The following is a 57671-nucleotide window of genomic DNA, read 5'->3' on the forward strand; positions in this document are numbered from 1 at the left end:
TAGGCGACGTCGTGGGTGAAGCCGAGCTGCGCGAAATGATCCGTGAAGATCGTCTCGTGCTTGAGCACCGCATCGAAATACGACGGCATCTCCGGCAACTCACGCCAATACCGCGCCCACTCCTCCGACAAGAACATCTCACGACGAACCGCGATCCAGAACGACTGCAGATGATACGGAAGAACACCCTTACCCGTGAACGGATTCGGATCCTCCCGCGCATGATCGGTCATCCCCCAGAAGTGCGTCGCACGCTCCCCCATCCGATCGAACACCGGAGCATACGGACGCACCGGCCCGAACCACGTGTCATTCGTCAGCAGCACCTCATCGAACTCCGACAGCCGCGACCCCACATGATCCAGAGCATCCTTATGCGCCCAGATATCGAAACCGACGTTCTCCCGAACCAGGATCTCGTCCGACACCGCCTCCAGCTTGCCGCGACCCTCCTCCGACAGAGAACCGTTCACGACCACCAGCACATGAGCCGCATGCTCACGCAAACCCGCCAACGCGTACGGAACATAATCGTCCACACCACCACGCCGGTCGAACACCACATACACGACGAGCCGACGACCACCCACCGGAAAAACACCCGGCACCCGACTCACGACTGTCATGCTCCTGTGGGCCCCCGGACCTTCTCCCCCGTCTTCCAGAGCGNGCGATGTGGAGCGGCTGCCGTTCACGACCACCAGCACATGAGCCGCATGCTCACGCAAACCCGCCAACGCGTACGGAACATAATCGTCCACACCACCACGCCGGTCGAACACCACATACACGACGAGCCGACGACCACCCACCGGAAAAACACCCGGCACCCGACTCACGACTGTCATGCTCCTGTGGGCCCCCGGATCCGGTGATGATCATCGACAGGCCCGTCCCGTCGACGCGTCGCGGGCCGTCGACCATCCTAGCCCGGGGTCAGACGCGACCCTGGGCGAGTGCCTTGAGCAGATAAGCCCCGTACCCGCTCTTCACGAGCGGCTCGGCACGCTCGCGCAGTTCGTCGTCGGTCAGGAAGCCCATTCGCCAGGCGACCTCCTCAGGGCACCCGATCGACAGGCCCTGGCGCTTCTCCACCGTGCGGATGAAGTCCGTCGCCTCCGCGAGCGAGTCGAAGGTCCCGGTGTCGAGCCAGGCCGTGCCGCGCGTGAGCACCTGCACCTTGAGCTTGCCGCGGTCCAGGTACTCGCGATTGACGTCGGTGATCTCCAGCTCGCCGCGGGGTGAAGGCTTCAGTGCCTTGGCGATCTCGATCACATCGTTGTCGTAGAAGTAGAGGCCAGGAACCGCGTAGTTGCTCTTGGGCTGCGCGGGCTTCTCCTCGAGCGAGACCACTCGGCCCGCGTCGTCGAACTCCACCACGCCATACGCCGTCGCGTCGTCGACCCAGTATCCGAAGACGACGCCGCCGTCGAGCTCGGTGTACTGCCGCAGCTGCGTGCCCATCCCCTGCCCGTAGAAGATGTTGTCGCCGAGAACCAGGGCCGCGGAATCCGAGCCGATGTGCTCTTCTCCCAGGACGAAGGCCTGCGCGAGTCCGTCGGGCGAGGGCTGGGTCTTGTAGGTGATGGACACCCCGAACTTCGAGCCGTCGCCCAGCAGACGCTGGAAGGACTCCGCGTCGTGTGGCGTCGTGATCATCAGGATGTCGCGGATTCCCGCGAGGATCAGTGTCGACAGCGGGTAGTAGATCATCGGCTTGTCGTAGACCGGGACCAACTGCTTCGAGACGCCGAGAGTGATCGGGTGCAGCCGGGAGCCTGTTCCTCCGGCGAGAATAATGCCACGCATGGTGAACAGTCTCCCTGATCGGCCCCACCTGAACAAACGCCCCGAGTCTCACAGGAGGGCTCCCGCTACGCTGGGGGGCATGCAGAGACTGCTCGTCACCGGCGGCGCCGGCTTCATCGGTTCCAATTTCGTGCACCACGTCATCGAGAACACCGATGCCCATGTCACCGTGCTCGACAAGCTCACCTACGCGGGCAACAAGGCCTCTCTCGAGGGCCTCCCCAGCGACCGCCTGCGCTTCGTCGAAGGCGACATCGCCGACGCCGAACTCGTCGACGGCCTGTTCGCCGACGTCGACTCGGTCGTGCACTACGCCGCCGAATCGCACAACGACAACTCCCTGCACGATCCCCGCCCCTTCCTCGACACCAACATCATCGGCACCTACACGCTGCTCGAGGCAGCCCGCCGTCACGATCGTCGCTTCCACCACATCTCGACCGACGAGGTCTACGGAGACCTCGAGCTCGACGACCCCGAGCGGTTCACCGAGCAGACGCCCTACAACCCCTCGTCTCCTTATTCCTCCACCAAGGCCGGCAGCGATCTGCTGGTGCGCGCCTGGGTGCGTTCGTTCGGCGTGCGGGCGACGATCTCGAACTGCTCGAACAACTACGGTCCGTATCAGCACGTGGAGAAGTTCATCCCGCGCCAGATCACGAACGTCATCCGCGGCATCCGGCCCAAGCTGTACGGTGCAGGGCTGAACGTCCGCGACTGGATCCACGCGGACGACCACTCGTCTGCGGTGCTCACCATCCTCGACAAGGGCGAGATCGGCGAGACCTACCTCATCGGCGCCGACGGCGAGAAGGACAACAAGTCCGTCGTCGAACTGATCCTCACTGAGATGGGTCAGCCGGCGGACGCCTACGATCACGTCACGGATCGCGCCGGTCACGATCTGCGGTACGCGATCGATTCCACGAAGCTGCGCACGGAGCTGGGCTGGACCCCGGCCTTCGGCGACTTCGAGTCCGGACTCGCCTCCACCATCGCTTGGTATCGCGACAACGAGGCCTGGTGGGCCTCGTCCAAGGATGCCACCGAGTCGTTCTACGCCTCCAAGGGACAGTGATGACGGAGTTCGGCAGGGCACTCGCGGTCACCGAGACCGCGATACCCGGACTGCTCCTCGCGGATCTGCCGGTGCACGGCGACTCCCGCGGCTGGTTCAAGGAGAACTGGCAGCGCGAGAAGATGGTCGCGGCGGGTCTGCCCGACTTCGGACCGGTGCAGAACAACATCTCCTTCAACGACGCGATCGGTACGACGCGCGGCATCCATGCCGAGCCCTGGGACAAATGGGTCTCCGTGGCGACCGGCCGCATCTTCGGCGCATGGGTCGACCTTCGCGAGGGCCCTTCGTTCGGAACGGTGTTCACGGCGGAGATCGACCCCTCACAGGCGATCTTCGTACCCCGCGGCGTCGGCAATGCGTACCAGACGCTCGAGCCCGACACCGCCTACGTCTACCTGGTGAACGATCACTGGTCGGCCGATGCGGAGTACTCGTTCCTGAACCTGGCCGACGAGACGGCTGCCATCCAGTGGCCGATCCCGTTGTCCGAGGTCGAGATCTCCGCCAAGGACCACGCACACCCGCGTCTCGCGGATGTCACGCCGATCCCCGCCAAGAAGACGCTCATCGTCGGCGCCGGCGGTCAGCTGGGCCACGCGCTGCGCGCGCACTTCGGCGAAGCCGCCGAATACGAGTACGTGGGACGGGACGAGCTCGACCTCTCGGACGGGTCCTTCCCCTCGGCCCGCCGTTGGCGCGACTACGCGACCATCATCAACGCCGCCGCCTACACCGCGGTCGACAAGGCGGAGACCGCCGAGGGAAGAGCAGACGCCTGGGCCGCGAACGTCACCGGCGTCGCGGCTCTGGCGAAGATCGCCGTCGACAACGGCATCACGCTCGTGCACGTCTCGAGCGACTACGTGTTCGACGGCACCAAGGTCGGCGAGTACACCGAGACCGACTCCGTCCGCCCTCTCGGCGTGTACGGCCAGACCAAAGCTGCAGGCGACGCTCTCGTCTCCACCGTCCCGCGCCACTACATCATCCGCACATCCTGGGTGATCGGCGAAGGGAACAACTTCGTGCGGACCATGGCCTCGCTCGCCGAGCGCGGCATCGACCCTCGCGTCGTGGACGATCAGGTGGGTCGACTGACGTTCACCACCGATCTCGCCGCCGCGATCGCGCACCTGATCGACGGCGATGCCGAGCCCGGCGTCTACAACCTCAGCAGCACGGGAGAGCCGCAGTCCTGGGCCGACATCGCCCGCGAGGTGTTCTCGGCGGTCGGACATGACCGCTCGCGCGTCACCGGCGTCACGACCGAGGAGTACTTCGGTTCCGCCGATGCCCCGCTCGCACCCCGGCCGCGCAACAGCGTGCTCGATCTGTCGAAGATCATCGCAACGGGTTTCACGCCGCTCGACGGCGCCGCGCACCTGCGCGACTACCTTCGTCGCTGACGGACAACAGAAGAGGGCCTGGGAGATATCCCAGGCCCTCTTCTTCTGTCCCCTCGAAGGTCAGGGCACGACGACGTTCTTGCAGCCCAGGAGCGTGTGCCCGCCTGCGCCGTTGTTGATCGCGTAGACGCAGACCCCGTGGTTGCCCGGCGACATCGGCACCGTCTGGTAGAAACCGTGCTTGAGGCCCGTACCGGGGTATGCGGCCAGGACATCCGGGCGATCGAGGGCTGCGGTGTACGCGGAACCCACTCCGTCCACATAGATGTGCACGGCGATCGGATCCGTCGTGTCCGGATCGATGGCCCATCCGGCGACGATCGCGCCGCCGGCCGTCGCCTGCAGTGCCTCGTAGTTTCCGAACGGAGCCCGTCCGCGATCCTGCACGGGCGCCGTGATCGTGACGCTCTTGCAACCGAGAAGGGTGTGGCCGCCCGGCCCGGTGTTGATGGCGTAGGCACAGACGCCGGTGGTGCCGTTGGGGACGGTGAACGACTCCGAGAATCCGTGCGCGTCGCCGTATCCCGGGTTGGCTCCGCCGACGTCGGCGCGGGCCTTGTCGGCCGAGTACTCGCGTCCGACTCCCGCGACGTACAGATGCACCTTGATCGACGACGCGGTGTCAGGATCGATCGCCCATCCGCTGGCCGTGACGGTGTTGCCGCTGACCTGAAGGGCTTCGAACGAGCCGATGGGCATCCGCCCTCGCTCCTGAATCCCCGAGGTCACGTTGACCTCCTTGCAGCCGAGCAGCGTGTGCGCTCCCGGACCAGTGTTGATCCCATAGGCGCAGACGGTCGACTTGCCTGCGGGAAGCGGCACCGACTCCTCGAAACCGTGGTTCGTGCCGTAGCCGGGGTAGAGCGTGCCGACGTCGGCGCGGTTCTTGTCGGCGGTGAACTCTCGTCCGATCGATCCGACGTACAGGTGCACCTTGATCGGCGAACGGGTGTCGGGATCGACCGTCCACCCCTTGGCCACGGCCGTCGTGCCCGAGACGACGACGGAGTCGAGTGCGCCGACCGGCATCCTCCCCTGCTCGGGGATCTGCGTGTTCACGGTGACCTTCTTGCAGCCGAGCTCCGTGTTCCCGCCCGCTCCGTTGTTGATGCCGTACGCACACACGGTCGCCGACTCACCCGAGACCTTGAGCGTCTCTTCGAAGCCGTGTCCGTCCCCATAGCCCGGGTTCGCCGCGCCCACGTCAGGGCGCGACTTGTTCGCGAGGAACTCCCGCCCGACTCCCGCTTCGTAGAGGTGGACGCGTGCGGGTGCCGCCGTGTCAGGATCCAGGACCCAGCCGGTCGCGGTCACGGTCCCGGGCGCGGTGGATGTGAGCGACTCGAACGCACCGATCGGCGCCCGCCCGCGATCCTCGATCACGGTGCCGGGGTGCGTGTTCTGCGAGCAGCCCAACTCGGAGTTCGCTCCGGGGCCGACGTTGATGGCGTAGGCGCAGATGGTGTGCACTCCCGCACCGGCGGGGATCGTCGCCTTGAAGCCGTGCTTCGTTCCGTGGGGACGGTACGCGGCCGGCAGATCCGTGCGCTCCACATTCGCGGTGAAGGAGCGTCCGACCCCGCCGATGTAGAGATGGACCTCGATGGGCGACGCCGTATCGGGATCGACCGCCCACCCCGTCACCTCGAAACCGTCCTTCACGGGCTTGATGCTCTCGACCGCGCCCGCGGGAGGGCCGCTCAAGCTCGCCAAGCGCTTGCAGCCCAGGAGCACGTTGGCGCCGGGTCCCGCGTTCATGGCGTACACGCACACCGTCGAGTCGCCGGAACCTGCTGCCGGGACGCGGGCGGAGAACCCGTGTTTGTTCCCGGCCCCCGGGTAGACGGCGCCCACATCGGGACGATCCTCGTCCGCGGTGAAGGCACGTCCGACGTCGCCCACGTAGACATGGACCGAGAGCGATGCGCTCGTGTTGGGGTCGATCGCCCACCCCGACACGGCGAACTCACCCGGACGGGCTTCGATCATCTCGATATTGCCGAAGGGGTTGTTCGCGCCGCCCTGTGTGGAGCCGAACCAGTCGGTGAAGTAGTTGTAGAAGTTGCGGTTGCCGTACGCGGAGCAGCCGTCACCCTCGCCGTAGCCCGCGCGCATCGCCGCTGCATTGGGCTGGTACGGCGTGTAGTAGTAGAGGGCCGACGTCGCCTTGTTGGCGATGTAGACGGGCGAGCTGCCGCAGTTCGCGTTCGGGTTGTAGAGGATGTTCCAGGTCCGACCCGGTGCGTACCACTGGAACCACTTGCCTTCCATGTAGATCTGCATCTGGCGCGCGGCGCCGTAGATCTGATGGAAGAAGCCGATGTAGTTCGGGTCGCAAGGCGCGGTGTCAGGGCACCCCTGCCCCAGCGCGATGTTGTATCGCCACGCGCTCGGCCAGGTGTGGGTGATCAGCCCCTGCTCCTTCTGGAGCATCACGATCAGCACCTGAGGATTGATGTTGCAGGACTGCGCGACACGGTAGATGATCCGCGCCGCGGACTCGTTGGCCGCGCCGGTGTAGCCGTCGCAGTAGGCGTCGGCGGGGCGGGTCACCGACGTGATGCGGAAGTCCTTGATGCAGACGTAACCGCTCTGACAGCTCGACACCTTGCTGTTGAAGAAGGCCTGGATCTGCGCCTCGGACATCGTGCCCGCGTTCGTGAAGACCGCATCGCTGATGATATTGCCCGCCTCGAAACCTGCAAGCGTGGACTTCACCATCCCGGCCGAGACCGGGTCGACGGCTGCTTTCGCGATGCTCGCGCTGCTCGAGCCGCTCGCGGAGACGGACGCGGTGGCGGCAGTGGCGGGGACCACCGTTCCGATGACAAGGGCGGAGACAGCGAGGAAACAGGTGAGGAGTCGGGGGAACCTCATGTTGTTTCGCGAGCGTGGGGCACGTCGAGACATGTGACCAGTGTGACGGAAGTTGCGTGATGATGCCACTGTTACACGCTTTGCGCCACAACTTTTCGGCGTGTCGCCCGTATGCGCAGGTTGCTCTCAGCGAATCACAGGTCTGCGTGCAGGCCCCAGAGGCGTTCCGCAGAGCTCGCCCAGGAGAAGGCTCGCGACCGGTCGCAGGCGAGCACGCGGAGTCTGTCCGCCGCTCCACCGGTCGCCTCGGCCACCGCGTCGGCGATCGCCTCGGCGGGGACCAGCATGCCCCCGTCGGCGATGACGTCCCGATGCGACCCGCTGGAGACCGCCACGACGGGAACGCCGAGCACCATGGCCTCCACCGCGCGCCACGGCCAGCCTGCCACCGCATCCGTCGCGACATAGGCGGATGCGCCGTCTAGTACCGCTGCACGATCCTCGACGCTCAGTGCCCCCCGCACATGCGTGCGCCTCTCCGGCAGTCCTGCCGCCGCAGCGGCGTCGGCGTGACGAGGCTCCGCCCCTTCGGGCGCGTCGATGACCACCGCGTCGAGGCCGGCGGCCACCGCACCCCGGAAGCCGTCGGACAGACTCGAGACGGACCCGGTCAGAACCACGTACTCGTCGGGCAGCGAGAGAGCGCGGCGACGCTCGGACGCGTCACCGGGAGCACGGAATCCCTGAGGCGGTGCACCGGCGATCACACGGAGACGGTCGCCGATCTTCGCGAGCTCGGACAGACGCTCCGCGACGGCGTGAGAGGGCACCACGACCGCGTCGGCATGCCTGACGGCGCGTCGGAGCATACCGCGCTGCCAGGCGACGCTGCCTTTGGAGAGCGTCTCCGGCGCTTCCCATGCGCGCAGATCCCACACCGTGACCGTGGTCTGGTCGTTGTCGTGCACGCGATCGTGGCGCACGAGCGGGGCCATGAGCGTCGGCGAATGGATCAGTCCCCCGCCGACACCGGGAACGATCCCGAGCTGCCAGGCGGCAGCGAGTTCGCGGCGCCCCATGCCGAGGGTGCGGACGTCCCCGATTCCCGCCACGGGCACGGTCGCGCCCGACGGGACGATGGCATCGACCGCGCACCCGGAGGGCGCCGTCGCGACCAGTCCTGCCGCGAGTCCCACCGCGGCGTCCGCATGATCGGCATCGACGACGCTCACGAGCTGATCCAGAACAACACGCAGCCGAGCACCCATGCCCACAGGCTATCTTCGCCGTGCCGCTCCCCCACGGAACGCGCCGACCGCGCCGCCCGAATGTCAGCGTTCGCACAGTTTTCCCCCACCACCACTGCAGCGGTTCGTGCTTGAATGCTCGGGTGAGCGATGGTCGACTTCCCGTCCGGCGCCGATGGATCGGGTGGACCGTCGGTGTTCTGCTCTCCCTTCTCCTGATCGCCATCGGCTGGGTCTGCATCCGTGGGATCGGCGCGGTGAACGACCTCCAGCAGGTGGCGAAAGGCGCCTCTCAGCTGAAGTCTTCGATCGCGGCCGGAGACCTCGAGGGCGCCAAGCCGCTCGCGAAGAGCATCGCGCACAACGCGGAGTCCGCTCGCAGCCTGACGTCCGACCCCGTGTGGCACGCGTTCGGCGCCCTGCCATGGATCGGACCGAACTTCAGCGCGGTGAGCGAGATCGCCGAAATCGCCGACGACGTGTCGGCCGACGCGCTCACGCCCCTCCTCGACGTGGCGGCGGACTTCGATCTGGCGAGCCTGGGCTTCGCCGGCGGGGCGATCGATCTGGCGCCGTTCGCAGAGATCGCCGGCCCGCTCGGCACGGCCGACACAGCGCTCAGCACCGCGCAGCTGCACGCACGACGCATCGACGCCGACGCCACGCTCCCGCCGCTCGCCGACGCCATCCGCACCATGCGCTCATCCGTCACCGAGGCCGCGACGGTCGTGGGTTCGCTCCATGGCGCGGCCGTGCTGCTGCCCACCATGCTCGGCGGCGAGGGACCGCGCAACTACGTACTCGCGATGCAGAACAACGCCGAGCTGCGCTCGTCGGGCGGCATCATCGGATCCATCGCCCTGTTGCACGCCGAGGGGGGCAGGATCACCCTCCAGAGCCAGGCGTCGACGCGGGACTTCCCTCCGCTCGACACCGCGCTGCCCCTCAGCGACTCGACGATCGCGCTCTTCGAGGACCGTCCCGGCCGCTATCTGCAGAACATCACGAGCATCCCCGACTTCAGCGAGGCAGGAGCTGCCATCGCCGCCCGCTGGGAGGGTCGATTCGGTGGGACCGTCGACGGCGTCATCGCCGTGGACGCCGTCGTCGCGAAGCATCTGATCGCGGCGACCGGAGACCTCACGTTCGGCCCGTTCACGGCGTCGCCCGAGAACGTCACCGACATCCTGCTCTCAGAGATCTACGCCGCGGTTCCCGATCCCGCCGTGCAGGACGAGATCTTCGCGCAGGCCGCAGGAGCGCTCTTCGGCGCCGCGCTGTCCGGAGGAGACCCGCGCGCACTGATCGGAGCACTGGCGACGTCGGCGGAGGAGGGCCGCATCCGGATCTGGAGCGCCCATGACGACGAAGAGGCCGTGCTCGCCGGCTCTGCACTGGGGGGCACGATTCCCACCGACAGCGTCGATGCGACCTACGTGGGGGTGCTGATGAACGACACCACCGGCGGCAAGATGGACTTCTACACCCGCGCATCCATCTCGACATCGGTCGGGAGCTGCCAGGGGACCCCGACCACGCAGGTGCGGGTGACATGGACCAACACGGCCCCCGCCGACGCCGCCACCTCGTTGCCGCCCTACGTCACGGCGGACGGCTTCTACGGCGTGCCCGCAGGCACGGTGCGCACGCTGATCGCCGTGTACGGCCCCGAGGGGGCGACGCCGTCGCGCATCGACCGGGACGGCGCAGAAGAGGGCGTGCAGACGGCGATGATCGGCGACCGCTCGGCTGTGCAGCACGAGGTCTCCCTCGCGCCGGGCGAATCGACGACAGTCACGGTCGAGTTCCAGGGCACCGGTGCGGGAGAGCGACTCACGGAGGTGCGGCACACCCCGCTGATCCACACCCCCGACACGACACGGGAGCCCCTCCGATGCGCCTCGTGACATTCCCGGCTCGATAGGGTACTGTCGACTCACTGGGGAATATCTGGCGTCTGCCATCCTGCCGTGGGGGCAGGAAGACGCCACGCAGTTGGATGCAGGGGTGTGTCCAAAAGCGATTCCGCGTGAAATTTCTGGGGAGAAATCATGCTGAAGAAACTGGCTGTCATCAGCCTTGCCGCTGGCGCGCTCGTACTCGTCGCGCCCACTGTGGCCACCGCTGCGCCGACTGTACCGGCCGCGTCGTCCGACTCGTATCCGACGCCTCCCGGCGCCAAGGTCGGCGACCCGATCATCGACATCTGCGAAGTCTCGACGATCGTGTTCGGTCCGGGGTATTTCCTGGCGTCCGAGAACGTCAACGTGTCGGTGTCCGGCTACAACGCCGGCAAGGCCGCCGTCTCCGGCAACATCGCCGGCGCCGACGGAAGCCTGACCCTCACGTTCCGTCCGCCGTCCGACGGTGAGGGCTCCTACGCCGTCGCCTTCAACGGCTCGCGTTCGTACACCGCCACGATCACGGTTTCGCACGGCCACGATGCGGCCACCAGCTGCGACCACGATCCCGGGGTTGCGACCGCGGGTTCGGAGCTGCCGCTCACCGGTGGCGGCATCGAGCTGGCCCTCACCGGCGGAAGCGTGTCGCCCTGGGTCCTCGGCGGCGGAGCAGCAGCTCTGGTCGCCGGTGGAGCCCTCGTCGCGGTGGGAGCATCGCGCCGCAAGCGCGCCTAGGTCCGGCTGCCGCCTCGTGCGGTGGTCGACTGGACGACGGTGATCCCTCCCCCTCCGATCACCGTCGTCTGGTGCATCCGGTGGAATCCACCGGAAGCCCACGGTCGTTCTCCTTCGGGAGACGGCCGTGGGCTTTGTCGTTCATGGCGTCGGCACAGAGGGGCGCGCATGGGGTGCCGAGCGGGTAGCTCGACCTCACGCGGGCGTGATCACGGCTCGGGCGTCGACGTCTCCGTCGGCGGATGCAGCTTCTGCTGGATCAAGTCGTGGATGAAGGCGTAGTCGGGCTGGTGCTCGTCCACTCCGGTGTCGGGGGTGAGCTCGATCGACGTGACCGGCTGCTCCTTCGCCTTGAGCATCAGGTCGAAGAACTCCGGCAGTTTGTCCGACGGGAGATCCGTGCTGATCAGGGCCGTGCCGGCCGCTGCAACCTCGTTGAATCGGGTGAGGACGGTCTGAGGCGTGAACTGGGCGAGGATGGCGGCCTGCAGCTCCCGCTGACGCTTCATCCGGTCCCAGTCACTGGTCGTGTAGCGCGAGCGGGCGTACCACTGCGCCGTGTCGCCGTCCATGCGCTGCGTTCCCGGTTCGATCCAGCCGATGGCCCACTCGTTCACGTCGGTGCCCGTCCACCCCTCGGGCGGACCACCCTTGGGCAGCCGCTCCGTGACGTCGATCTCGACACCACCCAGTGCATCGACGAGCTCAGCGAAGCCGTGCATGTCGACGAACACGTAGTACGGGATCTCGATCCCGAGTACGCCTTCGGCCGCATCCTTCGTCGCCTCGATACCCGGTTCCGACCCGTTGGCCACGGCGTCGGGGTAGAGACCGGCGCCGGCGTCTTCCCGGCAGACCTCGGCGGCGTTGCGCACGTGGTTCATCCATCCGTTCCAGCCGCAGGTAGAGGAGCCGTGGCCCTCGAACCCCTCCGGATACAGCCCCTGCATCGGGCTGCCGTCGCTGAACGGCGCGTTGGGGAGCTCTCGGGGGATGCCGGTGATCGTCACGGCACCGGTGTCGGCGTTCACCGAGACCACCGAGATGCTGTCGAACCTCATGGAGTCGCGGCCGTCGCCGCTGTCGGCTCCGAGGAGGAGGATGTTGTAGTAGCCGTCGCTGGGCTGCACACTGGGACCGCTCTGTCCGAAGATCGAGCCGATGGTGTTGCGCACCGATCCGACGGCGGTGGCTGCGTATCCCGCCCCGCCGCCGACGAGTCCCAGCAGCACCAGCGCCACGACGGGGATGGCGAGTCGGGAGACTCCTGGCACCTTCACAAGGCGCACCAGGCGCAGAGTGTCGAACGTGAGCACCACCCAGAGCACGACGTATCCCACCAGCAGCACCTGAACGATCGTCAGCACGGCGGCCGAGAAGAAACCGCCGCCGATCGTGAGCCACAGCAGGACAGGGCGTGCGAAGAGCGCGAGTCCGAGAGCGACGATCGCGAGGACCCAGGAGACCAGTGTGGCGCCGAGCCCGAAACGGCCGAGGCGGCGGTTGCCGGCGAGGACCTGGGCGGAACCCGGCACCAGAAGGTTCACGGCGACCAGCCACCACCCGCGTTTGGTCATCATCCCCGAATCGGCGGAGTCCGGGTGCCGCAGCGGCCGGGTCTCGATCAGCGGGCGCCGTGTTGCGCGCGGAGGCGCAAGAGTCACAGGGAGGCCTTCAGCCGTTCGTTCTTCTCCTCGACCTGCGCCTCGAGATCGCGCGCGTACTCCTCGACGCGGTCAGCGAGAGCGGCGTCGGCCGTTCCGAGGATCCGTGCGGCGAGCAGACCCGCATTGCGAGCGCCGCCGATGGAGACCGTCGCGACCGGGATGCCGGCGGGCATCTGCACGATGGACAGCAGGGAGTCCATGCCGTCGAGATACGCGAGAGGCACAGGGACACCCACCACGGGGAGCGGAGTCATCGAGGCGAGCATTCCCGGAAGGTGGGCTGCTCCCCCGGCGCCGGCGATGATGACGCGGATGCCGCGCGAGCGCGCTTCTCGCGCATACGACATGAGCTTGTCCGGGGTGCGGTGTGCGGATACCACCTCGACCTCGTGCGGGATGCCGAAGTCCGTGAGCGCCTGGGACGCGTCGCTCATCACACGCCAGTCGGAGTCGGATCCCATCACGACGCCGACCAGAGGCTCGGCGGAAGAGTGCAGTGGCTCGGTCACCAGATCAGGGTACGGTCTGCCGCTGTGAGATTCCCCGAACGGCACGCCTCTTGCCCCGCATGTGTCGGCGAAGAGGCGATGCGGGCTGCGGATCAGTCGAAGTGTGCGGCGACGGCCCTGGCGACGTAGACCGCGTCGTCGAGGTCGTCGTCGGCGACATTCACGTGTCCGACCTTGCGGCCCGGTCTCGGCGCCTTCCCGTAGGTGTGGATCTTCGCCTGCGGGTGCTCGGCCATCGCCGCGCCGAAACGCTCGTCGAGCGTCCCCTCGACGGGTCCGCCGAGGATGTTGACCATCACGGACCACGCGGCTCGCGGCGTGGTGCTCCCGAGAGGAAGATCGGCGACGGCACGCAGGTGCTGTTCGAACTGGCCGGTGACGGCGCCGTCCTGGCTCCAGTGCCCGCTGTTGTGCGGCCGCATGGCGAGCTCGTTCACGAGGATGCGCTCGTCGTCGGTCTCGAACAGCTCGACCGCGAGCATCCCGGTCACGCCGAGCCCTTCGGCGATGGTGCGGCCGATCGCCTCCGCGACCTCGGTCAGGCGCTCGGCGGCGGCGGGGGCCGGAGCGATGACCTCGGCGCACACGCCGTCACGCTGAACGGTCTCCACCACGGGATAGGCGACGATCTCACCGCCCGCTCGACGGGCGACCTGCTGCGCGAGCTCGCGCACGAACGGGACGAGCTCCTCGACGAGAAGCGCCTCCCCCTCGGCGAGCGCTTCCAGCCAGTCCTGCGCGTCCCGTGCTGCACGGACGACGCGCACGCCCTTGCCGTCGTAGCCTCCGCGCGGAGTCTTCACCACTCCTGCTCCTGCGTGCTCGTCGAGGAACGCCTGCAGCTCGGTCGTGGTGCGCACAGCCGCCCAGTCGGGCTGGGGCACTCCGAGTTCCGCGAGACGCGCGCGCATCACGAGCTTGTCCTGCGCGTACTGGAGGGCGTCCGGCCCCGGGTGCACGACGACGCCGTCTTCGACGAGCTGACGGAGAACGTCCTGCGGCACGTGCTCGTGGTCGAAGGTCACGACATCGACGTCGGCCGCGAAGGCGCGCACGGTCTCCAGATCCCGGTAGTCGCCGACCGCGGTGGCCGCGAGTCCGGCGGACATCCCTTCACCCTCGGCGAGCACTCGCAGTTCGAGTCCGAGTTCGACCGCCGGAGCGATCATCATCCGGGCCAGCTGTCCTCCGCCGATCACGCCAACACGCAGCGCCATGTGCCGCCTCCATTCGTCTGCCCCCATTCTCCCGCACCGATGCGGGCATGCACGACAGATTGCGGATCGGCGGCACGGATGACCGCGCTCGGCCGCCTGAACGCCGCCGGATTCAGTCGCCGACGGCCTGCGCGTCGCGGTGCGCGAGAATCTGCCCGACCTCGATCTGGTCGGCGAGGGTCTCATGCACGAGGGTCACGTTCGGGACGTTCGCCAACCGCAGCGGCGTGTCGACGCCGTTCGACAGCGTGATCGTGCCCGAGCCCCACAGCCGCTGCAGCGGACCGCGGCGAACGGCGATGGTGTAGCCCCGGGCATGGGACATCTCGTGACGCCGACGGGAACCGATTCCCTGGCGGGCGATGACCCTCCTGGTCGTGACGGTGGTGCTCCGCGAGTACCAGATGACGAACGGCAGCACGGCGGCCAGCAGCACCAGAGCCCCGGCGGCGGTGAGGAGCATCCAGTCCTCGATACCCTCCGGCAGATTGCCGAAGAAGTACCCCGTCGCCCCGAAAGTCGCGATGAGCACGAGTGCCGACCAGAACAGGCGACGTGCGTGGCTCCGGAAGCGCGCGATCAGCAGCTCCTCCGAAGGCGTACCGGGCGGCGGCATCAGGGGCCTCCCGCCGAGCGTCACAGGCTGGGTCACCCCACCATTGTGCCCGTGATCTGCGACAAAGCCGTTTGTGCGGCGGCGTGTCAGGTTCCGGCCGGCCGCACGTGCACGACGTCGCCGGCGGAGATCGGGTACTCCCGACCATCCGATTCGACCAGAAGACGGCCCTCCGCATCGATCGCCGTGGCCACCCCGTCGAGGGAGCGGCCGGCCGGCAGAGACACGCTGACCCTCAGCCCGAGCGTCGCGCAGCGGGCGGACACGACACCGTGCAGGCCGCTCACGACGGCGTCCCCAGAGGCGGTCAGCGCCGACAGGTGCCCGTCGAGCTTCTCGAGGTAGGCAGACAGCAAACGGTCCTCGTCCACGACGACGCCGAGGGATGCGAACGACGTCGCCGTCGGCACAGGGAGCTGCTCGATCGTCATGGCCGTGTTGACGCCCGCCCCGACGATCACCGCCGCCGTCGTCGCCTCCGCGAGGATGCCGCAGATCTTCCGCCCGTCGACGAGAACATCATTCGGCCACTTCACGGCGACGTCATGTCCGACGAGCTGCTCGGCGATCGCCTCCGTCATCGCCGCACCAGCGGCGAGCGGGATCCATCCCCGCGCGGCCGGATCGGCCGGAATCGTGCGCAGCAGCACCGAGATCGCGAGAGCGGAATCCGCCGGCGCGACCCACGTGCGATCGAGGCGACCACGTCCGGCCGTCTGGTTGCGCGTGACCAGGGTCGCCAGGTGCGGCCAGCCCTCGGCGTCAGCCGCTTTCGCCCGCAGGTCGGCATTCGTCGAACCGGTGTCCGCCACCAGCTCGAGGCGAGGCACGATCGCGCTCGCGAGCGGGAAGTCCATCCTCAGGCGTCCTCGTCGTCTGTTTCTTCGTCGTCGTCGTCCTCGTCTTCGCGGACGGTTCCGACCTCATGCGCCTGCCAACGCTCCCACTCCTGCATGAGGCGCTCGACCGCGGCATGGAACTTCGCGGTCGCCACCCCCTGCGTGGTGTCGCCGAAGTAGTGCTGGACCCACATCCGCAGCCGGGCGATCGCAGCCTCATCGGCTCGGACCCGATCGACCTCGGCGACGATGTCGACCGCAGCCTCCGCGGTCAGCCATTCGCAATCCGACAGGTAGCCCTGCGTGTCGATCGATGCCTGCTCGTCCGTCGGACGCGTGATCATCAGCGGCTTTCCGGCGGCGAGCCGGTCGTAGACCATGGCGGAGATGTCGACGATGGCGACGTCGGCCGCGGTGAGCTGCCAGCCCAACTCCGGAGCCGCGTCGTAGACATGGTGAGCGGTCGCGTCCGCGGCATTCGCCGCTTCGATCGCGGCCACGATCCGTCGATGCGCGGCGCCGTACGCCTCATCGACCACGCCACTGCGGGGATGGGGGCGGTAGATCACACGGTGGGCACCGGTCGCCAGCAGCCGGCTCACGAGCTCCTCGCCGTGCGAAGCGATCGAACCGTAGTGGGCGCTGGGACGGTCGCCTTCCCAGGTCGGCGCATAGAGCACGACGGTCCGCTCATCGGGCGTGTACGGAAGCGTTCCGGAGTAGTGATCGGCCTGCGGGCGCCCGATCTCGATCGTGCGGTGGTTCACGTCGTAATCCCACAGCGTGCGCGAGAGACGATCCCGAGCGGCCTGTCCGGCGACGAAGGCGTAGTCGTAGGCCTTGTACTGGTTCGTCGTCATGTACATCTTGTCGGACTCGCCGTGATTGATGAACACATGCCAGCGCCGCCCGTACCGGAACATCTGGAAGTTCCTGGTGTTCTGGTTGACGTACAGCACGATGCGGATGTCCTGGGTGGCGATGAACCGCTCCAGATCGCGCACCTTCGGGACGAACACCACCGGAGGGGCGTCTTCTTCGAGGAGCTTCTCGGTCCCGGTGGCCTGCCGGGAGAGCACGACGACGGGCCAGCGCTTCGCGAGCTCGGCGAGCGGGCGGTACCACTGACGCATCTGGTACATGTTCACGGCACCGTCGGCGAAGTAGACCGCGACCTTGAAGTGGTCGGTCGGAAACGGCTCGCGCTCGGCGAGCCGGCGTCGCACGCGCTGCACCGCGGTGCGAGACGCGAGCGCCCGCTTCAGCAGACGGTATGCCTTCTTCGCGTCAGACAGTGCACCCATCCCTCCAGAATAGTTCGTCCGCGTCCGATCCTCCCGCCGCAGCCCGTCCAGCGGACTGCGGACGCCCTGCCGCGCCCTCGATCAGGGAACGTGCGTGGACACCGTGCCATGATCATCATGTGCGCGCCGACGAATTCTCCGCCCCCCTGCCCGGGGTGTCCTTCGTGATGCCGGTGCTCAACGAACGCGCGTACCTCGAGCACGCGATCGCCTCGGTGCTCGCTCAGGATGTCGATGTCCCCACCGAGCTCGTGCTCGCGCTGGGCCCGTCGACGGATGGCACGACCGAGCTCGCCCGACGACTCGCGGCGACGGACGACCGCATCCGGCTGGTGGACAACCCTGCGGCGCACATCCCGGTGGGACTGAACGCCGCGATCCGGGCAAGCCGCTACGGCACGATCGTGCGCGTCGACGCGCACTCCGAACTCTCCCCCGGTTACGCCGCCCTGGCGTTGCAGACTCTGGAGCGCACCGGATCGGCGAACGTCGGCGGCGTGATGCACGCCGAGGGGCGCACGCCCTTCCAGAAGGCGGTCGCTCGTCTGTACAACTCCCCTGTCGGGCTCGGCGGAGGCGCCTATCACGGGAGTTCGCAGGAGGGCGAGGCGGAGTCGGCGTACCTCGGCGTGATGCGGCGCGACGTTCTCGATGAGGTCGGGCTGTTCGACGAGTCGATCCGACGTGGCGAGGACTGGGAGCTCAACCTACGGATCCGACAGGCCGGCCACAAGGTGTGGTTCGACCCCGATCTGTCGGTCACCTACTGGCCGCGGGAGAGCTGGCTGCGACTGGCTCGGCAGTTCCGCGCGACGGGCGCCTGGCGCGGTGAGCTCGTGCGTCGGTTCGGTCGCCGCAACGGGATCCGCTATTTCGCCCCGCCCGCGCTCGTGGTGGTCGTGGCCCTCGCCGTGGTCATCGGTGTCCTGCAGCTGACAGGGGTGCTCAGCGGAGCGGCGTCTCTGATCGCATCGATCCTCGTCTACGTGCCGCTCGCGCTGTATCTGCTGCTCGTGATCGGTGTGGCGCTCGCGCCCGGCGGAGGGGGCGTGCGCCAGCGGATGTGGACGCTCCTGGTGCTGCCGACGATGCACATCTCCTGGGGCCTGGGCTTCCTGGGTGGTGTGCTGCGCGGCGCCCGCGACACCGTCGACGCCTCGCGCCTCGGCACCCGGAACACACCTCTCCCCTGACGCGGCCGGGCGGGCTCAGGGCGTGACGAACCCCAGATCGAGGATGCGGTCGACCACACGCTGCGCGGCATGACCGTCGTCGCGGGAGTTGAACTGCTTCCGCCAGGCCGCATAGCGATCCGCGTACGCGGCCACGTGGCCCGCGTCGTCCAGAGCGGCCGCGAGCTCCTCCTGAGTGCGCACGAGCGGACCGGGTGCGCGCTCCGCGAGGTCGAAGTAGAACCCGCGCAGCTGTCCGCGATAATGATCGATGTCGGGCACCAGGAAGTACATCGGCTTTCCGGTGACGCTGAAGTCGAACATCACCGAGGAGTAGTCGGTGATCAGGGCGTCTGCCGCCAGAAGCAGCCGTGCCGTCTCGGGGTACCCGGTCACATCGATGACACGTGCACCCGCGCGATCGCGTCCCTGTTCCAGAGTGCGGGAGTGACCGCGCACGAGGACCACGGCGTTCGCCTGCTGCGCCAGAAGCTCCGCATCGACGAAGTCGACCATCTCGGCACGGTCATCGCGCCAGGTCGGTGCGTACAGGAGCACGCGCTCCTCGGGCCCGATGCCCAACGCTGCGCGGACCTCGGCAGGGTCGCCGTTGGTGAGCGCATCGTTGCGGGGGTATCCCTCCACCCAGATCGGCCGCCCGAGGAAGGCGTACGCCTTGCGCAGGATGCGCTCGGAATAGGTGTTCTGGGCCAACAGGACGTCCCAGCGCCGGGATTCCTTCACGACCGCGGCCATCCGTCGCGGATCGAAGCCGGGACGGTGCAGGGCGAGCCGCTTGAGCGGTGTGCCGTGCCAGGTCTGGAGCACCTTCTGCCCCGGCTTGCGGGCGAATCGTCGACGCAGCCAGTCGTTGACCACCAGCAGCCGTGCGGCTCCGCGGGCGTGCCACCACTGGGGGCTGCCCTCGACGACGGCGATCGCCCCCTCCGGCACCTCGACCGAGAGGTCGACGACGCTCCAGTAGCGTCGCACCTCGGGTGCGCGCGCTGCGAGCTCGCGATCGATGGCCCGCGGGTTGCATCCGACGCTTCGTCCGTAGAAGCTCTCGAAGAACACGGCGTTCTCTGTGCCGCCCGCCTGAGCGACGTACCGTTCCTCGAGGGTCGAGCGCCCCTCAGCGGTCTCGTACACCGGATCCACCGGCGCGGCGATGCGGACGGTACCGGCATTCAACGCTATCCGAACCCCGGTGAGCACGGTAGGAGCGAGTCGCACATCATCGAGATCGACATCGGCGATCCGCAGCTCGTACGTCCCCGTCGGCAGGGGAAGCGAAGGGCCGCCCCAACGGGAGGCCTGCAACGGGAACGTCGCCTTCCAGGTCTTGCCGCCCCAGGTGACACGAGCCTCGACGTGCGCTCGTGGTCCGACCAGGTCGGCCGTTTCCGGTCGCTGACCGGTCCCTTCGATGATCAGGGCCTCCGCCGCGTCATCGATGCGGGCCGTTGTCATGCTGCTCCCTTCGGCGCGGGAATCCCCCGCGCGCGGATGACCTGGTACACGCGCTCGGTGTTGCGCCCGTCCCGATATGCGTGCATCTCCGCGCTGAGCGTAGCGGAACGCTCGGACGCCGCGTCGTGGGCGGCGGTGTCTTCGAGGAGCGCTTCGAGCTGTGCCAGGAGCTCCGCCCAGTCGGTGGCCGCGTCGGGGCCTGCGACGTCGTCGTACCGGCCGTAGAAGCCACGAGTGCGGGCGTACTCCTCAGCATCCGGAGCCAGGAACAGCACGGGCATGCGCAGCAGACCGACGTCGTATGCGAGCGAGGAGTAGTCGGTGACGAGCACGTCGAACGCGGCGAGCGCCGGCGTCACGTCGGGAAGCATCGCAGCGCCGAGCGCGTGCACCCTGCGGCTCGGAAGCGGGGGCGCATATCCGCCCTCTCCCAGGGGATGAGAGCGCACGAACAGGACGGCGTCGTGCTCTTCGAGGACCCGGACGATGCGGATCCACTCCTCAGCGGTGGGAACGGCGGGGTCGGGAGCCCCATCACGCCAGGTCGGCGCGTAGAGGATGGTGCGCGCGGTATCGGGAACCTCCCCCACGACGCTGCGAAGCAGAGCGGATGCCGCGGACCTCACGTGTTCCGCCGATCCTGCCGAGAGCACGTCGACGCGAGGTTCCCCTGTGACCACCACACGGTCATCACCCAGGCCGAACGCGGACTCCAAGCGCCCCCGTGCGCGGTGCGAAGCGGCCGGGAGCACGCGGATGCGCTGGGCTGCGGCGCGGTAGAGGATACCGACCGCGCGACGCAACAGCGCCGCCGCGGGAACATTCGGAACCTGGGTCGTCGCCGGAGAATCCAGCCCGATCCGCTTCAGCGGGATCCCGTGCCAGAGCTGGACCACGAAAGCGCCGCCGTTCGCGTAGCGGTTCACGTCGCCGAGTCCGTGGGTGACCACGAGCACCCCCGCCCGAGCGGTCGTCCACCATCCGCGCAGTCCGCTCTTGCGCACGGTGCGGATACCGAGGGCGGCAGCGTCCCGATCCTCGCGCTCCGACGCCGTGAGCCAGACGGTGTCGTGGCCCGCCTCGGACGCGTAGCGCTGGAGTGCGAGAGCGCCGTCGCCCACTCCGGCACCGCAGCCGAAGACCCAGCGCCGGCCGCGCGGAAGGAGGAGGGTGCCGATGCGTCCGACGGCATACAACGGGATCCGGAGGAGCTTGGCCGCATTGCCGGTGCCGAAAGAGAAGGACGCCACTCCGCGAGCCTATCGCGGCGGTGGCGTCCTTCCCTGTGCGTGGTGGGGTCAGCCGGCGAGTTCGCCGAGCGTCACCTCGATGTCGTACTCCTTGCCGCCGCGCACGTAGGTGACCTTGGCATCGCTGCCGGCCGCCGCCGCGCGCACCTGCGCGGTGAGATCGCTCGCGCTGGTGATCGGGACGCCGTTGAACCTGGTGACGATGTCGCCCTCCTGGATACCCGCAGCTGCGGCGGCGCCGCCGTCGGTCGCCTTGGCGATGTACGCCCCGGAGACGGTAGCGCCCTGCACGCTCGAGGCATCCTGGACGGACGCGCCGAGCAGGCCGTGCGTCGCCGCACCGTCGGCGATGATCTCGTCCGACACCCGCTTGGCGATGTTCGACGGGATGGCGAACCCGATACCGATCGACCCCGACTCTTCGGAGCTTCCCGAACTCGCGATGGCCACGTTGATGCCGATCAGCTCGCCCTTGCTGTTCACGAGCGCGCCGCCGGAGTTGCCGTGGTTGATCGCGGCGTCCGTCTGGATCACGGCGATCGAGATGGAGTCCGAGGTCTGCGGCGTGCCGCTTCCGGGGATGTCGAACTGGAACGGCCCCTGGCCCTGACCCTGATCCGGCGTCTGCTGCTGGTCCGGGGCGTCCTCGGAGGAGGAGTCGGGCAGGGCGGACGAGGCGATCTGGATGCTGCGGTTCAACGCACTCACGATGCCGGTGGTGACGGAGTTCGCGAGCCCGAGAGGAGCGCCGAGCGCCACAGCGGTGTCGCCGACGTTGAGCTTCGAGGAATCGGCGAAGTCCATCGGGGTCAGCCCCTTGGCGTCCTTCAGCTTGATCACGGCGAGGTCGTAGATCGGGTCTGTCCCGACCACGGTCGCCTCGAAGATGCGCCCGTCCGATGTGGTCACGCGGATCGTCGGATCGGCGACCGCGCCGCCGAGGGTCACGACGTGCGTGTTGGTGAGCACGTAGCCGTCATCGCTGATGATGACACCGGATCCGCTGCCTCCCTGATCGGCGCCCGCCACCTCGATGGTGACGACGGACGGGAGTGCGGCCGTCGCGACCGCTGTGGTCTCGTTGACCGATCCGGGGTTGTTCACCGTCACCGTCTGCGGACCGGAGGCCGTGCCGGAGGACGGGCGGTCCTGGAGGCCGTTCAGCAGCGCACCGCCGCCGAACCCGGCGACGCCGCCGACCAGAGCGGCCGCGACGATGAAGGCGGCGAACTTCGCGCCCCCACGAGGCTTCTGCTCCTTGGTCTTCGCGCCATCGCCCTGCGTGCCGTACGCGGCGCCGCCGTCGAGCGGCTGCGTGGGCTGGGTGTAGGACGCCGCGGTGGGGATGCCGAAGGCGGCTCCCTGCGCGGTGGCTGCGCCCGGCGCGCCGGCGGCAGATGCTGCGTAGCCGTGAGGGACCGGAGCGATCACGGGCGCGGCCGGGGCCTGCGAGGTGAACGTCGACGGCATCTGATGCCCCTGCATAGGGGCGGCAGCGGCCGGCGCGTTGGGCGCCGGGGCGGCAGCGGCCGGCGCGTTGGGCGCCGGGGCGGCAGCGGCCGGCGCGGTCGTGTCAGCGGCGGCATCCGTCACCGGCTGAGCGGCGATCTGTGCGGCCTCGGTGGACGGCGTGGCGTCGTTCGACGCGGATGCCGACTGGTCCTGGGGGTTGTCTTCGTTCATGGTGTGTGCTCCTTCGACGACCATTTCAGAATGACGCCTGTATCTGTGCGTTCCTTATGCCGAAGATGAGTTTCAGCTATGGCCTTAGCCTGTTCTTCATGAGTGTCATTCCCGGCGCATGGCGTCGTACCGCAGCGGGGGCAGGTCTGCTCGCTGCCGACGGAACCGTCGCGCCCACCATCTTCGCAGAGATGTCGGCAGCGGCGGCTCGAACCGGGGCGATCAATCTCGGCCAGGGCTTCCCCGACGAGGACGGTCCCGCAGAGGTGCTGGAGGCGGCGCGAGCCGCCATCGCGAGCGGAGCCAATCAGTACCCGCCCGGTCGCGGCACACCGGATCTCCTCGATGCCATCAGCGAGCATCAGCGGCGCTTCTACGGGCTCCGTGTCGATCCTTCCAGCGAGGTGATCGTGACGGCCGGAGCGACGGAGGCCCTGACCGCGACCCTGCTGGCGCTGATCGACGGCCCCGAAGACGAGGTCGTCGTGTTCGAGCCCTACTACGACTCCTATGCCGCCGCCGTGGCACTCGCGGGGGCACGGCTGCGCACGGTTCCGCTGCGCGCGCCGGACTTCCAACCCGACCTCGAGCGGCTCGCCGCGACGGTGAGCGATCGCACCAGGATCATCCTGGTCAACGACCCGCACAATCCCACGGGAGCGATCTTCGGGCGTGAGGTGCTCGAAGAGGTGGTGCGCCTGGCGGAGAAGCACGATGCGATCATCGTCACCGACGAGGTGTACGAGCATCTGGCGTTCCATGCCGCGCACACCCCGATCGCCACGCTCCCCGGAGCATCCGCGCGCACGCTGACGATCTCGTCCGCCGGGAAGACCTTCTCCACGACGGGGTGGAAGATCGGATGGGTGCATGGACCGGCCGCGCTCATCACGGCCGTGCTCACCGTGAAGCAGTACCTCACCTACGTCAACGGCTCGCCATTTCAGCCGGCTGTCGCCGTGGGGCTGCGGATGGACGACGCGTACTTCACGGACGCGGCCGCCGTGCTCGCCCACAAGCACGGGATCCTCGGCGACGGGCTGAGGGCGGCCGGATTCACCGTGCACGCACCTCAGGGCGGCTACTTCACCGTCGCGGATGCGACGGCGCTGGGCGGACAGGACGCCGCGGCCTTCTGCCGGGCCCTGCCGGAGCGCGTGGGCGTCGTGGCGATCCCGCTCACAGCCTTCGTCTCCGAGGAGCACAGGAGCGAATACGCGGGCCTGGTGCGCTTCGCCGCCTGCAAGCGCGTCGAGGTCCTCGAAGAGGCGGCGACGCGCCTCGCCCGCTTCTCCGCGTGACCGCACCTGCTGTGCCGGACCCGGGCCCGGTTCGCGCCTAGGCTTCGGGGGCCACGACCTCACGAGGAGTGACGGAGTACCGCCGCACGCGCAGCGACGGGTTCGTGATCCGCACGCGCTCGATCGTCTCCCTCTCGACCACCGCGACGGCGATCCCGGGAGCGGTTCCCACTCCGGCGAGTACGACGCCCTGGGGATCGACGATCTGCGAGTGTCCCACCCCGATCGGGGTCGGATGGCCTGCCGCGACCACGTAGACGGTGTTCTCGATCGCACGAGCGGCGAGCAGCGTCGTCCAGTGGTGCTCCTTGAGCGGCCCCCTGACCCACTCGGCCGGCACGACCAGGGCATCGGCCTGCGCATCGACCAGGGAACGGGCCACTTCAGGGAAGCGGAGGTCGTAACAGGTCATGAGCCCGAAACGCAGGCCCCCCAGCTCGAAAGTTGCGGCCTCCCCCACCTCACCCGGCTCCACCCAGTCGGACTCGGTCTGGCCGAACGCGTCGTACAGGTGCTGCTTGCGGTACACGGCGAGGACGCGGTCACCCCGCACGGCCACCACGGTGTTGCGCACTCGATGCCCGTCGGTCGCCCGTTCGGCCAGACCCGCGACGATCACGACGGCGTACTCGGAGGCCAGTGCCCTCAGGGTCTCGACGAACTCCCCGTCGAGGTCCTCCGCATTGGCAGCCAGGCTCTCGTCCATGGGGTCGACGAAGTAACTCGAGTACTCAGGGAACACGATCAGCTTCGCCCCCCGCCCGGCGGCGTCGGCCGTCAGCGCGGCGATCCGCTCCCGGTTCTCGGCTCGGGAGGCGGTCGGCGCGAACTGGCACACGGCGACGGGGACGGCTGCGGTCTCGGACATGTCTCCATCCTCTCGCATCGACACGCCCGGGACGTCGCCCGGAGGCCCCCAGGATTCGCCCGCCTTCGGAATCCGTGATAAGTTACTTCTTGTGCCGCGGGGTGGAGCAGTTCGGTAGCTCGCCGGGCTCATAACCCGGAGGTCGCAGGTTCAAATCCTGTCCCCGCAACAAGAAAGGCCCCGAGATCATCACGATCTCGGGGCCTTGTCCTTTTTGGGCCGAGTCCTATTCGACAAATTCAGTCGACAGTTGGCCGATTGGGGCGAACGGCTGCGAAGTGCTCCTCGGCGAGATCAGCAGGCTCCTCCAAAACGGAATCGGTATCCCCAGCGACCTGAGCAGCTCTGTCTTCGACATCCGCTCAGGGAGCCGGCCGGTTGACGCGGCATATCTCACCGGAACGACAACCTGGGGCTCTCACGCGGTTCGCCTCGATGACCTGTCGATAACAGACTTCAACTATCAGTTCAGTGCTGAGGTGGCAGATCCGACTCTCTTCACCCCGCGATTCCACTGCGACACGAACGCCAATCGTTGCTTCTACTCGAACGGGGAAGAAGCGGGCCTCTAAAGAGAAGAGACGCCGAACCGGCTACGCGCCGGCACTATGCCCCGATACTCCACCTGAAGTGTCGGGGCATAGATGCGCACAGCGAGGCCTCGATTGAGATCAATGGTGAGCGTGCCCGATAGGCTCGCGTCTGCACGGCCCGTCAAACTGACCGTGAGTAGGCTGCCCACGCGATCGGCGTCAACCATGCGGTAGAGGTCGTGACGGCGCCCCCAGATCGGTAGGGACATCGGGAAGGCTAGGCGCACTGGAAGGGGCTCTGTGAGCAATGCACTGGCCTGGCGCTGCACTATCTGCCCGTCAGTGCCAAACGAGCGCGTCGTGTCGTCATAAGACTGCTGCCTACCGGTCCGAGGGTCGACGAGGACATACGACGAGTGCATCGGTTCGGCGTGAAGCTCGAGGCTCTGAGGCTCTTCGCCCGGATCTTGCACGATGACTTCACAAGAGAAGGTCCGAACCAGACGCCAGTCAGTCAAAGTCGCGACAGCATCCATGAGCAGCGAGGTGGACTTCTCAGACAAGCTCAGGTCCTTCCTTCGGCCTTCAGGCCCCAGATGGGCCCACCGCGGGGCGTGCGCAACCTACGGGCACCTTCGTGATCGTACCGGCACGAGCGGCCGACAGCTGATCGCCACCGGTCGAGCGGAAACGAGTTCTCACTTGGAATCGCGAGCCGAACGTAATCGCATATCGAACTATCTGACTCGGAGAAATCCAAGCCAGAGGGCCTTTCGCTTTGCCCGGACGATGCCGGGCGCCACCCCGATACGAGAATGGGCGCCCCCTCGGGGGCGCCCATTCTGTTCGGTGCTGCGGATCAGTTGCCCGCTGCGGAGTCCAGCTCGATCAGCTTCTGAACCGCCACGGTAAGGCGCTCGTCGGCCTCGGCGAACTTCGCGAGGTCTCCGGCCTTCAGCGCGGCCTCACGGTCGAGCAGCGCGGTCTGAGCGGCAGCCAGGGCCTCGGCCTCGGCTCCCGTCGGCTGCGTGGGCTCGGTCGTCGGCACCTCGCCGGTGTCGGGCACCTCGGCGTTCGGATCCGGTTCGACCGTGTCGTCACCGCCGGTGGCACCGGAGTCACCGCCGAAGAGGGTGTCGAGCGCCTCGGTCAGGGTGTTCTCGAAGGCGACGCGATCACCGAAGGCGACCAGCACCTTCTGCAGACGCGGCAGCTGCGTTCCCTCGGACGACTGCACGTAGACGGGCTGCACGTAGAGCAGACCACCACCGACGGGCAGCGTCAGCAGGTTGCCGTAGATGACCTCGGACTCCCCCTGCTGGAGCAGGTTGAGCTGAGGCACGACCGAAGTGTCCGAGTTGTAGGTGTTCTGCACCTGACCGGGACCGGGGACCGTGGTGTCGGTGTCGATCTCGAGCATGCGCAGCTGGCCGTAGCCCTCCGCCTTCACGCCCTTCTCCGAGCCGGCATCCGAATCCACCGCGAGGTAGCCCATCAGCACATCGCGGCTGCCGCCCGCTCCCTGCGAGTTCGGGATGAACGTCGAGAACATCGAGAACCGGGGAGAGTCCTGACCCGGCATCTGCATGGTCAGGTAGTACGGCGGCTGCAGCATCGATTCGCTGCGGGGGTCGTTGGGCGTCTGCCAGCGGTTGTCCTGCTGCGCGAAGGATCCGGCCTTGTCGACGTGATACACGCCGAGGATGTCGCGCTGCACCTTGAACAGGTCGGTCGGGTAGCGCACATGGCTCATGAGCTCCCCCGACATCTCGCTGATCGGCTTCACCGTCGACGGGTAGACCTTCTGCCAGCTCTTGAGCACCGGGTCCTCGTCGTCCCACGCGTACAGCTTCACCGAACCGTCATAGGCATCGACCGTCGCCTTGACGGAGTTGCGGATGTAGTTGATGTCGTCGATCGCGAGGGTCGGCGAGGGGATGTTGGAGTCGGCGATGGCGTCGGACAGGCTCACGCTCGTCGAGTACGGGTAGGTCTGGCTCGTCGTGTAGCCGTCGACGATCCAGACGATGCGGCCGTCCACCACACTCGGGTAGGGGTCGCTGTCGAGCTCGAGGTACGGTGCCACCTTCTGCACGCGCGTCTTGGGGTCGCGGTCGTACAGGATCTGCGAGTCCTCGTTCACGAGGTTCGAGAACAGGATCTGCTCCGACTGGAACTTCAGCGCGTAGAGGAGCTTGGTGAACGTGTCGCCGACCTTCGGGCCGCCGTCGCCGTCGAACGTGGTCTTCGTCTCGCTCGAGCCGTCCTTGCCGCGCGGGTAGTCGATCTCTGCGGGCTCCGAGCCCTCGGGAGCGCCGACGATCGAGTACTCGGGCGAGTTCTCACCGAAGTAGACGCGCGGCTCGAAGTTCTCCCGGTCGGACAGGAATCCCGAAGTGGGGATACCGCGCTCGAGGAACACCGGCTCGCCGTCGGTGGTGCGCTGGTTGCCCGCGGCGGCGACGAGGCCGTAGCCGTGGGTGTAGACCGCGACGCGGTTGTTCCAGTTGTCACCGTCGCCCAGGCCCGACATGTCGAGGTCGCGCACCGACACCACGGTGTCCTGCATCTTCCCGTCGATCTCGTACCGGTCGACGTCCATCGTCTTCTGGAACTGGTAGTACCCGCGGTACTGCTCGAGCTGACGCACCGTCGGCGGGATGACCTTCGGGTCCATGATGCGGGTGGAGGCGGTGGTCTCCGCATCCGCGCGCAGCTGACCCGCCTCGGCGTCGGTCTTGGCGGCGAAGGGCGTGGTCTCGAGGTCTGCGACCCCGTACGCCTCCTTCGTGCCGTCGATGTTCCGCTGGTAGTACTCGGCCTGGTAGGCGTTCTGGTTCGGCTTCACCTGGAAGGTGGTGACCACCCACGGGTATCCGACGCCGACGACGAGCGAGGCCACGATGAGCAGCGCGGTCGCGGCCAGCGGGAAGCGCCAGCGGCCGATGACGGCCGTGACGAAGAAGAGGATCGCCACGACAGCGGCGATGATCGCGAGGATGGCGAGACCGGGGATCGTCGCGTTCACGCCCGTGTACGCCGCACCCGTGATGCGATCGTCGGGCTCGACGAGCGTCTTGTACTGGTCGAGCCAGAGGCTCGCCGCCTGCACGAGCAGGTAGAGACCGGCGATGACCGCGAGCTGGATGCGCGCGGGCTTCGAGATGCGCAGCTCACCCTGACCGATGCGCACCGAGCCGTACAGGTACGACACGAGGGCGGTGACCAGGAGCGAGAGCAGGAGCACGGCGGAGACGAACGCGAGCAGGATCGTGTAGAACGGCATCGCGAACATGTAGAAGCCGGTGTCGATGCCGAACTGCGGGTCGACGTCCGAGGTGGCCACACCGTTGATCCAGAGCCAGACCGTCTTCCACTGCCCCGCGGCCGCGAAGCCGGCGAACAGTCCGAAGAAGATGGGCATGCCCCACATCGCCAGGCGACGCAGCGGCTCGATGACCTCCTGGTACCGGTCCAGCTGCGAGCTGAGCCGCACGTAGACCGGACGCAGCCGGTAGGCGAGCTGGATGACGACGAACAGCGGAACGGCCATCCCGAGGAAGCCCACCACGAACATCACCGCCGTGGCGATCCACTGCGTCGTGAGGACGCCGGTGAAGCCCACCTGGTCGAACCAGAGGAATTCGGTGTAGAGGGAGGCGAACACGAAGAACACCGCGATCAAGGCGGCGATGATCACCAGGGAGATGCCGAGAATGCGTCGTGAGGTTCGAGGCGTGGCCGGATTCGGAGCTGAAGGCGAGGAGGTCACCCCACCATCCTAGGCATCGCTCACTGTGCGCAGGCTGTCATCCCGATCACAGCGCGGTCACGGTGACGTCTGCGCTCAGCTGCCTGCGAGGTCGCAGGTCGGGAGCGCTGAGACGTCGCCGTCGTCCGCGATGACCTCGAGGGCGGCGAGCGACTCCTCGAGCGTCGCCGTGCGGATGACCTGCAGTCCGTCCGGCACGTGTCCGACGACCTCGTCGCAGTTCGCCGCGGGAGCCAGGAAGTAGTCGGCTCCTGCGTCTCGCGCGCCGTAGAGCTTCTGACGGATGCCGCCGATCGGACCGACCGTGCCCGCCGCGTCGATGGTTCCGGTGCCGGCGATGTCCTTCCCGCCGTTGAGCTCCCCTTCGGTCAGCGTGTCGATGATCCCGAGCGCGAACATCATCCCGGCGCTGGGTCCGCCGACGTTGTCGAGCTGGATCGTGACGTCGATCTCGAAGTCGTAGTCGGTGCGCAGCGTGATGCCGATGAGCCATGCGGTCGCGTCGCCCTCGGTGTGCTTCTCCGGGGTGACCTCCACGGTCTGCTCGGCGCCGCCGCGCAGCACGGTGAGCTGCACCGGCGCTCCTGCCGCGGCCTGGATCGCCTCCCGCAGCTGCGTGGCCGAGGAGACCGGAGTTCCGTCGATCGCGGTGATGACGTCATCGGCTTCGAGGATGCCGTCGGCCGGGGAATCCGCCACGGCCTCGACCACGACGACCTCGGCGCCGGTGTCGTATCCGAGCTCGTTCAACGCGGCCGCTGTCGCCTCGTGCTGGGAGTCGACCATCAGCGTGGCGTTGCGCTCGTCGCGCTGCTCGCTCGTCACCCCCTGGGGGAACACCGAGTCGAGGGGGACGACCGCCTTGGACGAATCCATCCACGCCAGGGCGAGCTCGAACCAGCTGGGTGTGCGCTCGCGGTTGCCCACGACCTGCACCGTCGTGAGGTCCAGAGTCCCCGCGGTCTCGAACGTCTCGGCCCCCTCGACGCTGATCAGCGGCACCTGCTCGCCGTCAGCACCCTTCGCGGTGCCGAGGGTGTCGTACACCGGCCCCGGTCGCTGGATCACGTAGGGCGACGGAAGGAACGTCAGCACGACCAGCGCGAGGAGCGCGACGATCAGCGCCCAGACTCCGAGTCCGAGCTTCCCAGACCGCGTTCGATCCACTGCATTCCTCCGTCGTTCGCGAGCGGCGTACACCGATCTGCCCGCATCGGGTTCGCGCGCAGAAACCTGTGACTAGCGTAGATGCCACGGCAACAGAAGTGCTGAGAGGGCGAGCGACATGGCAGACAACGACCCGACACCCGAGGACTTCCAGGAGTTCCTGCGGAAGATGCTCTCGAACCAGAGCGGCGGCGACATCGATCCCGAGGCGCTGCGGGGCGCCTTCGAAGGGATGGACGGCTTCACACTCGACCCCGCGATGATGCAGACGATCATGTCGCAGCTGCAGGGCGCCTTCGGCGGCGACCCCTGGGAGAACGCGCTGCGTCAGGCTCTTTTCATCGCCAACCGCGACGGACAGGGCGTGACCGACGGATCGCGCACCTCGCTCGCCGATTCCTTCGCGCTCGCGAACCTGTGGCTCGGCGAGGCGACGACCATCTCGGAGCTCTCCGAGACCCCGACCGCGATGACCAGGGGCGAGTGGGTGGAGAAGACCCTTCCGGTGTGGAAGGAGATCGCCGATCCCGTGTCGACGAGCATCGCTGACGCGCTGACCTCGGCGTTGGACACGCAGGTGCCCGAAGAGATGCGCGGCGTGGTCCAGGGCGCAGGCCGGCTGATGCGGGGCCTGGGCGGCTCGGTGTTCGCCGCGCAGTTCGGACAGGTGCTCGGCAACCTCTCTCTCGAAGTCGTCTCCGGCGGTGACGTCGGCATCCCGGTGCTGCCCGCAGGCACCGCGGCGATCATCCCGCAGAACCTCACGGCCTTCGGCGAAGGCCTCGAGATCCCCGAAGACCAGATCGCGCTCTACCTCGCCACCCGCGAGCTCGCCTACGCGCGTCTGTACCGGCACGCGAAGTGGCTGCACCTGCACGTCATGGCGCAGATCACCGACTTCGCTCGCGGAGTCACGGTCGACGTGGACGCGCTCGAAGACGTCGCCAGCCGCCTCGATCCCTCGAACCCCGAAGAACTGCGCGCGGCGATCGAGGGTGGTGCGCTCCTGCCCGTGCAGAGCGACGCCCAGCGCGAGGCGCTCACCCGCCTCGAGAACCTCATCGCCACGATCGACGGCTGGGTCGACGTCGTGACCGCCCAGGCGACCTCTCGTCTTCCCGACGGCGCGCGCATCGCGGAAGCCGCCCGGCGCCGGCGCGCGGTCGGCGGACCCGCCGAGGACGCTCTCGGTGCCCTCGTGGGCCTCAAGCTCCGTCCACGGCGCATGCGCGAGGCCTCGGCCATGTGGCAGACGGTGACGGATGCCGTCGGCATCAGCGGGCGAGACTCCCTGTGGGACTACCCGGACCTCATGCCGACCGCCGAGGACATCGACGACCCGAGTGCGCTCGTCGCTCGCCTGCAGGCTGCCGAGCGCGGCGAGCAGCCGGCCGCCGACGAGTTCGACGAGGCCCTCGCCCGCCTGCTCGACGGTGACGACTTCTCGGAGGACGCTCCCGCCGAGGACTCGACGAACGATGCGGACGAAGACGGCGACGCCGCCCCGGAGGGCGACAGGCCGGTCTGAGCGCGAAGGTGCGGGCGGGCCGCGGATTCCGCGGACGCCCGCACCGCTCCTGCCCCGTTCGACGAGCACGGAGAAGTTGTCCACGGATGCCCGGTTCCGGCCCCGCACCGACCGCATCCTCACCACAATCGGAGAGATGCCGCTGACTCCTCCGCTCCTCACGCGTCTGCACCCGAGCTCGCCTCTGCTCTGGCGCGACGCGCACACGCTCCAGCTCGGCGACGAAGCCGGACTGCGCATCGCTGCTGACGATGCATGGGTCGAGCCGCTGCTCAGCAGACTGCGCTCCGGTTTCCGGCGCGGGGCGTTCGACGTGATCGCACACGCGGCTGGCGCGCCGCGGGAGGCAGCGCGCACGCTCCTCGCCCGCCTCGATCCGCTGTTGCTCGACGACGCCGCCCCGCCACGATCCGCCTGGGTCGAGAGCATCGGGATCGCCGACGGGCGCAGCGAGTACCGCATGCGCGAGGCGCTCGCCGACGAAGGCATCACCCTCGTCGAGGTCGGCCGTCGGCCCGGCGTGGGCGTCGTGCTCGTCAACGGCGCTGCCGCCGCGCTGCAGTTCGCCCGGTTCCTGCGCGAGGACATCCCGCACCTGCCGGTATCTTTCGAACCCGGCCGCGTGACCGTCGGGCCGCTGGTGGTACCCGGCGCGTCGGCCTGCCTCGCCTGTCGCGACGCCCACGCGCGAGACCTCGACCCGGCCTGGCCCCTGCTGCACGCGCAGATGATCGGCCGCGACCCCGGCCCGATCCGCGCGGCGCAGGTCGCCGAGGCCGGGCGGTTGACTGCCCTGCTCCTCGCAGACGACGAGACCGCCGACGGGCGCCTGGTGCGCGTCAGCGCGGACGGCTCGCTCGAGTGGCGTTCGGTGTCGTTTCACGAAGAATGCCGGTGCCGCGCCCCGTGGTCCCCATCTCAGCGAGGAACCGAGACGGGGAGCGCTCACCCCGCCCCGCTGATCTCGACCACGACAGCGCCAGCGTTCGCGCGGCGCGCGTGACCCCCACGTAGGCCAGCCGTCGCTCTTCGTCGACCGCCTCGAACGTCGTCGCATACGAGATGGGCAGCGATCCCTCCGCCCATCCGGCCAGATACACGTGCGGCCACTCCAGACCCTTGGCCGCGTGCAGGGTAGAGAGCGTGACGGTGCGCATCGTCGGTTCGTGCTGGTCCTTGGCCCGCGCCATCAGCGCGTCGCTGAAGCTGCGCAGGTTCACATCCGCTCCTGCCTCCTCAGCGAGCCTCAGGATGGCGCGACGCGCCTCCCATCCGCTGCGCTGCGCTCCCCCTGCGGCCGGCGGCTCGTCGGTGAGTCCGAGCTCGCGCAGCACGCGCTGCACCCCGGGCAGGAATCCCTGCTCGCTGGGGGCGACAGCGGCGGCCCGCAGGGCGAGGATCGCCTGACGGACCTCCGGCATGGCGAAGAATCGTGTCCCGCCCAGAACGGATGTCGCGATGCCCTCGGCGGCGAGCGCCTGCTGCAGCACAGCGGACTGCGCGTGAGCGCGGTAGAGCACGGCGATCTCCGACGGCGAGGCCCCCGCCTCGATGCGCGCGGAGATCGACGCGGCGATCCCCGCGGCTTCCTCCCCCTCCGTCTCGTATGCGGTGACGGTCGGCGCATCCGCGGTGAACTGCTCACGTGCCGGTACGAGCTCCAGCGCTCCGGGCCGGCCGTGCATCAGAGCGTTGGCTGCGGTGAGGATCGGCGGCTGCGAGCGGTAGTTCGTCTCCAGACGCACCACGGTGGCGTCCGGGTGACGGCGCTCGAACTCGAGCAGGAAACGCTGCTCCGCGCCGGCGAAGGAGTAGATGGTCTGGCTGGCGTCGCCGACCACGCAGATGTCGTGCCGGTCTCCGAGCCACAGCTCCAGCAGGCGGTTCTGCAACGGGGAGACGTCTTGGAACTCGTCGACCGTGAAGTGCCGGTACTGCTCGTGGACGGATGCGGCGACGCGCGGCTCCGCCTCCAGCATGCCGGCACAGGCGAGGAGCACGTCTTCGAAGTCGAGCTGGCGACGATCGTCCTTCAACGCCTCGTACCCGCGCATCAGCTCGATCAGCTGCCCCGCGTCGACCCCGCTGATCGGACGGCCGAGCGCTGCGTACTGGTCGATCGACAGCATCGACACCTTGCGCCACTCGATCTCGGAAGCGATGTCGCGGAGCGTCGCGGTGCTGGGACGGAGCCGGATCGCGTCGGCCGCCTGCCCCAGCATCCGCACCTTGTTGTCGATGATGGATGGCGCGGGCGATCCGGCCAGCGTGGGCCAGAAGAAGTTCAGCTGCGCGAGCGCGGTCGCATGGAACGTGCGGGCGGCGACGCCTTCGACACCGAGCGCCCGCAGGCGACCGCGGAGCTCTCCCGCCGCTTTCGCGGTGAAGGTGACCGCCATGACGCGCGAGGGCGAGTATGCGCCGGTGTCGACGCCGTGTGCGATGCGATGCGTGATCACCCGGGTCTTTCCGGTTCCGGCTCCGGCGAGCACGACGACGGGACCACGCAACACGGATGCCGCTGCCCGCTGCCGCTCATCGAGGGCATCGAGTGCGCTCACGCGCGATCCTCGTACCAGTCGACGATCAGCGCACGGGCGATCGACGCCGGCCCCGGAAGCCCCACCGGGCCGTGTCCGGCGAGCGCGGTGCCGATCTCGGCACGCGTGAACCAGCGCACCTCGATGATCTCCTCGCCGTCGGCGCGCGCCGCGGACTCGTCGTCGACAACGGCACGGAAGCCGACCATGAGCGATCGGGGGAACGGCCAAGCCTGCGAGGAGACGTACCGCAGGGCGGAAAGACGCACCCCCGATTCCTCCTCGATCTCGCGATACGCGGTCGACTCGAGCGATTCCCCCGCCTCGGTGAAACCCGCGAAGCAGGAGAACATGCGCCCGCCCCAGTTGGCATTGGCGCCGAGCAGGAGCCGCTCGCCGTCTCTGCTCTCGACGGCGACGATCACGGCTGGATCCGTGCGCGGGAAGTGCTGGCGTGCGCACACGAGGCAGCGCCGCGACCATCCGCCCTGCTGCAGCTGGGTCGCCCCACCGCAGGTCGGACAGAACGGCGCGTCCCGAAGCCATCCGGCGAGGGCGATGGCGCCGATCAGGAGCTCGGACTCCTGCCCGTCGATGCGACCGCCGAGATCACGCAGGCCGAGCCAGATCTCGTCCGGGGCGGTGTCGAGCGCGTCGCTCTCCGGCGGTGCGGCGGCGAGGAGCAGCACGGTGCCGTCGGCATCGCGTCCGAGAAGTGCCCAGCTCGCCTCGGCGACCTCGTCAGGGGTCACGCGCAGCAGCGCGGAATCCACGACCCTGACCCGGCCCTCGCGCACGACGATCACACGGGTCGCGGGGTCGCTTCGCAGACGATCGAGCACGTCCGGCTCCTCGCGGAGTTCGGCTGCACGATCGAGGGATGGGCGCGGAATGGTCATCGACTCCCTCTCTCACGGGCGTGGCGGAGGCGGGACCGCCCCTGAGCCGACCTACCCTGGGGGCATGGGACGCTCTCCTTTCACTCTAGCCGCGGCAGTGACCGCCGCACTGCCCAGGGCGGAGGTCACGGGTGCGCGCAGTCTGAGCGCGGATGGCGAGGGGCGATTCGACTCCGCCGTCGCCTCGCTGGCCGACGGTCGCGAGCTCGCGATACGCGTCGCGGACGACGACGAGACGGCGCGTGAACTCGCCGCCGAGGCGATCGCGCTCCGTGCGCTCACCGACGGTGCCCGTGCCATGCTGCCGTTCCGCGTGCCCGCCTACATCGGCGAGACGCGCATCGGCGACGGACGCGCACTCGTCACCGAGCTTCTGCCCGGCTTTCAGATCGAGGCCCCCCTAGTACCGCCGGGACGCGGAGCCGCGCAGTCGATGGGCGCATCGATCGCCGCCGTGCACGGCCTGCCCACCTCGGTCGTCCGCGGGGCGGGACTCGCCACGCGCACCGCGGAGGAGAGCCGCGCCGAGCTGGAGCGTCTGGTCGACACCGCCGCCGCCACCGGCCGGGTGCCTGCACGTCTCACCGTGCGCTGGCGCGACGCCGTCGCCGACGACTCCCTCTGGCGCTTCGAATCCACCGTGGTTCTCGGGGGCGTGCAGTCGACCTCGTTCCTGTTCGAGGACGACCCGGAGCTCGGCCCCGAGGTCGTCGGCCTCCTCGGCTGGCACGGGCTCTCGGTCGGAGACCCCGCGCTCGACCTCTCCTGGCTCTCGGCAGCACCCGACGCCGCCGCCGACGTGCACGCCGCCTATGCCGGTGCGATCGACCGTGCACCCGACGCCGGCCTCGAGGTGCGCGCTCGCCTGCTCGCCGAGCTCGAGTTCGCCCGCTGGCTGGTGCACGGCGACTCCATGCACCGACCGGACATCGTCGACGACGCCGCCGCGCTGCTCGACGCTCTCGCCGAAGGCCTGCGCACAGACGATCTCAGCATCATCGACGCCCGCACCGCCGGCGTCGACTCCGCGCTGGATGCGCTCGACCGTGTGCCGAGGGGCGCTGTCACAGAGGTGGACACCTCCATGCACACGGATGCCTACAATCCCGAAGAGCTGTGGATCGAGGTTCCGGAGGAGTCCGACTCGGCGCAGACCGACACGGAATCGGTGGAGCCGGTGCGCACGGTCGGCACGGATCTGGATCACGATGACAGCGCCCACCGCACCGAGATGCTGAACGTCGAGACGGAAGACCTCTCCGAGGCGCGGAGCATCTTCGCAGGAACCCACAGCGCCGATGTCGGCGAGGCGACGCGTCCCGCCGCGCCGAACGCGGCGGCCGCGTACGACGAAGACGACTCGGACGAGGCTCAGCGCGCGGCGCGTGCGGCGCTCCAGCGCTGGAAGAGCTCCTCCTCCGAGTAGACCCGGTCGCCGCGGATGATCAGGTCGTCCGCGACGTAGTACAGCGCGACGTCGATCTCGTCCAGGGGCACGTCGAAGCGTCGGTGGTATGCGAGACGGTAGAGCGCGAGCTGCAGCATCCGCTCCTCGCGCTCGGCCGCCGTCCGCGGAGCCTTGCCGGTCTTCCAGTCCACGATCTCGATGCGATCGCCGCGGTCTGCTCGCCGGTAGACGGCGTCGAGCTTGCAGATGACGATGTGGGACTCCCCCGCATCCGGCCCGGAGAGACCGGCGCCGAGGGCGAAGTCGATCTCGATCTCGACGGCGATCGGCTGCAGCCCGCCCCACTCGCTGCGCTCGAACGTCGCCTGCAGAACCGCGAGATCGGCGGCGTCGGCAGGTGCACTCGGCCCTTCGGCCGCCCCGGGGTCACCGTACGCGGGCTGTGGCGGGGCCTCGTCCTCGTCGAGCTCCCAGAGCGCCTCGTCCACACGGCTGCCGACGCCCACGAGCTCGGACCGCTGCTCCACCCAGGCGTGGAAGAGCGTGCCGAGACGGGTCTGCCGGTACGGCCGCTCCGGCATGGGCCTGACGATGGAGGACAGCGTGCCGGAGAAGTCGGTGACGTAGTCCTTGAACCGCGATGCCGGCACGCGCGTGGGCGCTTCGGCATCGGTGCCACGCTGCCGGGCCGCACGCTCGGCCAACAGGCGGGCCAGCTCCACGGACGGTTCCGCCGTTCCGGCTCGGGCAGCATCCTCAACGGCCGCGGCTGCGGCGGAGACGACTCCTCGTCGAGCCCCCAGTGGGTCGAGCGGCCAGCGCAGGGTGGCACCGGGGCCGTCATAGGGGTTGTCGTCGGGGTCGACCGCTTCGATGGGATCGAGACCCTGCACATCGATGGCCTCGACGAGATAGGGACTCGGCGTGCGCGGTGACTTCTGCCCTGCCCAGTGCGCACCGCTGAGGAGCAGATCGGTGCGCGCACGCGTGACCGCGACGTACGCGAGACGCCGCTCCTCCTGCTGCTGATATGCCCTGTAGGCATCCTTGAAGCGTTTGATCGCGCCGCCCTGCGGGTTCGCCTTCGTCGCACCGCCGGACAGCGATGCCTGCGCGAGTCTCTGCCTCTTGACGGGGTCTTTCTCGTCGCCCATCGCCTCGACCGGATCCCACTCGAATCGGGGAAGCGCGTCTCTGTCGCCGCGGAGAGCGAACGGGACGACCCCGAATCCGAACCAGCCGGAGGTGTCGGAGACGCGGCTGGGGAGTTCGTCGACCACCAGCCGCACCACGGCGACGGCATCCCACTCCAGCCCCTTCGACCCGTGAATCGTCAGCAGCTGCACGACACCGGCCTCGGGCGGCTCCGGCCGCGGCATCAGCTCGTCGGTGCTCTCGGCCTTGTCGAGCCAGGCCAGCAGGCTGCCGATGCTTCCCCGATCGTCCGCGGCCAAGAAGGCGCGGACCTCGTCTGCGAAGGCACGCAGTTGCGTCGCGGCGACGCGGGCGGGCCCTCTGGTCTCGTTGGCGGCCAGCTCGATGTCGAGGCGCAGCTCGAGTTCGATCAGGCGGATCAGCTCGGGGATCGGCTGCGAGGATGCGCGGCGGAGGCGCTCCAGCATCTCTCCCGCCGCGCGCACCCGAGCCCTGCCGTCGGGGGTGATCGCCTCGAGGAGCCGGTAGTCGTCGCGCACTGCCCGCACCACGTCGACCGCGTCGATGATCGACACCGCCTCATCGGCACCGCGCGAGGAGCGCAGCCGCACGCGCACCTCCTCGGGCAGCGGCGCCATCGCGGGATCGCGCTCCGACAGCGTGCGGCCGAGGTCGTAGAGCGCGGCCATGTCGGCCACTCCGACTCCGAAACGCGGTCCGGTGAGAAGGCGGATGAGCGCCGACCCCGCGGTGGGGTCGTGCACGACCCGGAGTGTGGAGACGACATCGACCACCTCCGGCGTCGCCAACAGTCCGCCGAGACCGAGGATGCGGTGCGGGATGCCCCGCGCCGCGAGCGCCGCGGCGAAGGTCTGCATGTGCCGCTTCGACCGGAACAGGATCGCTCCGGTGTGCGCCTTACCGCCCTGTGCCTCGCCGGCGTTACGGGCTTCGTGTGCGGCCCGGCGCTCGGCGAACCACTCCGCGACGACCGACGCCTCCTCATCGACCGTGAACGGGAACTCCACCGTCACGGTGCCCTCTCCCGCGCCCGGACGCGGTTCCAGCGGCGGCACGTCGAGCCCCGGGCGCTGGAGCGGTTCGAGCACGCGGTTGGCGATCCCGAGGATGCCGCGGTCGTTGCGCCAGCTCGTCATGAGGCTGTAGGTCTGCGCCGCACCGGTGCGGGAGAATGTGCCGGAGAAGGCGTAGAGGTTGTCGGCGCTGGCTCCCCGCCACCCGTAGATCGACTGGTGCGGGTCGCCGACGGCCATCACCGCGGTGTCGCGGAAGAGTTCCGCGAGGAACCGGGTCTGGATGACCGATGTGTCCTGATACTCGTCGAGCAGCACCACCCGGTGCTGCCCGCGGAGCTCGTCGCGGACGTCGGGAGCGGACTCGACGATGTCGTAAGCACCGCCCACCTGGTCGGCGAAGTCGAGCACGCCGCGGCGCTGCTTCTCGGCGATGTAGTCGCGCACGAGGCGCGACAGCGTCGGCAGACTGAGGAGGTTCACCGCCGCCTTCTCGACATCGCCGTTGCCGCGATACGGCTCGAAAGCGAGGGCCTGATCCCGCGCGATGCGCTCAGCGAGATCGAGGTCGACACGGTGGTCGAGGGCGTCACCGGCCAGCCTCTGCACGGCATCGATGACCGTGCCGAGCGCGAACTCGATGTTCTCCAGCTCGGGGAGGTCGCTGCGCAGCACGACTTCCCGTGCCAGCATCCAGGAGGCGGCCTGACTGAGCATCGCCACGTCGGGATCCCGCCCGATGCGTGCCGCATGTTCGCGCACGATGCCGTCGGCGAAGGCGTTGTATGTCGAGACACGGGGCCGGATCATCAGCTCTTCCGCGGCACGCGGGGTCGCCGGATCCCACTCGGTTCCCCGGTGCGCGGCGATCTCATCGAGCACGTGTGCGCGCACCAGCTCGCGCTGACGGCCGGGTGCAGCCTCCTCGACCCTGCGCAATGATCCGTCGGCCACGATCTCCGCCAGATGCGGGAGCAGGCCGCGGCGACCGTACTCGTCGATGACCGCGAGACGATGGCCGATCCGCTCCGCGAGCTCGCCTGCGGCCTTGCGCGTGAAAGTGAGACCGAGGATCTCGTCGCGGCGCACGTGCCCGTTGGCGACGAGCCACACCACACGTCCTGACATCGTCTCGGTCTTGCCGCTGCCCGCACCCGCGACCACGAGAGCAGGCTCAGGCGGCGCCTCGATCACGCGTTGCTGGGCCGGCGTCGGCGATGGCTGCCCCAGCGCGGCGGCGATGTCGATGGCCGAGATCCCCTCGCCACCCTGCTCCGCCCGGTTCCACCCCGTCACGAGCTCACCGCCGGCACCGTGTGGATACGGCACGGATGCACCCGACGCTGCGTGTCGGCGCAGTGCGACTCGACCTGAGCGGTGAAGCTCGACGCCGACATGCCGCGGGCCGCATCCGCGACGCGCAGCAGGAAGGCCGAGCGCGACTCGTCGTCCAACGTGTGCTGATGGGCGATGCGGTAGTCGCTCTTGGCAAGAGTCTTGGAGACGATCACGAGCCGTGCTCCCGCCAGTGACGACGGCGGCGCCCCCTCGACCAGCCCCTGCTGCACGGCGACCTGATAGGCGGCCAACTGCGCATGCGCGAGCACGCCCGAGTCGGATTCGGGATCGTTCTTGCCCGTCTTCAGATCCACCACCACCGTGGGCCCGTCCGGACCTCCCGACATCCGCTCCCAACCGCGACCTCGCGCCGCGGGGTGCTCGCCCGCACCGGGCGGGTAGGCCTCCACCCGGTCGATGTAGCCGTGGATGATCGCTTGATTCGCCCGGTCCTCCCCCACCTCGTGGACGGTGGGCACGGCGTCGTCGGCCGACCCCGCCACGTCGACGGCGAAGCGGAACTCGACCTCGCTGCCGATCACCCGCCCACCCTCGCGGCGCACATCACCCAGGTAGGTGTGCAGCCGATCCACGAGCAGGTCGGCGCGACGGCGCTCCTTGCGTCCGATCCACTCGGTCTCGAAATCGAGCTCCGGCCAGTGCTCGGCCACGATCGCGCGCATCTTCTCGAGATCTCCCTCGGGAACCCGCTCCATCGCCTCGTGCACGATCGTCCCGATGCCGGCCGTGGGCGGCATCACCGTGTCACCGCCGAGAGCCGAGACCACCCAGTTGAGACCGCATTCCTCATACGACTCCATCTTCGAGGGTGAGACCCGCGCCCCCGTGACGGCGAGATCGCGCAGCGGCGCCGCGGTCGAGGGAGGGGTCATCCCGTACCAGTCCGCCGGATCCGCCCCCGGCACGCCCTCACGCGCGAGAACGGCGAGCTGCGCCGCGGCAGCCCGCCGCACCGGCTCGGCTGACACCGTGGTGAGGGTGCGCCGGTGGCGGGCGACGAGTCCGCGCAAGGTGAGCGGGTGCTCCGCCGATGCGTGCCGCTCCGGAGGTTCAGGGGCGGGCAGGAAGCCGAAGAACGGACTGGGCGTCAGGTCGTCGTCGTCCACCGCCGTGATCAGGAGACGGTCGCGCGCACGCGACACGGCGCGGACGAACAGCCGGAGCTCGTCGTGCAGCGCCGCACGTCGACGGTCCAGGGCTCCCGGAGGCTCGATGAGGGTCCCCGTGCGCGCAGCCTGGATCGCGTCGGGCAGGCGCCAGGTCTGCAGCAGACCGCCGCGCAGACGCACGTTCGGCCAGATGCCGTCCTGCACACCGGCGACCACGACGGCGTCGAACTCCGTACCCAGAGCGGTGGCGGGGGTCAGCAGCGTGACCTTCCCCGGCCGGTCGGGTGTCGACAGCGAATCCTCGGGGACCTCGCTGTCGAGGATGTCCCGCACGAAGACCTCGGGCTTCTCGTTCGGTGTGCGCTCGACGAAGCGCTTCGCCGCGTCGAACAGGGAGACCAGCGCATCGAGGGAACGGGCTGTCTCCGCCCCCGTCGGCAGCAACGAGATCTCACGCCAGGCGATCTGCAGACGCCTGCCGTCGACGGCCCTGGCCTGATCCCACACCCGCCAGAGCAGGTCGTGGATCGTCTCTCCCGCCGCCGCGCCACGGGCCAGCGCTTCGATCACCAGCGCGAAACGCTCGGCCGTGCGCGACTCCGGGGCGTCGATGAGCGTGAGGTCCGCCGGGTTCGCCATGGCCCGCCGCAGCAGCTCGCGCGCCGGCGTCGATCCCCCCTGTTCGAGTTCGACGTGGCGGAGTCGGGCACGCAGCCGGCGCAGGCCGATCGCGTCCATCCCTCCGAACGGGGTGCGCAGCGCCTCCTCGAGGGCTTCCGACGTGCGTTCCTGGACCGGGGTGAGCGCCAGGCGCACGATACCCACGATGTCGCGCACGATGCCCTCGCTGCCGAGCGGGCGTTGCACACCGGCCGCACGCGTCGGGATCTCCCTGGCGGCGAGTTCGGTCTCCAGCGTCGTCACCTGCCGCGTGTCGTGGGCGATGACCGCCATGCGATCCCACCGGATGCCGTCGGAGAGGTGCCACTCGCGCATCACTCCGGCTATGCGATCGAGTTCTTCGTAGGGAGACGGGGCGACGAACGTCGACACCCCGGCCTCGACCTCTTCGGCCGTCGCGGGCACGGGGGCGCGCCGATGCTCGACCCGGCCCGACACACCGATCGCCTGGGTCACCGTGCGGGTGAGGGCGGTGAGCGCCGGACGCTGGCGGTGCGGCCCGTCGAGCACGTGCACCTCTCCCAGAACCCCGGCGAGCTGTGCGAACAGCTCGGGGCTTGCTCCGCGGAACGAGCCGGAGGAGATGTCGGGATCACCGAAGGCCAGCACGGCGATCCCCCGGCTGCGCAGGGCCTTCACGACGGCGATCCCCCCACGCGTGAGCTCCTGCGCGTCGTCGATGAGCACCACGCGCAGAGGCGCGAGCGGGCCGAGGGCGGCCGTCTCGGCCGTGTGCAGGATGGTGCTCGCCTCGCTCAGCAGGTCGGCGGCGTCACGGTGGGCCGACCGGAGCGCGTCGAGCACCGCGCGGTACTCCACGAGGAACTCCGCCGTCGCCGCCCACACCTCGTTGCCTGATGCTCTCAGCTCCGCGGCGTCGACACCGATCTCCGTGCACTCGGCGAGGAATGCGCGCAGCTCCGAGCGGAACCCCTTCGACGCCCGCACCGAAGGGCTCAGCGCATCCGGCCACGGGATGCGTCCGTCTTCCGCATCGCCGCTGAGCAGCTCGGCGATGATCCGGTCCTGGTCGGCACCCGTCAGCAGCGCCGGCGGCTCCGCTCCCTCTCTCACCATCGCTCCACGCACCAGCTGGAAGGCGAAGGAGCCGAGCGACCGGGCCAGTGGTCCGGGCGTCGCCTGGCCGATGCGTACGCCGATCCGGTCGCGCAGAGCGGTCGCCGCCTGACGGTTCGGCGTGAGCGCGAGCACCTGCTCCGGGCGGAGCGCCTCGGCGTCGAGCAGGTGCACGACCCGGTCGATCAGGGTGCGCGTCTTACCGGTTCCCGGGGCCCCGATGATGACTCCGGATGCCGTCGGCTCCGCGGCGATCACAGCGCGCTGAGCAGTATCCGGTGTCATGCCTCCACGCTATCCGGACGCGCGGACATCGCCGTCCGCACCCGCCACGCTCACGCGCGTGACCGCGGCCTGTCCGCCTGTGCGCTCACGGCGAAACCGGGCGCCACCGCCGATCCCGCCCCGTGCTCGCGGGGTAGAGTTGGCGCAGTCCCCGAACTTCAAGGAGCACGCGTGGAAATCCGCATCGGCATCATCAACACCGGCCGTGAACTGAGCTTCGACACCGGCGCAAGCGCGGAAGAAGTCCGCACCCAGGTCGCCGCGGCGCTCGAGCAGAGCGCATCGCACGTGAGCTTCGCCGATGTGAAGGGCAACTCCTACATCGTCCCGACCGCGAACCTCGCCTACATCGAACTGGGCACCGAGGAATCGCGCCGCGTCGGCTTCGTCGCCTGACCCGACGATGTACATCCTCCTCGCACTCATCGGCGCGTGCGCTCTGGGAATCGCCGCGCACTTCCTGATGGGTGACCGTGAGCTGCGCGGCGTCGCACTGACTCCGTCGATCGCGACCGCCGTCTCGGCGATCACGTACACGGCCCTGCAGTGGGCGGGCCTCGGCGAGGACAGCATCTGGCTGTGGCTCGCGAGCGTGCTGGGAGCGCCCATCGTCGCGGCGCTGGCGACCGTGGCCCTCACCAGGCTCCGCAAGCGCTCCGACGCTCAGAACCGGGCAGCGCTCGGCATCTGACCCGCCGGGCTCCGCCTGTGAACGGACGAGGCGGTTCGAGCGAATCGTCCGCTACGACGCGAGTCCCATCGCGTCCATCCGTCGCGCGTGCGCGCCCATGAGCTCGGTGTACACGGGCTCGATGCGCTCCTCGTCGACGTCGAGGCGCTCCGGTCGCAGCGCGGAGCGGCACACGAGGATCGTGTCGCCGACCAGACGGCGGGCCCACATCGACAGGAGCGATCGCCACTCCTCGTCGCTCTCGATGGTCTCCTGGACGATGGCGACGATCTCGTGCCGAGCGTCGTCCTCACGGAGGATCTCCGCCACGCGGCGCCCGGTGTCCCCGTAGCTGGAGGCCAGCGCGAGGTAGAAGTCGTCGAGCATCCCGGCGGTGATGTACACCGCCAGCAGCGTCTCCCTGGGCCGCGCGCCGATGGTCTTGCGGCGGAAGGCGTCGAGGTTCTCCCGGAACGGGAGCATCAGCTGCGTCGGGTCGTCCCCGCGCTCGGCGATGAGGTCGACGATTCCTCGGTGCTTGGTCAGAGCGGCTCCGGCGGCGCGCGAGAGCGACTCCTTCTCGGAGAGCTCGGGCGTGGCCCGGATGAGGCGCGTCAGCGTCTCGAAGTAGCCCAGCTGCAGATAGGCGGCCTGACCGAGGAAGCGGTTGAGCTCGGGGGCGAGTTCGGCGAAGTCGATGCGCGTCGCATCCCCCTGATCGCCTCTGCTGCGCAGGGCCAGGGTGCGTCGCGGCGCGTCGTCGCGCTGCCAGAACCACTTAACCACGAGGTCGTCCTCCCGAGTCCACCACGTCGTTCACAATACTCGTGCCGGACCCACCTTCCTGGCCGATACCACCCCTCGGGTAGGCTGGGCGTGTCCCCGCCGTCGGAGCGGGGCCCGCGCCTGTGGCACAAGAGACGGCGTGGATCCGTTAACGTGGCGATCCCACAGGGTCGCCGGACAGGCAATCTGAATAAAGTGACAACTTTCGCCGATCTCGGCATCGACCAGGACATCGTCGACGCACTCGCCGCCAAGGGCATCGTCGACGCGTTCCCCATCCAGGAGCAGACCATCCCCCTCGGCCTTCCCGGCCAGGACATCATCGGTCAGGCCAAGACGGGAACCGGCAAGACCTTCGGCTTCGGCATCCCCGTCGTCCAGCGCCTCGGCAAGGACCCGGAGCACGGGGTCAAGGCGCTCATCGTCGTCCCCACGCGCGAGCTCGCAGTGCAGGTGTACGAAGACATCGACCTGCTCACCAGCAACCGCTCGACCAGCGTCGTGGCGATCTACGGCGGCAAGGCCTACGAGGGGCAGATCGACCAGCTCAAGGCGGGCGCGCAGATCGTCGTCGGCACGCCGGGGCGACTGATCGACCTCGCGGGCCAGCGCCTGCTCGACCTCTCGAACGCGACCGAGGTCGTGCTGGACGAGGCCGACAAGATGCTCGACCTCGGCTTCCTCGCCGACATCGAGAAGATCTTCCAGAAGGTCCCGGCCGTCCGCCACACGCAGCTGTTCTCTGCCACCATGCCCGGCCCGATCGTGGCCCTCGCACGTCGCTTCATGACGAACCCGATCCACATCCGCGCGAGCGACCCCGACGAGGGTCTCACGCAGGCCAACATCAAGCACCTCGTGTACCGCGCGCACTCGATGGACAAGGACGAGGTCATCGCCCGCATCCTGCAGGCCGAGGGTCGCGGCAAGACCGTCATCTTCACGCGCACCAAGCGCGCGGCGCAGCGCCTCGTCGACGAGCTGGGCGACCGCGGCTTCAACGTCGGCGGTGTGCACGGCGACATGGGCCAGGACCAGCGTGAGCGTTCGATGGCCGCTTTCAAGGCGGGCAAGCGCGATGTCCTCGTGGCCACCGATGTGGCTGCCCGAGGCATCGACGTCGACGATGTGACGCACGTCATCAACCACACGATCCCCGACGAGGACAAGACCTACCTGCACCGCGCCGGCCGCACGGGCCGCGCGGGCAAGACCGGCATCGCCGTCACCTTCGTCGACTGGGAGGACCTGCACAAGTGGGCCCTGATCAACCGGGCGCTCGAGTTCGGCCAGCCGGAGCCCATCGAGACCTACTCGTCGAGCCCGCACCTGTACGAGGACCTCAACATCCCCCAGGGCACCAAGGGCCGACTGGTGTCGGCACCCAAGACCGAGTCCGTCAAGACCGAGCGCACCCGTCGCCCGGAGCGCGCGGCCGATGCTGCTGCCGAGGGCACCGACGAAAGCGGCACGCGCCGTCGCCGTCGCCGTCGCAACAGCACGACCCCGGTCGGATCGACCTTCGCCGAGGGTGCAGCGGAGCCGACGTCGGGCGAAGGACATTCCGCGCCGTCAGCCGACCGCGGTGCCGAGGGTGCAGGAACGCATGACGGCGCCGGCAAGGAGCACCACGACGGCAAGCCGGCACCGGCACGTCGTCGCCGCCGTCGCCGCGGCGGTTCCGGGGCAGGCGCGGCTCCCGTCACCGGAGCCTGAGCTTCGACCGAAAGGGCGCATGCGTCCGGTTCACACCGGCGTATGCGCCCTTTCCCGTGCGCGCGCGGGGCGGCGCGATGGTCAGGGAACGCGCGGGGCGGTGCCGGTGCCGCGCGTCAGGAGCCTGACGACCATCTCATCGGCTGTGGTGTTCTCGCCGGGACGGTTCGGCTTGCCGGTGCCGTGATAGTCGCTGGAGCCGGTGACGATGAGGTCGTGCTTCGCGGCGATCTCGCGCAGCATCCTCTTGCCCGACTCCGTGTTCTCGCGATGCTCGATCTCGAACCCGCCGAGGCCTGCGTCGATGAGCCGCTCGATGAACGGCACCGGCATCATGCGGTCGCGGCCCGCCGTCACGGGGTGGGCGATGATCGCCACTCCCCCGGCCTCGGTGATCAAGCGCACCGCGGTGATCGGATCGGGCGCGTAGTGCGGCTCGTAGTACCCCTCCCGCGGATGCAGGATGCCGTCGAACGCCTCCGTCCGATCCCGCACGATCCCCCGCGCGACGAGAGCGTCGGCGATGTGAGGGCGTCCGACCGTCGCGTCGAGCGTCGTCTGCGCGACCACATCGTCCCAGTGCAGGTCGTAGTCGCGCCCGATGTTGCGCACGATGCGCTCGGCACGACCGATCCGGTCCCCCCTGATGCGATCCGTCTCGGCGCGCAGCGCCTCGTCCTGCGGATCGAAGAGATAGCCGAGCACGTGCACGCTGCGCCATTCGTGCTTCGCGGAGAGCTCCATCCCCGGGATGAACGTCATCCCGAGGGCGACGGCGGCATCTCCCGCCTCGGCCCATCCGGTGGAACGGTCATGATCGGTGAGCGCGAGCGTGCGCACCCCGTGCGCGTGCGCCTGCGCGACCACCTCGGCGGGCGACTCCGTGCCATCGGAATGGTTGGAGTGCAGGTGCAGGTCGGCGGGACCGGCGAACCCGTGGGACGAAGTGGCCATCCAACGAGCGTACCGAGCGTCGCCCGGTGCAGGCGCCGAGGCGCACGGAGGCGGATGTCGAGGCAGGGACTTCACAGGCGGCGCTCCTAGGCTGGAGGGGATGTTTCGTCTCCTGGGGATCCTGTTCACCGTGCTGCTCGCGATCGCGACGGCGATCGTCGTGTGGCCGCAGTTCTTCCGTCTCGAGCAGACCTACCCGTTCGCACAGCTCGTGTCGGCGCGCGGCCTCGTGCTCGGCGGATTCCTCGTGGTCGCGGTCCTCGCCCTCCTGCTGCTGTTCGCCCGCCCGCTGCGTGGATTCGCCGCCTCCGTGCTGATCGTCGCCCTTCTCGGTGCCGGCGCGACGGCGGCCATCGGCGCCACCCGCGGCTTCGGCGGCTCCGACCTCCCGGAGAAGACCGAGGGCAGCATCAGGGTGCTCACGTGGAACACAGCGGGCGAAGCCGTACCCGCCGAGGTGATCGCGCAGCGGATCCTCGATCAGGGTGCAGACATCGTCGCCCTCCCGGAGACCACCGAAGCCGTCGGCGAGCGCATCGCGATCATGCTGCGGGAGCAGGGTCATCCGATGTGGGTGCACCACGTGCAGTTCCGCCCCGATGTGCAGGACGGGCCGCAGTCATGGCAGACCACCGTGTTGGTCGCCCCCGACCTCGGAGAGTACTCCGTGATCGAGTCGGCGAAGGACGGCACGAGCAACACCGGCTCGGTGCCCAGCGTCGTGCTGATGCCGATCGACGGCTCCGGCCCCACCATCGTCGCCGTGCACGCGGTCGCCCCGCGCATGGAGGAGATGCAGCAGTGGCGCAGCGACCTCCAGTGGATCGCCGACCAGTGCCCCCAGGGCGACTTCATCCTGGCCGGCGACTTCAACGCGACGATCGACCATATGGCTCCGCTCGGCGTGGAAGGCGGCGACATCGGCTACTGCCGCGATGTCGCTTCCCGCACCGGCAACGGGCTCACCGGCACCTGGCCGAGCTCTCTGCCCGCGCTGGCGGGCGCGCCGATCGATCATGTGATGGCATCGCAGAACTGGTCTCCGACGGGATCCGTCGTGCTCGATGACGCCGGGGGGAGCGACCACCGCGCCCTGGTCGTGCAGCTGGAGCCCGCCGGCTGATTCCCGCGCCAGCCCGCCAGGTGACAGACTGGAGGGATGAGCACTGGAGAGCGCGACACGATCGCAGAGCCCACCGTCGAAGCGTCTGTCGAGAACGGCACCACCAACCGCAAGCAGCCCTTCCCTCAGGGCTTCCTCGACACCATCTCGACCGGTTGGGCCGAGCGGCCCGAGACGCTCCCCTCGCCGCGCGCACAGGCGCCGTACGCGGCGGTGCGGCGCGCAGCCGTCTCCGCGGCCTTCCCCGGCAAGCGTCTCGTGATCCCCGCCGGCTCGCTCAAGCAGCGCAGCAACGACACCGACTACGTCTTCCGCGCGCACTCGGCCTTCGCGCACCTCACCGGCTGGGCATCGGATGCCGAGCCCGATTCGGTGCTCGTCTTCGCCCCCACCGAGGGTGGTCACGACATCACGCTCTTCTTCCGTGAGCGCGCCGACCGCACGACGACGGAGTTCTACGCCGACGCCACGGTCGGAGAGTTCTGGATCGGTCCGCGCCCGTCCCTCGCCGGTGTCGCCGCCGACCTCGAGATCGCGACCGCGCACCTGGACCAGTTCGAAGCCGTCGAGGGCGAGCTCGTGCTCGACGAAGACGAGACCCTCACACGATTCGTGTCGGAGCTGCGCCTCGTCAAGGACGAGTTCGAGATCGCCGAGATGCGCCGTGCCGTCGAGATCACCGCGAAGGGCTTCGACGACATCATCCGCGAGCTTCCCGCGGCGACGGCGCATGCACGGGGCGAGCGTGTCGTCGAGGGCGTCTTCCACCGCCGTGCGCGTGAAGACGGCAACGGCGAGGGGTACGACACGATCGCCGCCTCCGGCCCGCACGCCTGCTACCTGCACTGGACGCGCAACGACGGCACCGTGGTCCCCGGCGATCTGATCCTGGTGGATGCGGGCGTCGAGGCCGACAGCCTGTACACCGCCGACATCACCCGCACGCTGCCCGTCTCCGGAACGTTCACCGAGGTGCAGCGACGGGTCTACGAGACCGTGCGCGAGGCCGCAGACGCCGCGTTCGCCGCCGCCCGGGTCGGAGTGCGCTTCCGCGACGTGCACGGCGCAGCCATGAAGGTCATCGCCGAGCGCACGGCCGAGTGGGGCCTGCTGCCCGTCACCGCCGAAGAGGCCCTGGACGCCGACAAGGGCGGCCAGCACCGTCGGTACATGGTGCACGGCACCTCGCACCACCTCGGCATCGACGTGCACGACTGCGCCCAGGCCCGTCGCGAGATGTACTACGACGGCATCCTCGCACCGGGCATGGTCTTCACGATCGAGCCCGGACTGTACTTCCAGATCGACGACCTCACGGTGCCGGCCGAACTCCGCGGCATCGGCGTGCGCATCGAGGACGACATCGTGATGACCGAAGACGGCCCCGTGAACCTCTCGGCCGGCATCCCCCGCACCGCCGACGAGGTCGAGGCCTGGATCGCGCGACTGCAGAGCTGACGCCGATGTTCGGATTCGTCAACTTCTTCGCCATCATCCTGGTCTACGGTCTCGCCGCGCTCGTCCTTGGTGCCGTCATCTACTTCGCCGTTCTTCTCGCGCTCAAGTCGCACACGCGATGGGTCGACCAGGGCAAACAGGGGCGGGCTCGGCCGTTCTGACGATGCACGAGGCTGCGCACACGGTCGACCTCGCGCTCGCGCGCGAGTTGATCGCCGCGTCGTTCCCCGAACACGGCGATGCGGTGCTCCGCCCTGTCGCCACCATCGGGACGGTGAACACGATCGTCCGTGTCGGGGAGGATCTGGTCGCCCGCTTCCCTCTCCTCCCCGTCGCACGGGCGGAGGCGGAGGCGGAGGCCGCGTCGATGACCGCGCTCGCGGTGAGCAGACCCTTCCCGGCACCGCTGCCTCGCGGCGTGGCCGACGGCAGCGCCGCCTTCCCCTCGGCCTGGTCGCTGCAGACCTGGCTCCCCGGCGAGACCGCCGGTTCCACCGCGCAGGCGGTATCCGTGTCGCTGGCCGAGGACCTGGTGACGCTGATCCGCGGGCTGCGGGCGACCGAGGTCGAGGATCGGGTCTTCGACGGCCGTGGCCGCGGAGGTACTCTCACCGACCATGACGAATGGGTGGCCGAGTGCCTGCACAGGAGTGGGCATCTTCTTGACACCGACCGCGCCACCCGACTCTGGACGGCGCTGCGTTCCCTGCCATCGGACGGCCCGCACGTGATGAGTCATCGCGACCTCACGCCGTTCAATCTTCTGGTCCGTGAAGCCGACGGCGTCACCCGACTGGTGGGGGTTCTCGACGGCGGCGGCTTCGGGCCCGCCGATCGGGCGCTCGACCTGGTCAGCGCCTGGCATCTGTTCGACGCTCCCGCCCGCGCGGTGCTGCGCGACGGAGTGGGGGTGAGCGACACCGAGTGGCTGCGAGGCGCGGCGTGGGCCTTCCAGCAGGCGATCGGGCTCGGCTGGTACTACGAGCAGTCGAATCCCCCGATGAGCACGCTGGGGCTCACGACGCTGCGGCGCCTGCTCGACGACCAGGAGCTGGCGACGCTGGAGCGGTGACGTCGGCGCGGTGACGTCGGCGCGGTGACGTGCTCAGCGATCGATGAACTCGGCGACGATCGGCGCGAGCGACGCCCCGATCTCTGCCGCGGGGCGCTTGTGCCCCTTGACCTCGAAGGTGTGGCCGGCACCCTCGACCCAGACCACGCGCGCATCCTGGCAGCTCGCGACGGCCTCCTCGAACTGCGTGATTGGCTGGATGAAAGGATCGTTCGTCCCCTCGACGAACAGCTGCGGCACCGTGATGCCCGGCAGATGCTCGATGCGCGGCTTCTCCGGCCGCCCCGGCGGATGCAGCGGATAGCCGAGGTAGGCGAGCCCGTCGACGAGCATGCCCTCGGCGACCGCCATCGACGCCATGCGTCCCCCATACGACTTCCCGATCGCCCACAGGGTCGCTGAGGGGGCGGACTCTCGTGCGAAGGCTGCGACGGCGTTCCAGGTGGCGATCGCGTGAGCGGCAGGTCCCGGCATCCGTCGTCCCTGCTCCACGTACGGGAAGTTGAAACGCAGGGTCGAGAAGCCGCTCGCACCGAGCGCTTCGACGTAGCCCGTGAGGAACGGGTGGTCCTTGCCGGTACCCGCGCCGTGCGCGACGATCACCGTCGCCCCGTTGTCACCGGGGGTCCAGTCTGCGGAGACGACAGTGGGACCGTTCGAGAGTTCGACCGGGATCTGGACCATCAGACGGAGAGTGCGCAGATCGCCGTCATGCCCGCTCCCCCTGGATGCCGTCCGCATCGGGGGCGGCATCGGGCTCGACCGGCGTCACCGTCGACGCCGCGGCAGTCCCGGCTTCCGGCGTCGCACCGGATTCCGGTTCGGAGACGGGCTCGGCCAGCGGGTCGGCGGGACGCGGCGGAATGACGGGCTCTTCGGGAGAGGGAGCGGGAGCGGTCGCACCGGGCGTGATCCGCTCACCGTAACGCGGCGGCTCATCGAGGTTGACCGGGGGGCGCACCGGGGCGACCTTGTTGGCGCCGAGCACCTGGCGGGCCTTGCCCAGCGATGTGGACAGGACCGTGACCTCGTAGTGGTCGGCCGCGAACTGCGTGACGCTCGCGAAGTCACGGCGACGACGCACGATCGCGTACGTGACGAGGCTCAGGAGCATGCCGACCGCGACGCCGATGAGGACGAAGCCCAGGAAGAGCTGGATCGGAACCTCGGGGTTGCCCAGCACGAGGATGGCGGCGAGGAACAGACCGATCAGCACGCCGTTGATCGCTCCGGAGCGCGCCGCGGCCGCATAGCCGAGCTTGCCGGTCACACGCTCCACGGTGCGCACGCTCTGTCCGACGATGGCGATGTCGCGCGCGGGCACCTCCCCGGCGATCAGCTTCGAGACCGTCTTCTGCGCGCTCTCGTAGTCGCGCATCGACGCGACGATCTCGCCGGTGTCTGTGCCGCTCGCGGGCCGGTTCAGCATGCTCATCCGGCTATTCTTCCACGCGCACCGTCGGACAGCCCGAGGCGCGACCATCCCGCCGCAGACCTGAGCCGCCGACTACTCTGGAGAAGTGAGCACACAACGGGTTTTCGCCGCGCGCCTCGCCGGGTGCGCCGTCTTCGATCCCGTCGGCGACCGGCTCGGCAAGGTCCGGGATGTCGTCGTCGTGTACCGAAGTACCGCGGCGCCCCGCGTCATCGGTCTGGTCGTGGAGATCCCGGGACGCCGACAGGTGTTCCTCTCCATCGGACGCGTCACCTCGATCCGCGCCGGCCAGGTCATCAGCACGGGTCTGATCAACGTGCGACGGTTCTCTCCGCGCGCCGGCGAGGTGCGGGTGCTCGCCGAGATGCTCGGGCGACGCGTGAGCTTCGTCGACGGCAGCGGCACCGCGGTGATCGAAGACATCGCGATCGAGCCGAACCGCCTCGGCGAATGGGCGATCAGCCAGCTGTTCCTCCGCCGCCCGAAGACCAGCGCCTCCCCGTTCGCGAAGGGACCGACGACTTTCGCGGGGTGGAGCGAGGTCGCCGAGCAGCGTGCGCCCGGCGAGTCGCAGTCGGCCGAGCAGCTCGTCGCCTCGTACTCCGAGCTGCACGCCGCCGACCTCGCCAACACGCTCCTCGACCTTCCGCAGCAGCGCATGATCGAGGTCGCCGAGGAGCTGTCGGACGACCGCCTCGCCGACGCCCTCGAGGAGATGCCCGAAGACGAGCAGGTACACATCCTCGACCGGCTGGGCGACGAGCGCGCGGCCGACATCCTCGACCAGATGGAACCGGACGATGCGGCCGACCTTCTGGCCCAGCTGGCCCCGGACCGTCTGGAGCAGCTCCTCGAGCTCATGGAGCCGGAGGAGGCCGAGGACGTCAGGATGCTGCTGCGGTACGGACCCGACACCGCCGGCGGTCTGATGACCCCCGAGCCGATCATCCTGTCGGCCGATGCCACCGTCGCCGAGGCGCTGGCCCTGATCCGCCGCCATGAGCTGCACCCCGCACTGGCCGCCGCGGTGTTCGTGACGCTCCCGCCGTTCGAGACCCCCACCGGGCGCCTGCTCGGGCTCGTGCACTTCCAGCGGATGCTGCGCTACCCGCCGCACGAGCGGCTCGGCGCCATCCTCGACGACAGCCTCGAGCCCGTACCCGTCACCGCATCCGCCGCCGAGGTGGCGCGACTGCTGGCGAGCTACGACCTCGTCTCGCTCCCGGTGATCGATGCGGCGCACCGCCTCGTCGGAGCGATCAGCATCGACGACGTGCTCGACTACCTGCTCCCCGACGACTGGCGCTCGCACGACAGCGACGACAGCTCCCCCGCGAAGGAGATGCGCTGATGGCCCGGTCCCCGCGCCTCGACGCACCGGGCCGCACCACCACCCGCCCCAGGGCGACCTCTCGCGACCGCTTCGGGCGCTTCACCGAGTGGGTCGCTCGTGCGATGGGTACGCCGGCCTTCCTGCTGATCCTCAGCCTCTTCTGCGTGGTCTGGATCCTCTGGAACACGTTGATGCCCGACGAGCTGCGCTTCGACGACGCCGCCCTCGGATTCACGGCGTTGACTCTCATGCTCTCCCTGCAGGCCTCGTACGCCGCACCGCTCATCCTGCTCGCGCAGAACCGCCAGGACGACCGCGACCGGGTGCAGATCGAGCAGGACCGGCAGCGTGCCGAGCGCAACCTCGCCGACACCGAGTACCTCGCCCGAGAGATCGTCGCGCTGCGGATGTCGCTCGAAGAGCGCAACTCGCAGGCCGTCACCCGCGACGTGCTCAGGCAGGAGCTCAAGGCACTTCTCGCCGAGCTCGAAGACGCGCCGGACAAGACCCGACCCGGCACCGCCTCATGACGGCGGCCGAGCGCGTCCGATCGGCCGTCGCCGCCGTGACGGATCCGGAGCTGCGCCGACCCATCGGCGAACTCGACATGGTCCGCGAGATCTCCGTCGACGGCGACCGCGCCCGCGTCGGCATCGTGCTGACGATCGTCGGGTGCCCCGCGGCGGCCAGGATCGAAGCCGACGTGCGCGGTGCGGCCGCATCCGTTCCCGGCATCGCCGAGGTCGAGGTCGAGGTCGGCGTGATGACACCGGCCGAGCGCAAGGCGCTCACCGAGAAGCTCCGCGCGGGCAGACCCGCACGACACATGCCGTTCGGCCCCGACTCGCTCACCCGTGTGATCCTCGTCTCCAGCGGCAAGGGCGGCGTCGGCAAGTCGACGGTCACGGCCAACCTCGCCGTCGCCCTCGCCGATCAGGGACTGTCCGTCGGCCTCGTCGATGCGGATGTGCACGGGTTCTCGATCCCCGGGCTCCTCGGCATCCCGGCGGGTACCCAGCCGACCCGCATCGACGACCTGATGCTCCCCCCGGTCGCGCATGGCGTGAAGACGATCTCGATCGGGATGTTCCTCCGCGACGGCGAGTCCGTGGTGGCGTGGCGCGGACCGATGCTGCACCGCACGGTGTCGCAATTTCTCACCGACGTCTTCTTCGGGGATCTCGATGTGCTCCTGATCGACATGCCGCCGGGAACGGGCGACATCGCGATCTCGATCGGCCAGCTCCTCCCCCATGCGGAGGTGCTCGTCGTGACCACCCCGCAGACCGCCGCGGCCGAGGTCGCCATCCGCAGCGGTCTCGTCGCGCGTCAGACCGGTCAGCGCGTGATCGGAGTGATCGAGAACATGGCGGCGTACACGCTCCCCGACGGCACCCTGATCGACCTGTTCGGCTCCGGCGGGGGCGCGGCCGTCGCCGAGGCGCTCTCCGAGCCGGGAGCGACGGTCCCGCTGCTCGCTTCGATCCCCCTCAGCCCCGCTCTGCGTCAGGGCGGAGACGCGGGAGAGCCGATCGTCGGCGGCGGGACGACCGATGCCGCGGCCGCGACGATCCGCGACCTCGCGGCCACCCTCGCCCGGCAGGGCAGGGGCCTCTCCGGTCGATCGCTGCCGATGTCGATCGGCTGAGCGCGTGGGAGGATGAACGAGTGTCCCCACGCTCCCTGACCGTCGACGAGAGCCTGCTGCGACGGATGGCGCGCGACGCCGCGATCTATTCGCTGACCCGCCCGTCCGCCCTCGTGATGTGGTTCGCCCTCGCCGGTGCGCTGGTGCTCAGCATCCTCAATCTCAGCGCCCCCGTTGCAGCGGGGCAAGAAGCCCCGTTCGCCGCGGGCTGGATGCCTGTGATCATCGCCGGGCTCGCCGGCTTCGCCGTCTTCATGTCCATCTCGGGCGCCCGAACGGCCGTGCGGATCGCGATGCCGGTGGAGCAGGTGGTGTGGGTGGCCCTCGAAGACGACAGGCTGCAGGTGGGCAGCGGTCGCCGTCGATCCGACATCGACTACCGCACGTTCCAGAAGATGCACGTGGGCAAGGACGCCGTGCTGCTGAAGCTGCGTGACGCCTCGGTCGCCACCGCGATCCCCCGCGCCCTGCTCACGGACGACGACATCGCGACGCTCCGCTCCAAGATCTCCTAGCTCTCCCAGACCTCAGGCGACGACCTCCGAGGCTCAGGGCCGTCAGCGCGACGACGCCGGCGTCGACGGGCGACCAGGCGACGGAACAGGATGACGCCGGGGACGAGCACGACGATCAGCGGGCAGGCCACCGCGCCGAAGGCCAGGAGCGAACCGACGGCGAAGTCGCTGCCTCCGTTGCGACCGAGACCGACGGACCCGCGTGCGAAGGTGTCACCGGCGACCAGGAATTCACCGTCGTAGGTGTCCAGCGCGTCGACGCAGGTCACGGTGTGGATGCCGGCCTCGACTGAGGTGAACTGCGCGCTCTGCGCGAAGCCCAGCCGGGGCGTCATCCACCACAGCGTGTCGTCCCAGGTGAGCGACGGCGCGCCCGACAGCGGCAGTCCGACGCCATCCGGGCCGACCACCGCGCACTCCATCGTGCCCAGCGCCGCCGAGATCCCGTTGCCCCAGATGCCACCCCGCTCACCGGAATCGAGCCCCACCTCCGCGGAGCGCCCGAGCGGTGACGGAGCCGCGTCATCGACGGAGGCCGCGACCGGCAGCACCCAGAGGGTCCAGATCAGGACCGACACGCACGCGCACAGCGCGGCGAGCCAGAAGGCCACGGCGTCGCGATCGGCGAGCCGCCCTCGGGTCACGTGGCTTCAGGGTCGAAAGGCGGGCGATTGGTCGCGCTGAACTCCTGCGGAGCCACACGCGTGGGGGCGACGGTTCCGGCGATCGGCTCCGCGATCGTCTCGCGCGCCTGCATGGGAGTCGCGGGCTGAGGTTCCTCCATCAGCGCGTCGCGGATGATCCGGCGGGGGTCGTACTGACGAGGGTCGAGCTTGCGCCAATCGACGTCGTCGATCTCGGGCCCCATCTCCTCACGCACCCTCGTCTTGGTCGCGCGCAGGTACTCTCCGGCCTTGCGAACCATGCGGGAGAAGCTCTCCGCGGCCCGCGGCAGACGTTCGGGGCCGATGATCAGGACCGCGATGAGGCCGATCAGCAGCAGCTTCTCGAAAGTGAGCCCGAACGTCATCTCTACAGGCTACCGCCGCGCCTGCGGTCCCCGCACTCGCCGACCGAATACGCTGGAGAGGTTCACCGGGCAGGCAGGGAGAAACAGGCCATGAGCGAGTATGACGCGAACGCGCGTTTTCTGCGCGAGTCCATCGTGGAACCCGACGCCATCACCCGCGCCCGCGCACATGCGATCGAGCTGGGAGCGATGCCGATCAGCGCGGCCGTCGGTTCGCAGATCGCCGTGCTCGCCGCGGCGACCAGCGCCCGTTCCATCGTCGAGATCGGCACCGGCGCCGGCGTCTCCGGACTCTGGCTGCTGCGTGGAGCACCGCAGGCCGTGCTCACCTCGATCGACAACGAGCCGGAGCATCTCGCCGCGGCACGGCAGGCCTTCGCCGATGCGAAGATCCCGTCCACACGAGCCCGTTTCATCACTGGGCGAGCGATCGATGTGCTCCCCCGAATGAACGAGAACTCCTACGACATCGTGCTGGTGGACGCCGAT

47 protein-coding genes and 1 tRNA gene (1 of these 48 running past the window's edge) are annotated in these 57671 nt (G+C 69.0%); 21 read left to right on the forward strand and 27 right to left on the reverse strand.

Annotated features, from left to right (window positions below):
* On the reverse strand, nt 1–626 hold a 626-nt coding region (locus ASD13_RS00005), incomplete at its 3' end, for a rhamnan synthesis F family protein (protein ID WP_431694081.1).
* Between the two features lie 310 nt (nt 627–936).
* Nucleotides 937–1809, reverse strand: coding sequence for a glucose-1-phosphate thymidylyltransferase RfbA (gene rfbA / locus ASD13_RS00010; RefSeq protein ID WP_055864306.1), 873 nt, complete (start codon nt 1807–1809; stop codon nt 937–939).
* 79 nt (nt 1810–1888) lie between these two features.
* On the opposite strand from rfbA, the gene rfbB reads away from it, so the two are divergent.
* Both rfbB and ASD13_RS00020 read left to right on the forward strand, forming a co-directional pair.
* Nucleotides 1889–2887 carry a dTDP-glucose 4,6-dehydratase gene (rfbB, locus tag ASD13_RS00015; RefSeq protein ID WP_055864309.1) on the forward strand — a complete coding sequence of 333 codons (999 nt, stop codon included), beginning with the start codon at nt 1889–1891 and terminating at the stop codon, nt 2885–2887.
* Nucleotides 2887–4296, forward strand: a complete 1410-nt coding sequence (locus tag ASD13_RS00020; RefSeq protein ID WP_055866722.1) for a sugar nucleotide-binding protein — start codon at nt 2887–2889, stop codon at nt 4294–4296. The genes rfbB and ASD13_RS00020 overlap by 1 nt, the downstream gene beginning before the upstream one ends.
* A 60-nt stretch (nt 4297–4356) precedes the next feature.
* Here the strand turns inward: ASD13_RS00020 and ASD13_RS00025 are convergent, their stop codons facing one another.
* Both ASD13_RS00025 and ASD13_RS00030 read right to left on the reverse strand, forming a co-directional pair.
* Nucleotides 4357–7173 carry a hypothetical protein gene (locus ASD13_RS00025; protein ID WP_055864312.1) on the reverse strand — a complete coding sequence of 939 codons (2817 nt, stop codon included), beginning with the start codon at nt 7171–7173 and terminating at the stop codon, nt 4357–4359.
* Nucleotides 7174–7307: 134 nt separating this feature from the next.
* Nucleotides 7308–8381, reverse strand: a complete 1074-nt coding sequence (locus tag ASD13_RS00030; protein WP_055864315.1) for a glycosyltransferase — start codon at nt 8379–8381, stop codon at nt 7308–7310.
* 122 nt (nt 8382–8503) lie between these two features.
* On the opposite strand from ASD13_RS00030, the gene ASD13_RS00035 reads away from it, so the two are divergent.
* Complete coding sequence (locus tag ASD13_RS00035) at nt 8504–10267, forward strand: DUF4012 domain-containing protein (protein WP_055864318.1); 1764 nt, start codon at nt 8504–8506, stop codon at nt 10265–10267.
* A 144-nt stretch (nt 10268–10411) separates the two neighbouring features.
* A complete protein-coding gene (locus ASD13_RS00040) occupies nt 10412–10996 on the forward strand; it encodes a hypothetical protein (protein WP_055864321.1) in 585 nt (194 codons plus the stop codon).
* Nucleotides 10997–11205: 209 nt separating this feature from the next.
* Here ASD13_RS00040 and ASD13_RS00045 read toward each other — a convergent pair whose 3' ends face one another.
* The 6 genes from ASD13_RS00045 to ASD13_RS00070 all read right to left on the reverse strand — a co-directional run bounded on the left by ASD13_RS00045 (nt 11206) and on the right by ASD13_RS00070 (nt 17148).
* Entirely contained in the window at nt 11206–12576 is a 1371-nt protein-coding gene (locus ASD13_RS00045) for an LCP family glycopolymer transferase (RefSeq protein WP_235562433.1), read from the reverse strand.
* A gap of 80 nt (nt 12577–12656) precedes the next feature.
* The gene (gene purE / locus ASD13_RS00050) at nt 12657–13124 is read right to left on the reverse strand and encodes a 5-(carboxyamino)imidazole ribonucleotide mutase (RefSeq protein WP_055866727.1); all 468 of its coding nucleotides are present in this window, start codon (nt 13122–13124) and stop codon (nt 12657–12659) included.
* 140 nt (nt 13125–13264) lie between these two features.
* Complete coding sequence (locus ASD13_RS00055; protein WP_055864326.1) at nt 13265–14389, reverse strand: 5-(carboxyamino)imidazole ribonucleotide synthase; 1125 nt, start codon at nt 14387–14389, stop codon at nt 13265–13267.
* Nucleotides 14390–14501: 112 nt separating this feature from the next.
* Entirely contained in the window at nt 14502–15005 is a 504-nt protein-coding gene (locus ASD13_RS00060; protein ID WP_082531354.1) for a PH domain-containing protein, read from the reverse strand.
* An 86-nt stretch (nt 15006–15091) separates the two neighbouring features.
* The gene (locus ASD13_RS00065; RefSeq protein ID WP_055864332.1) at nt 15092–15862 is read right to left on the reverse strand and encodes a biotin--[acetyl-CoA-carboxylase] ligase; all 771 of its coding nucleotides are present in this window, start codon (nt 15860–15862) and stop codon (nt 15092–15094) included.
* Between the two features lie 2 nt (nt 15863–15864).
* On the reverse strand, nt 15865–17148 hold the full coding sequence (locus ASD13_RS00070; protein WP_055864335.1) for a CDP-glycerol glycerophosphotransferase family protein: 1284 nt from the start codon (nt 17146–17148) through the stop codon (nt 15865–15867).
* Nucleotides 17149–17267: 119 nt separating this feature from the next.
* Here ASD13_RS00070 and ASD13_RS00075 point away from each other — a divergent pair, with 119 nt between their 5' ends.
* Nucleotides 17268–18341: a glycosyltransferase family 2 protein gene (locus tag ASD13_RS00075; RefSeq protein ID WP_268776177.1), complete on the forward strand. Its 1074-nt coding sequence runs from the start codon at nt 17268–17270 to the stop codon at nt 18339–18341.
* Between the two features lie 15 nt (nt 18342–18356).
* On the opposite strand, the gene ASD13_RS00080 is transcribed toward ASD13_RS00075, so the two are convergent.
* From ASD13_RS00080 to ASD13_RS00090, 3 genes are read right to left on the reverse strand one after another with little or no spacing between them, the layout of a single operon-like run.
* Complete coding sequence (locus tag ASD13_RS00080; RefSeq protein WP_055864338.1) at nt 18357–19793, reverse strand: CDP-glycerol glycerophosphotransferase family protein; 1437 nt, start codon at nt 19791–19793, stop codon at nt 18357–18359.
* Nucleotides 19790–21043, reverse strand: a complete 1254-nt coding sequence (locus tag ASD13_RS00085; RefSeq protein ID WP_055864340.1) for a CDP-glycerol glycerophosphotransferase family protein — start codon at nt 21041–21043, stop codon at nt 19790–19792. The genes ASD13_RS00080 and ASD13_RS00085 overlap by 4 nt, the downstream gene beginning before the upstream one ends.
* 48 nt (nt 21044–21091) lie before the next feature.
* Nucleotides 21092–22726, reverse strand: a complete 1635-nt coding sequence (locus ASD13_RS00090) for a S1C family serine protease (protein ID WP_055866733.1) — start codon at nt 22724–22726, stop codon at nt 21092–21094.
* A 98-nt stretch (nt 22727–22824) separates the two neighbouring features.
* Here ASD13_RS00090 and ASD13_RS00095 point away from each other — a divergent pair, with 98 nt between their 5' ends.
* Nucleotides 22825–24027 carry an aminotransferase class I/II-fold pyridoxal phosphate-dependent enzyme gene (locus tag ASD13_RS00095; protein ID WP_055864344.1) on the forward strand — a complete coding sequence of 401 codons (1203 nt, stop codon included), beginning with the start codon at nt 22825–22827 and terminating at the stop codon, nt 24025–24027.
* Between the two features lie 37 nt (nt 24028–24064).
* Here ASD13_RS00095 and ASD13_RS00100 read toward each other — a convergent pair whose 3' ends face one another.
* The gene (locus ASD13_RS00100; protein ID WP_055864347.1) at nt 24065–24895 is read right to left on the reverse strand and encodes a carbon-nitrogen hydrolase family protein; all 831 of its coding nucleotides are present in this window, start codon (nt 24893–24895) and stop codon (nt 24065–24067) included.
* 95 nt (nt 24896–24990) lie between these two features.
* Between ASD13_RS00100 and ASD13_RS00105 the strand changes: the two genes are divergently transcribed.
* A tRNA-Met gene (locus ASD13_RS00105) sits at nt 24991–25064 on the forward strand.
* Between the two features lie 399 nt (nt 25065–25463).
* Here ASD13_RS00105 and ASD13_RS00115 read toward each other — a convergent pair.
* The 3 genes from ASD13_RS00115 to ASD13_RS00125 form a co-directional block, all read right to left on the reverse strand.
* Complete coding sequence (locus ASD13_RS00115; protein WP_055864353.1) at nt 25464–25991, reverse strand: hypothetical protein; 528 nt, start codon at nt 25989–25991, stop codon at nt 25464–25466.
* A 296-nt stretch (nt 25992–26287) separates the two neighbouring features.
* On the reverse strand, nt 26288–29200 hold the full coding sequence (locus tag ASD13_RS00120) for a UPF0182 family membrane protein (protein ID WP_055864357.1): 2913 nt from the start codon (nt 29198–29200) through the stop codon (nt 26288–26290).
* A gap of 75 nt (nt 29201–29275) precedes the next feature.
* Nucleotides 29276–30367 carry a YlbL family protein gene (locus ASD13_RS00125; RefSeq protein ID WP_082531355.1) on the reverse strand — a complete coding sequence of 364 codons (1092 nt, stop codon included), beginning with the start codon at nt 30365–30367 and terminating at the stop codon, nt 29276–29278.
* A gap of 118 nt (nt 30368–30485) precedes the next feature.
* On the opposite strand from ASD13_RS00125, the gene ASD13_RS00130 reads away from it, so the two are divergent.
* Entirely contained in the window at nt 30486–31895 is a 1410-nt protein-coding gene (locus ASD13_RS00130) for a zinc-dependent metalloprotease (protein ID WP_055864362.1), read from the forward strand.
* An 839-nt stretch (nt 31896–32734) separates the two neighbouring features.
* On the opposite strand, the gene ASD13_RS00135 is transcribed toward ASD13_RS00130, so the two are convergent.
* Both ASD13_RS00135 and nudC read right to left on the reverse strand, forming a co-directional pair.
* Nucleotides 32735–34456, reverse strand: a complete 1722-nt coding sequence (locus ASD13_RS00135; protein WP_055864365.1) for an ATP-dependent helicase — start codon at nt 34454–34456, stop codon at nt 32735–32737.
* Nucleotides 34453–35334 carry an NAD(+) diphosphatase gene (gene nudC, locus ASD13_RS00140; protein WP_055864367.1) on the reverse strand — a complete coding sequence of 294 codons (882 nt, stop codon included), beginning with the start codon at nt 35332–35334 and terminating at the stop codon, nt 34453–34455. Before nudC ends, ASD13_RS00135 begins: the two co-directional genes overlap by 4 nt.
* A 64-nt stretch (nt 35335–35398) precedes the next feature.
* Here nudC and ASD13_RS00145 point away from each other — a divergent pair, with 64 nt between their 5' ends.
* Nucleotides 35399–36760: a hypothetical protein gene (locus ASD13_RS00145; protein WP_235562434.1), complete on the forward strand. Its 1362-nt coding sequence runs from the start codon at nt 35399–35401 to the stop codon at nt 36758–36760.
* Here ASD13_RS00145 and ASD13_RS00150 read toward each other — a convergent pair.
* Nucleotides 36706–40227 (reverse strand): ATP-dependent DNA helicase, encoded by a 3522-nt coding sequence (locus ASD13_RS00150; protein ID WP_082531356.1) that lies wholly within the window; start codon nt 40225–40227, stop codon nt 36706–36708. The genes ASD13_RS00145 and ASD13_RS00150 overlap by 55 nt on opposite strands.
* A complete protein-coding gene (locus ASD13_RS00155) occupies nt 40224–43442 on the reverse strand; it encodes an ATP-dependent helicase (RefSeq protein WP_082531357.1) in 3219 nt (1072 codons plus the stop codon). The genes ASD13_RS00150 and ASD13_RS00155 overlap by 4 nt, the downstream gene beginning before the upstream one ends.
* Before the next feature lie 171 nt (nt 43443–43613).
* On the opposite strand from ASD13_RS00155, the gene ASD13_RS00160 reads away from it, so the two are divergent.
* Both ASD13_RS00160 and ASD13_RS00165 read left to right on the forward strand, forming a co-directional pair.
* On the forward strand, nt 43614–43838 hold the full coding sequence (locus tag ASD13_RS00160) for a DUF3107 domain-containing protein (protein WP_017828623.1): 225 nt from the start codon (nt 43614–43616) through the stop codon (nt 43836–43838).
* A gap of 7 nt (nt 43839–43845) precedes the next feature.
* Nucleotides 43846–44133, forward strand: coding sequence for a hypothetical protein (locus ASD13_RS00165; protein WP_055864376.1), 288 nt, complete (start codon nt 43846–43848; stop codon nt 44131–44133).
* A gap of 51 nt (nt 44134–44184) precedes the next feature.
* Here ASD13_RS00165 and ASD13_RS00170 read toward each other — a convergent pair whose 3' ends face one another.
* Nucleotides 44185–44898, reverse strand: a complete 714-nt coding sequence (locus tag ASD13_RS00170) for a ferritin-like fold-containing protein (protein ID WP_017828625.1) — start codon at nt 44896–44898, stop codon at nt 44185–44187.
* 195 nt (nt 44899–45093) lie between these two features.
* Between ASD13_RS00170 and ASD13_RS00175 the strand changes: the two genes are divergently transcribed.
* On the forward strand, nt 45094–46614 hold the full coding sequence (locus ASD13_RS00175; RefSeq protein WP_055864379.1) for a DEAD/DEAH box helicase: 1521 nt from the start codon (nt 45094–45096) through the stop codon (nt 46612–46614).
* A gap of 81 nt (nt 46615–46695) precedes the next feature.
* Here the strand turns inward: ASD13_RS00175 and ASD13_RS00180 are convergent, their stop codons facing one another.
* Entirely contained in the window at nt 46696–47568 is an 873-nt protein-coding gene (locus ASD13_RS00180) for a PHP domain-containing protein (protein ID WP_055864382.1), read from the reverse strand.
* A 100-nt stretch (nt 47569–47668) separates the two neighbouring features.
* Between ASD13_RS00180 and ASD13_RS00185 the strand changes: the two genes are divergently transcribed.
* Genes ASD13_RS00185 through ASD13_RS00195 form a run of 4 tightly spaced genes read left to right on the forward strand, consistent with a single transcriptional unit; the run spans nt 47669 to nt 51221 of the window.
* Entirely contained in the window at nt 47669–48691 is a 1023-nt protein-coding gene (locus ASD13_RS00185; protein WP_055864385.1) for an endonuclease/exonuclease/phosphatase family protein, read from the forward strand.
* A 36-nt stretch (nt 48692–48727) separates the two neighbouring features.
* The gene (locus ASD13_RS00190) at nt 48728–50149 is read left to right on the forward strand and encodes an aminopeptidase P family protein (RefSeq protein ID WP_055864388.1); all 1422 of its coding nucleotides are present in this window, start codon (nt 48728–48730) and stop codon (nt 50147–50149) included.
* A gap of 5 nt (nt 50150–50154) precedes the next feature.
* The gene (locus ASD13_RS17300) at nt 50155–50310 is read left to right on the forward strand and encodes a hypothetical protein (RefSeq protein ID WP_157535549.1); all 156 of its coding nucleotides are present in this window, start codon (nt 50155–50157) and stop codon (nt 50308–50310) included.
* A gap of 2 nt (nt 50311–50312) precedes the next feature.
* Entirely contained in the window at nt 50313–51221 is a 909-nt protein-coding gene (locus tag ASD13_RS00195) for a phosphotransferase (protein ID WP_055864391.1), read from the forward strand.
* Between the two features lie 33 nt (nt 51222–51254).
* Here the strand turns inward: ASD13_RS00195 and ASD13_RS00200 are convergent, their stop codons facing one another.
* Nucleotides 51255–51905 (reverse strand): alpha/beta hydrolase family protein, encoded by a 651-nt coding sequence (locus ASD13_RS00200; RefSeq protein WP_235562435.1) that lies wholly within the window; start codon nt 51903–51905, stop codon nt 51255–51257.
* A gap of 25 nt (nt 51906–51930) precedes the next feature.
* On the reverse strand, nt 51931–52656 hold the full coding sequence (locus ASD13_RS00205; protein ID WP_055864394.1) for a general stress protein: 726 nt from the start codon (nt 52654–52656) through the stop codon (nt 51931–51933).
* A gap of 85 nt (nt 52657–52741) precedes the next feature.
* Here ASD13_RS00205 and ASD13_RS00210 point away from each other — a divergent pair, with 85 nt between their 5' ends.
* From ASD13_RS00210 to ASD13_RS00225, 4 genes are read left to right on the forward strand one after another with little or no spacing between them, the layout of a single operon-like run.
* A complete protein-coding gene (locus ASD13_RS00210) occupies nt 52742–54007 on the forward strand; it encodes a magnesium transporter MgtE N-terminal domain-containing protein (protein ID WP_055864397.1) in 1266 nt (421 codons plus the stop codon).
* Entirely contained in the window at nt 54007–54519 is a 513-nt protein-coding gene (locus tag ASD13_RS00215; protein ID WP_055864400.1) for a DUF1003 domain-containing protein, read from the forward strand. The genes ASD13_RS00210 and ASD13_RS00215 overlap by 1 nt, the downstream gene beginning before the upstream one ends.
* The gene (locus ASD13_RS00220; RefSeq protein ID WP_055864403.1) at nt 54516–55637 is read left to right on the forward strand and encodes an Mrp/NBP35 family ATP-binding protein; all 1122 of its coding nucleotides are present in this window, start codon (nt 54516–54518) and stop codon (nt 55635–55637) included. Before ASD13_RS00215 ends, ASD13_RS00220 begins: the two co-directional genes overlap by 4 nt.
* A gap of 20 nt (nt 55638–55657) precedes the next feature.
* Nucleotides 55658–56152: a YcxB family protein gene (locus tag ASD13_RS00225; RefSeq protein WP_055864406.1), complete on the forward strand. Its 495-nt coding sequence runs from the start codon at nt 55658–55660 to the stop codon at nt 56150–56152.
* Here the strand turns inward: ASD13_RS00225 and ASD13_RS00230 are convergent.
* The gene (locus ASD13_RS00230; protein ID WP_055864409.1) at nt 56149–56796 is read right to left on the reverse strand and encodes a hypothetical protein; all 648 of its coding nucleotides are present in this window, start codon (nt 56794–56796) and stop codon (nt 56149–56151) included. The two genes, ASD13_RS00225 and ASD13_RS00230, sit on opposite strands and share 4 nt — an antisense overlap.
* The gene (locus ASD13_RS00235; RefSeq protein WP_055864411.1) at nt 56793–57182 is read right to left on the reverse strand and encodes a twin-arginine translocase TatA/TatE family subunit; all 390 of its coding nucleotides are present in this window, start codon (nt 57180–57182) and stop codon (nt 56793–56795) included. Before ASD13_RS00235 ends, ASD13_RS00230 begins: the two co-directional genes overlap by 4 nt.
* Nucleotides 57183–57272: 90 nt before the next feature.
* On the opposite strand from ASD13_RS00235, the gene ASD13_RS00240 reads away from it, so the two are divergent.
* Nucleotides 57273–57671, forward strand: the 5' portion of a protein-coding gene (locus ASD13_RS00240; protein WP_055864414.1) for an O-methyltransferase. The gene runs 240 nt beyond the window's last position; only the first 399 of its 639 coding nucleotides appear in the window; its start codon is at nt 57273–57275; its stop codon lies beyond the right edge, outside the window.

Origin of the sequence: Microbacterium sp. Root1433D1 (genome assembly GCF_001426835.1) — a bacterium.
Lineage (GTDB): Bacteria > Actinomycetota > Actinomycetes > Actinomycetales > Microbacteriaceae > Microbacterium > Microbacterium maritypicum.

Bases quoted from the DNA above. Each gene is read 5' to 3' on its own strand.
- ASD13_RS00215 (WP_055864400.1), top strand. From the start codon at position 54,007: ATGGCCCGGTCCCCGCGCCTCGACGCACCGGGCCGCACCACCACCCGC.
- ASD13_RS00185 (WP_055864385.1), top strand. From the start codon at position 47,669: ATGTTTCGTCTCCTGGGGATCCTGTTCACCGTGCTGCTCGCGATCGCG.
- ASD13_RS00030 (WP_055864315.1), bottom strand. From the start codon at position 8,381: ATGGGTGCTCGGCTGCGTGTTGTTCTGGATCAGCTCGTGAGCGTCGTC.
- ASD13_RS00195 (WP_055864391.1), top strand. From the start codon at position 50,313: ATGCACGAGGCTGCGCACACGGTCGACCTCGCGCTCGCGCGCGAGTTG.
- ASD13_RS00130 (WP_055864362.1), top strand. From the start codon at position 30,486: ATGGCAGACAACGACCCGACACCCGAGGACTTCCAGGAGTTCCTGCGG.
- ASD13_RS00180 (WP_055864382.1), bottom strand. From the start codon at position 47,568: ATGGCCACTTCGTCCCACGGGTTCGCCGGTCCCGCCGACCTGCACCTG.
- ASD13_RS00045 (WP_235562433.1), bottom strand. From the start codon at position 12,576: ATGATGACCAAACGCGGGTGGTGGCTGGTCGCCGTGAACCTTCTGGTG.
- ASD13_RS00080 (WP_055864338.1), bottom strand. From the start codon at position 19,793: ATGACAACGGCCCGCATCGATGACGCGGCGGAGGCCCTGATCATCGAA.
- ASD13_RS00040 (WP_055864321.1), top strand. From the start codon at position 10,412: ATGCTGAAGAAACTGGCTGTCATCAGCCTTGCCGCTGGCGCGCTCGTA.
- ASD13_RS00100 (WP_055864347.1), bottom strand. From the start codon at position 24,895: ATGTCCGAGACCGCAGCCGTCCCCGTCGCCGTGTGCCAGTTCGCGCCG.
- ASD13_RS00200 (WP_235562435.1), bottom strand. From the start codon at position 51,905: ATGGTCCAGATCCCGGTCGAACTCTCGAACGGTCCCACTGTCGTCTCC.
- ASD13_RS00095 (WP_055864344.1), top strand. From the start codon at position 22,825: ATGAGTGTCATTCCCGGCGCATGGCGTCGTACCGCAGCGGGGGCAGGT.
- ASD13_RS00155 (WP_082531357.1), bottom strand. From the start codon at position 43,442: ATGACACCGGATACTGCTCAGCGCGCTGTGATCGCCGCGGAGCCGACG.
- ASD13_RS00235 (WP_055864411.1), bottom strand. From the start codon at position 57,182: ATGACGTTCGGGCTCACTTTCGAGAAGCTGCTGCTGATCGGCCTCATC.
- ASD13_RS00070 (WP_055864335.1), bottom strand. From the start codon at position 17,148: ATGGGTGCACTGTCTGACGCGAAGAAGGCATACCGTCTGCTGAAGCGG.
- ASD13_RS00020 (WP_055866722.1), top strand. From the start codon at position 2,887: ATGACGGAGTTCGGCAGGGCACTCGCGGTCACCGAGACCGCGATACCC.
- ASD13_RS00190 (WP_055864388.1), top strand. From the start codon at position 48,728: ATGAGCACTGGAGAGCGCGACACGATCGCAGAGCCCACCGTCGAAGCG.
- ASD13_RS17300 (WP_157535549.1), top strand. From the start codon at position 50,155: ATGTTCGGATTCGTCAACTTCTTCGCCATCATCCTGGTCTACGGTCTC.
- ASD13_RS00060 (WP_082531354.1), bottom strand. From the start codon at position 15,005: ATGCCGCCGCCCGGTACGCCTTCGGAGGAGCTGCTGATCGCGCGCTTC.
- ASD13_RS00205 (WP_055864394.1), bottom strand. From the start codon at position 52,656: ATGAGCATGCTGAACCGGCCCGCGAGCGGCACAGACACCGGCGAGATC.
- rfbA (WP_055864306.1), bottom strand. From the start codon at position 1,809: ATGCGTGGCATTATTCTCGCCGGAGGAACAGGCTCCCGGCTGCACCCG.
- ASD13_RS00090 (WP_055866733.1), bottom strand. From the start codon at position 22,726: ATGAACGAAGACAACCCCCAGGACCAGTCGGCATCCGCGTCGAACGAC.
- nudC (WP_055864367.1), bottom strand. From the start codon at position 35,334: ATGACCATTCCGCGCCCATCCCTCGATCGTGCAGCCGAACTCCGCGAG.
- ASD13_RS00055 (WP_055864326.1), bottom strand. From the start codon at position 14,389: ATGGCGCTGCGTGTTGGCGTGATCGGCGGAGGACAGCTGGCCCGGATG.
- rfbB (WP_055864309.1), top strand. From the start codon at position 1,889: ATGCAGAGACTGCTCGTCACCGGCGGCGCCGGCTTCATCGGTTCCAAT.
- ASD13_RS00145 (WP_235562434.1), top strand. From the start codon at position 35,399: ATGGGACGCTCTCCTTTCACTCTAGCCGCGGCAGTGACCGCCGCACTG.
- ASD13_RS00220 (WP_055864403.1), top strand. From the start codon at position 54,516: ATGACGGCGGCCGAGCGCGTCCGATCGGCCGTCGCCGCCGTGACGGAT.
- ASD13_RS00065 (WP_055864332.1), bottom strand. From the start codon at position 15,862: ATGGACTTCCCGCTCGCGAGCGCGATCGTGCCTCGCCTCGAGCTGGTG.
- ASD13_RS00025 (WP_055864312.1), bottom strand. From the start codon at position 7,173: ATGAGGTTCCCCCGACTCCTCACCTGTTTCCTCGCTGTCTCCGCCCTT.
- purE (WP_055866727.1), bottom strand. From the start codon at position 13,124: ATGGGATCCGACTCCGACTGGCGTGTGATGAGCGACGCGTCCCAGGCG.
- ASD13_RS00165 (WP_055864376.1), top strand. From the start codon at position 43,846: ATGTACATCCTCCTCGCACTCATCGGCGCGTGCGCTCTGGGAATCGCC.